Annotated in this window: 59 protein-coding genes, 1 tRNA gene and 5 pseudogenes (1 of these 65 only partly in view); 45 read left to right on the top strand and 20 right to left on the bottom strand. The window is 42.7% G+C overall.

The window, feature by feature from the left end; translation table 11 throughout:
* The 3 genes and pseudogenes from FJG96_RS01225 to fumC (FJG96_RS01220) form a co-directional block, all read right to left on the bottom strand.
* Positions 1-520 carry the 5' portion of an outer membrane protein gene (locus FJG96_RS01225; RefSeq protein ID WP_139412403.1) on the bottom strand. 371 nt of this gene lie to the left of the window's left edge, so 520 of the gene's 891 nt are visible here — the first part of the coding sequence; the start codon lies at positions 518-520; the stop codon falls past the left edge of the window.
* Positions 521-1283: 763 nt separating this feature from the next.
* A pseudogene (gene fumC, locus FJG96_RS09265) lies at positions 1284-1448 on the bottom strand (class II fumarate hydratase); the annotation flags it as partial.
* Positions 1449-1878: 430 nt separating this feature from the next.
* Positions 1879-3267 carry a class II fumarate hydratase gene (gene fumC, locus FJG96_RS01220; protein WP_139412402.1) on the bottom strand — a complete coding sequence of 463 codons (1389 nt, stop codon included), beginning with the start codon at positions 3265-3267 and terminating at the stop codon, positions 1879-1881.
* 233 nt (positions 3268-3500) lie between these two features.
* On the opposite strand from fumC (FJG96_RS01220), the gene groES reads away from it, so the two are divergent.
* The 4 genes from groES to FJG96_RS01200 all read left to right on the top strand — a co-directional run bounded on the left by groES (position 3501) and on the right by FJG96_RS01200 (position 6374).
* The gene (gene groES, locus FJG96_RS01215; protein ID WP_005774667.1) at positions 3501-3797 is read left to right on the top strand and encodes a co-chaperone GroES; all 297 of its coding nucleotides are present in this window, start codon (positions 3501-3503) and stop codon (positions 3795-3797) included.
* A 60-nt stretch (positions 3798-3857) separates the two neighbouring features.
* Positions 3858-5501, top strand: coding sequence for a chaperonin GroEL (gene groL, locus FJG96_RS01210; protein WP_005774668.1), 1644 nt, complete (start codon positions 3858-3860; stop codon positions 5499-5501).
* Positions 5502-5858: 357 nt separating this feature from the next.
* Positions 5859-6146 carry a hypothetical protein gene (locus FJG96_RS01205; protein WP_139412401.1) on the top strand — a complete coding sequence of 96 codons (288 nt, stop codon included), beginning with the start codon at positions 5859-5861 and terminating at the stop codon, positions 6144-6146.
* A gap of 6 nt (positions 6147-6152) precedes the next feature.
* The gene (locus FJG96_RS01200; protein ID WP_139412400.1) at positions 6153-6374 is read left to right on the top strand and encodes a hypothetical protein; all 222 of its coding nucleotides are present in this window, start codon (positions 6153-6155) and stop codon (positions 6372-6374) included.
* A 1389-nt stretch (positions 6375-7763) separates the two neighbouring features.
* On the opposite strand, the gene FJG96_RS01195 is transcribed toward FJG96_RS01200, so the two are convergent.
* The 6 genes from FJG96_RS01195 to FJG96_RS01165 all read right to left on the bottom strand — a co-directional run bounded on the left by FJG96_RS01195 (position 7764) and on the right by FJG96_RS01165 (position 13196).
* A complete protein-coding gene (locus FJG96_RS01195) occupies positions 7764-7976 on the bottom strand; it encodes a hypothetical protein (RefSeq protein WP_005774669.1) in 213 nt (70 codons plus the stop codon).
* 122 nt (positions 7977-8098) lie between these two features.
* A complete protein-coding gene (locus FJG96_RS01185; protein ID WP_139412398.1) occupies positions 8099-8335 on the bottom strand; it encodes a hypothetical protein in 237 nt (78 codons plus the stop codon).
* A complete protein-coding gene (locus tag FJG96_RS01180) occupies positions 8332-8994 on the bottom strand; it encodes a lysozyme (protein WP_139412397.1) in 663 nt (220 codons plus the stop codon). The genes FJG96_RS01185 and FJG96_RS01180 overlap by 4 nt, the downstream gene beginning before the upstream one ends.
* Before the next feature lie 654 nt (positions 8995-9648).
* The gene (locus FJG96_RS01175; protein ID WP_139412396.1) at positions 9649-10593 is read right to left on the bottom strand and encodes a YopJ/AvrA family T3SS effector serine/threonine acetyltransferase; all 945 of its coding nucleotides are present in this window, start codon (positions 10591-10593) and stop codon (positions 9649-9651) included.
* 341 nt (positions 10594-10934) lie between these two features.
* Complete coding sequence (locus FJG96_RS01170) at positions 10935-11864, bottom strand: YopJ/AvrA family T3SS effector serine/threonine acetyltransferase (protein ID WP_139412395.1); 930 nt, start codon at positions 11862-11864, stop codon at positions 10935-10937.
* A 363-nt stretch (positions 11865-12227) separates the two neighbouring features.
* Positions 12228-13196, bottom strand: a complete 969-nt coding sequence (locus tag FJG96_RS01165; RefSeq protein WP_139412394.1) for a YopJ/AvrA family T3SS effector serine/threonine acetyltransferase — start codon at positions 13194-13196, stop codon at positions 12228-12230.
* 870 nt (positions 13197-14066) lie between these two features.
* Between FJG96_RS01165 and FJG96_RS08805 the strand changes: the two genes are divergently transcribed.
* The gene (locus FJG96_RS08805; RefSeq protein WP_180338223.1) at positions 14067-14282 is read left to right on the top strand and encodes a hypothetical protein; all 216 of its coding nucleotides are present in this window, start codon (positions 14067-14069) and stop codon (positions 14280-14282) included.
* 586 nt (positions 14283-14868) lie between these two features.
* A complete protein-coding gene (locus FJG96_RS09195) occupies positions 14869-14994 on the top strand; it encodes a hypothetical protein (RefSeq protein WP_281278980.1) in 126 nt (41 codons plus the stop codon).
* Between the two features lie 234 nt (positions 14995-15228).
* Here the strand turns inward: FJG96_RS09195 and FJG96_RS01160 are convergent, their stop codons facing one another.
* Positions 15229-15810: a hypothetical protein gene (locus FJG96_RS01160; protein WP_139412393.1), complete on the bottom strand. Its 582-nt coding sequence runs from the start codon at positions 15808-15810 to the stop codon at positions 15229-15231.
* A 1344-nt stretch (positions 15811-17154) separates the two neighbouring features.
* Between FJG96_RS01160 and FJG96_RS01155 the strand changes: the two genes are divergently transcribed.
* The 9 genes from FJG96_RS01155 to FJG96_RS01115 all read left to right on the top strand — a co-directional run bounded on the left by FJG96_RS01155 (position 17155) and on the right by FJG96_RS01115 (position 22627).
* The gene (locus FJG96_RS01155; RefSeq protein ID WP_139412392.1) at positions 17155-17646 is read left to right on the top strand and encodes a hypothetical protein; all 492 of its coding nucleotides are present in this window, start codon (positions 17155-17157) and stop codon (positions 17644-17646) included.
* Positions 17647-17655: 9 nt separating this feature from the next.
* On the top strand, positions 17656-18216 hold the full coding sequence (locus FJG96_RS01150) for a hypothetical protein (protein WP_139412391.1): 561 nt from the start codon (positions 17656-17658) through the stop codon (positions 18214-18216).
* Between the two features lie 62 nt (positions 18217-18278).
* Positions 18279-18827, top strand: a complete 549-nt coding sequence (locus tag FJG96_RS01145; RefSeq protein ID WP_139412390.1) for a hypothetical protein — start codon at positions 18279-18281, stop codon at positions 18825-18827.
* Between the two features lie 15 nt (positions 18828-18842).
* Positions 18843-19040 (top strand): hypothetical protein, encoded by a 198-nt coding sequence (locus FJG96_RS01140; RefSeq protein WP_139412389.1) that lies wholly within the window; start codon positions 18843-18845, stop codon positions 19038-19040.
* A 136-nt stretch (positions 19041-19176) separates the two neighbouring features.
* Entirely contained in the window at positions 19177-19383 is a 207-nt protein-coding gene (locus FJG96_RS01135; protein ID WP_139412388.1) for a hypothetical protein, read from the top strand.
* Positions 19384-20062: 679 nt separating this feature from the next.
* Positions 20063-20407, top strand: a complete 345-nt coding sequence (locus FJG96_RS01130; protein ID WP_246046879.1) for a hypothetical protein — start codon at positions 20063-20065, stop codon at positions 20405-20407.
* Between the two features lie 221 nt (positions 20408-20628).
* A complete protein-coding gene (locus FJG96_RS01125) occupies positions 20629-21006 on the top strand; it encodes a hypothetical protein (RefSeq protein WP_139412387.1) in 378 nt (125 codons plus the stop codon).
* Positions 21003-22148, top strand: coding sequence for a DUF6990 domain-containing protein (locus FJG96_RS01120; RefSeq protein WP_139412386.1), 1146 nt, complete (start codon positions 21003-21005; stop codon positions 22146-22148). The genes FJG96_RS01125 and FJG96_RS01120 overlap by 4 nt, the downstream gene beginning before the upstream one ends.
* Before the next feature lie 68 nt (positions 22149-22216).
* Positions 22217-22627, top strand: coding sequence for a hypothetical protein (locus tag FJG96_RS01115; protein ID WP_139412385.1), 411 nt, complete (start codon positions 22217-22219; stop codon positions 22625-22627).
* A 901-nt stretch (positions 22628-23528) separates the two neighbouring features.
* On the opposite strand, the gene FJG96_RS01110 is transcribed toward FJG96_RS01115, so the two are convergent.
* Complete coding sequence (locus FJG96_RS01110; protein ID WP_139412384.1) at positions 23529-23714, bottom strand: hypothetical protein; 186 nt, start codon at positions 23712-23714, stop codon at positions 23529-23531.
* A gap of 268 nt (positions 23715-23982) precedes the next feature.
* Here FJG96_RS01110 and FJG96_RS09190 point away from each other — a divergent pair, with 268 nt between their 5' ends.
* Both FJG96_RS09190 and FJG96_RS08800 read left to right on the top strand, forming a co-directional pair.
* Entirely contained in the window at positions 23983-24111 is a 129-nt protein-coding gene (locus FJG96_RS09190; protein ID WP_281278979.1) for a hypothetical protein, read from the top strand.
* Positions 24112-25308: 1197 nt separating this feature from the next.
* On the top strand, positions 25309-25467 hold the full coding sequence (locus FJG96_RS08800; RefSeq protein ID WP_180338222.1) for a hypothetical protein: 159 nt from the start codon (positions 25309-25311) through the stop codon (positions 25465-25467).
* A 166-nt stretch (positions 25468-25633) separates the two neighbouring features.
* On the opposite strand, the gene FJG96_RS01105 is transcribed toward FJG96_RS08800, so the two are convergent.
* On the bottom strand, positions 25634-26149 hold the full coding sequence (locus tag FJG96_RS01105; RefSeq protein WP_139412383.1) for a Rossmann-fold NAD(P)-binding domain-containing protein: 516 nt from the start codon (positions 26147-26149) through the stop codon (positions 25634-25636).
* Between the two features lie 384 nt (positions 26150-26533).
* Here FJG96_RS01105 and FJG96_RS01100 point away from each other — a divergent pair, with 384 nt between their 5' ends.
* The 8 genes from FJG96_RS01100 to FJG96_RS01065 all read left to right on the top strand — a co-directional run bounded on the left by FJG96_RS01100 (position 26534) and on the right by FJG96_RS01065 (position 31410).
* A complete protein-coding gene (locus FJG96_RS01100; protein WP_139412382.1) occupies positions 26534-26713 on the top strand; it encodes a hypothetical protein in 180 nt (59 codons plus the stop codon).
* A 12-nt stretch (positions 26714-26725) separates the two neighbouring features.
* A complete protein-coding gene (locus tag FJG96_RS01095; RefSeq protein ID WP_139412381.1) occupies positions 26726-27049 on the top strand; it encodes a hypothetical protein in 324 nt (107 codons plus the stop codon).
* A 35-nt stretch (positions 27050-27084) separates the two neighbouring features.
* Entirely contained in the window at positions 27085-27216 is a 132-nt protein-coding gene (locus tag FJG96_RS09185) for a hypothetical protein (protein WP_281278978.1), read from the top strand.
* Positions 27217-27593: 377 nt separating this feature from the next.
* Positions 27594-28160: a hypothetical protein gene (locus tag FJG96_RS01085; protein ID WP_139412379.1), complete on the top strand. Its 567-nt coding sequence runs from the start codon at positions 27594-27596 to the stop codon at positions 28158-28160.
* Complete coding sequence (locus FJG96_RS01080) at positions 28117-28374, top strand: hypothetical protein (RefSeq protein WP_246046878.1); 258 nt, start codon at positions 28117-28119, stop codon at positions 28372-28374. Before FJG96_RS01085 ends, FJG96_RS01080 begins: the two co-directional genes overlap by 44 nt.
* A gap of 183 nt (positions 28375-28557) precedes the next feature.
* Positions 28558-29124 (top strand): hypothetical protein, encoded by a 567-nt coding sequence (locus FJG96_RS01075; RefSeq protein ID WP_139412378.1) that lies wholly within the window; start codon positions 28558-28560, stop codon positions 29122-29124.
* A gap of 743 nt (positions 29125-29867) precedes the next feature.
* Complete coding sequence (locus FJG96_RS01070; RefSeq protein ID WP_139412377.1) at positions 29868-30236, top strand: hypothetical protein; 369 nt, start codon at positions 29868-29870, stop codon at positions 30234-30236.
* Between the two features lie 19 nt (positions 30237-30255).
* Positions 30256-31410, top strand: a complete 1155-nt coding sequence (locus tag FJG96_RS01065; RefSeq protein WP_139412376.1) for a DUF6990 domain-containing protein — start codon at positions 30256-30258, stop codon at positions 31408-31410.
* A gap of 787 nt (positions 31411-32197) precedes the next feature.
* On the opposite strand, the gene FJG96_RS01060 is transcribed toward FJG96_RS01065, so the two are convergent.
* The 3 genes from FJG96_RS01060 to FJG96_RS01050 form a co-directional block, all read right to left on the bottom strand.
* Positions 32198-32521 (bottom strand): hypothetical protein, encoded by a 324-nt coding sequence (locus FJG96_RS01060; protein WP_139412375.1) that lies wholly within the window; start codon positions 32519-32521, stop codon positions 32198-32200.
* A 2098-nt stretch (positions 32522-34619) separates the two neighbouring features.
* Positions 34620-35099 (bottom strand): hypothetical protein, encoded by a 480-nt coding sequence (locus tag FJG96_RS01055; RefSeq protein WP_139412374.1) that lies wholly within the window; start codon positions 35097-35099, stop codon positions 34620-34622.
* Positions 35100-36586: 1487 nt separating this feature from the next.
* Entirely contained in the window at positions 36587-37153 is a 567-nt protein-coding gene (locus FJG96_RS01050) for a hypothetical protein (protein ID WP_139412373.1), read from the bottom strand.
* Between the two features lie 261 nt (positions 37154-37414).
* Between FJG96_RS01050 and FJG96_RS01045 the strand changes: the two genes are divergently transcribed.
* The 5 genes from FJG96_RS01045 to FJG96_RS01030 all read left to right on the top strand — a co-directional run bounded on the left by FJG96_RS01045 (position 37415) and on the right by FJG96_RS01030 (position 40659).
* The gene (locus tag FJG96_RS01045) at positions 37415-37834 is read left to right on the top strand and encodes a hypothetical protein (protein WP_246046877.1); all 420 of its coding nucleotides are present in this window, start codon (positions 37415-37417) and stop codon (positions 37832-37834) included.
* Between the two features lie 267 nt (positions 37835-38101).
* Positions 38102-38233 (top strand): hypothetical protein, encoded by a 132-nt coding sequence (locus FJG96_RS09180; RefSeq protein WP_281278977.1) that lies wholly within the window; start codon positions 38102-38104, stop codon positions 38231-38233.
* A 235-nt stretch (positions 38234-38468) separates the two neighbouring features.
* Positions 38469-38888, top strand: coding sequence for a hypothetical protein (locus tag FJG96_RS01040; RefSeq protein WP_246046877.1), 420 nt, complete (start codon positions 38469-38471; stop codon positions 38886-38888).
* A gap of 325 nt (positions 38889-39213) precedes the next feature.
* Positions 39214-39900, top strand: coding sequence for a hypothetical protein (locus FJG96_RS01035; RefSeq protein WP_139412371.1), 687 nt, complete (start codon positions 39214-39216; stop codon positions 39898-39900).
* Between the two features lie 96 nt (positions 39901-39996).
* Positions 39997-40659, top strand: coding sequence for a hypothetical protein (locus FJG96_RS01030; protein WP_246046876.1), 663 nt, complete (start codon positions 39997-39999; stop codon positions 40657-40659).
* Positions 40660-40668: 9 nt separating this feature from the next.
* On the opposite strand, the pseudogene FJG96_RS09260 reads toward FJG96_RS01030, so the two are convergent.
* Positions 40669-41871, bottom strand: a pseudogene (locus FJG96_RS09260) (bifunctional DNA primase/helicase); the annotation flags it as partial.
* A 762-nt stretch (positions 41872-42633) separates the two neighbouring features.
* Positions 42634-43359: pseudogene (locus tag FJG96_RS09255) on the bottom strand (DNA primase); the annotation flags it as partial.
* Between the two features lie 8 nt (positions 43360-43367).
* Here FJG96_RS09255 and FJG96_RS08795 point away from each other — a divergent pair.
* The 4 genes from FJG96_RS08795 to FJG96_RS01010 all read left to right on the top strand — a co-directional run bounded on the left by FJG96_RS08795 (position 43368) and on the right by FJG96_RS01010 (position 44571).
* Entirely contained in the window at positions 43368-43538 is a 171-nt protein-coding gene (locus tag FJG96_RS08795; RefSeq protein ID WP_180338221.1) for a hypothetical protein, read from the top strand.
* Between the two features lie 307 nt (positions 43539-43845).
* The gene (locus tag FJG96_RS01020; protein WP_180338220.1) at positions 43846-44019 is read left to right on the top strand and encodes a hypothetical protein; all 174 of its coding nucleotides are present in this window, start codon (positions 43846-43848) and stop codon (positions 44017-44019) included.
* A 52-nt stretch (positions 44020-44071) separates the two neighbouring features.
* Complete coding sequence (locus tag FJG96_RS08790; RefSeq protein ID WP_180338219.1) at positions 44072-44248, top strand: hypothetical protein; 177 nt, start codon at positions 44072-44074, stop codon at positions 44246-44248.
* Positions 44249-44334: 86 nt separating this feature from the next.
* Positions 44335-44571: a hypothetical protein gene (locus FJG96_RS01010; RefSeq protein ID WP_139412368.1), complete on the top strand. Its 237-nt coding sequence runs from the start codon at positions 44335-44337 to the stop codon at positions 44569-44571.
* 2 nt (positions 44572-44573) lie between these two features.
* On the opposite strand, the gene FJG96_RS01005 is transcribed toward FJG96_RS01010, so the two are convergent.
* Complete coding sequence (locus FJG96_RS01005) at positions 44574-45644, bottom strand: YdaU family protein (RefSeq protein WP_139412367.1); 1071 nt, start codon at positions 45642-45644, stop codon at positions 44574-44576.
* A 402-nt stretch (positions 45645-46046) separates the two neighbouring features.
* On the opposite strand from FJG96_RS01005, the gene FJG96_RS01000 reads away from it, so the two are divergent.
* The 3 genes from FJG96_RS01000 (at position 46047) to FJG96_RS08935 (ending at position 47258) form a co-directional block, all read left to right on the top strand.
* Positions 46047-46364, top strand: a complete 318-nt coding sequence (locus FJG96_RS01000; protein WP_139412366.1) for a helix-turn-helix domain-containing protein — start codon at positions 46047-46049, stop codon at positions 46362-46364.
* A gap of 313 nt (positions 46365-46677) precedes the next feature.
* Complete coding sequence (locus FJG96_RS00995; protein ID WP_139412365.1) at positions 46678-47067, top strand: hypothetical protein; 390 nt, start codon at positions 46678-46680, stop codon at positions 47065-47067.
* 2 nt (positions 47068-47069) lie between these two features.
* Positions 47070-47258, top strand: coding sequence for a hypothetical protein (locus FJG96_RS08935; protein WP_078674242.1), 189 nt, complete (start codon positions 47070-47072; stop codon positions 47256-47258).
* Here FJG96_RS08935 and FJG96_RS08785 read toward each other — a convergent pair.
* Positions 47176-47376: a hypothetical protein gene (locus tag FJG96_RS08785; protein ID WP_180338218.1), complete on the bottom strand. Its 201-nt coding sequence runs from the start codon at positions 47374-47376 to the stop codon at positions 47176-47178. The genes FJG96_RS08935 and FJG96_RS08785 overlap by 83 nt on opposite strands.
* Before the next feature lie 1101 nt (positions 47377-48477).
* Here FJG96_RS08785 and FJG96_RS00985 point away from each other — a divergent pair.
* Positions 48478-49236 (top strand): lambda exonuclease family protein, encoded by a 759-nt coding sequence (locus FJG96_RS00985; protein WP_139412364.1) that lies wholly within the window; start codon positions 48478-48480, stop codon positions 49234-49236.
* A 325-nt stretch (positions 49237-49561) separates the two neighbouring features.
* Positions 49562-49717 carry a hypothetical protein gene (locus tag FJG96_RS08780; RefSeq protein WP_180338217.1) on the top strand — a complete coding sequence of 52 codons (156 nt, stop codon included), beginning with the start codon at positions 49562-49564 and terminating at the stop codon, positions 49715-49717.
* 209 nt (positions 49718-49926) lie between these two features.
* On the opposite strand, the gene FJG96_RS00980 is transcribed toward FJG96_RS08780, so the two are convergent.
* A tRNA-Thr gene (locus FJG96_RS00980) sits at positions 49927-50001 on the bottom strand.
* A gap of 182 nt (positions 50002-50183) precedes the next feature.
* Here FJG96_RS00980 and FJG96_RS08775 point away from each other — a divergent pair.
* The 6 genes and pseudogenes from FJG96_RS08775 (at position 50184) to FJG96_RS00940 (ending at position 55581) form a co-directional block, all read left to right on the top strand.
* A complete protein-coding gene (locus FJG96_RS08775; RefSeq protein ID WP_164713652.1) occupies positions 50184-50336 on the top strand; it encodes a hypothetical protein in 153 nt (50 codons plus the stop codon).
* A gap of 166 nt (positions 50337-50502) precedes the next feature.
* The gene (gene murA, locus FJG96_RS00975; RefSeq protein WP_139412363.1) at positions 50503-51798 is read left to right on the top strand and encodes a UDP-N-acetylglucosamine 1-carboxyvinyltransferase; all 1296 of its coding nucleotides are present in this window, start codon (positions 50503-50505) and stop codon (positions 51796-51798) included.
* A 51-nt stretch (positions 51799-51849) separates the two neighbouring features.
* Positions 51850-52133, top strand: a pseudogene (locus tag FJG96_RS08930) (UDP-N-acetylglucosamine 1-carboxyvinyltransferase); the annotation flags it as partial.
* 90 nt (positions 52134-52223) lie between these two features.
* Positions 52224-52506: pseudogene (locus tag FJG96_RS00965) on the top strand (UDP-N-acetylglucosamine 1-carboxyvinyltransferase); the annotation flags it as partial.
* A gap of 1041 nt (positions 52507-53547) precedes the next feature.
* Positions 53548-53901: a helix-turn-helix domain-containing protein gene (locus FJG96_RS00960; RefSeq protein WP_139412362.1), complete on the top strand. Its 354-nt coding sequence runs from the start codon at positions 53548-53550 to the stop codon at positions 53899-53901.
* A 1326-nt stretch (positions 53902-55227) separates the two neighbouring features.
* Entirely contained in the window at positions 55228-55581 is a 354-nt protein-coding gene (locus FJG96_RS00940) for a helix-turn-helix domain-containing protein (protein WP_139412362.1), read from the top strand.
* Positions 55582-55864 lie beyond the last annotated feature (283 nt).

Below are 55864 nucleotides of genomic sequence, written 5' to 3'. Positions count from 1 at the left end.
CAAGATCATCAGCGTCGGGGATCATTGCATCCCGAGTGCCAGATGTTAGAAGAGGAATCCTAGCTTCTTGAAAGGCTGCGTTAAGAGAGTCTAATTTATCGAGAATTTGCTTGCCAGTGTCCGTTTGGGTGTTTTTCCGCCCAGACCAGATCATATCCGTATCAAAACTGACAATAAGGTTATTTCCTAAATCAATATTAGAACCTGCATAAAAACCGCCGACAAATCCCGATGGTTTGGGTGAGAGATCTCTGTTAACCCAAGCCCATTTTCCACCATTGGATTCTGGTGCGTAATTTAAAGTGCTGTTAATGGAAACATGTCCAATTTGTCCACCAAAATAAAAACCAGTCCAAGAAAAAGGTGCGGAAACAGTCACTGGTGCAATCCTTGGAGCTAAATCAATTGGCGCTGTAACATTCGACTTTGATGGTTGAAACATTACCGTATCAGCGGCTTGCGCTGTTGAAGCAGTCATAAAAGTGAAAAGAGAGAGTGCAATTAAACATTTTGTATTCATAAAACGTCCCCAATTTATTTCAATTACATAATGTATTATGCATAAATTAGTTAAAAAAATCTATATATAATTTCATTATGAAAAATAAAATAAACAAAAAATCCATAATTTTTCAGTGTTAAGCGTTTTTAAAAAACGTGTTCATCTTGCTTTCTCTCCATTAAGATCTTAATTTTTAATGATTTTTTTGGATTTATTCTTTCAGCGTTCTCTACATTATATAAAACATTATGGAGCAATAAATAAAATTTTATCTTGTTAAAAAATATTATTTTGTAGGTATAAAAATACTTTTTATTGTTAATGTGTAAATACACTATCCATAATGATTGTTATTTTTGTGCTTCATATATATGCTGGATATCAATGTCCTTCGTTGTAAAAAAGGGCAGGGAAGTCCTTCTTATTCTTTGTCCGTTTTTAACCTTGTGACTCCTCTTGTGTGACGATAACCTTGAGGGCTTTGAGAAAAACAGCAACGTTCTTTTTCCCCATTGTTTTTATCGTTTGTTTTATTGCTATGCTATGCTTGCTTGTGACGTTTCCCAAGCACAGCGTTTGGATTGATTGAATATAAACAGCGTTGAAATGAGAGAATCTCAAGGTATTTGGAATTCTCAATAAAAACAATATATGCCCTCTTTTGACCAGAGCCAAAATGGAGACTAGAGCCTCAAATAAACAGTGTGGACAACTATCATCGGGGCGTGAGTGCCCCGATGGCTTTGAGGGATACGGTTGAAGATGTTTCGCAGCTTCTTTATTAGATTCTTACTTGGGGAGCGATCATCTTTTTTAAGATCAACCAGCCGATCATAATCTTCTCCTAAAAACACTTGGGCTTAAGAGCTTTGGTGCGCAAAGTTGTCTCATTTTTATGCGCTGCTTTGGCAATTCTAGCTGCTTTTTCATGGCTAATTTCTGGGGCACGCGTTCCTTTTGACCAGAGCCAAAATGGAGACGAGAGCCTCAAATAAACAGTGTGGACAACTATCATCGGGGTGCTCACGCCCCGATGGCTTTGAGGGATATGGTTGAAGATGTTTTGCAGCTTCTTTATTAGATTCTTACTTGAGGAGCGATCATCTTTTAAGATCAACCAGCCGATTATAATCTTCTCCTAAAAACACTTGGGCTTAAGGGCTTTGGTGCGCAAAGTTGTCTCATTTTTATGCGCTGCTTTGGCAATTCTAGCTGCTTTTTCATGGCTAATTTCTGGGGCACGCGTTCCTTTGGACCAGAGCCAAAATGGAGACGAGAGCCTCAAATAAACAGTGTGGACAACTATCATCGGGGCGTGAGTGCCCCGATGGCTTTGAGGGATAAGGTTGAAGATGTTTCGCAGCTTATTAGATTCTTTATTGAGGAGCGATCATCTTTTTTGGATCAACCAGCCGATCATAATCTTCTCCAGAAACACCTGCTTTAAGAGCTTCAGTGCGCAAAGTTGTATCATTTTTATGCGCTGCTTTGGCAATTTCAGCGGCTTTTTCATAGCCAATTTCTGGAGCAAGAGCTGTAACTAACATCAGTGAGCGCTCCATGAGGGCGTGAATATGAACGCGATTGGCGCGTAATCCTTGAATGCAATGCATATCAAAAGAACGCATGCAATCCCCAAGAAGGGTAATCGATTGTAAAACGTTATAGCCAATAACAGGTTTATAGACGTTGAGTTCAAAATGCCCTTGACTGGCGGCAAAGGTGACAGTCGTATGGTTGCCAAAAACTTGGGCTGCAACCATGGTCATGGCTTCGCATTGGGTGGGGTTAACCTTGCCGGGCATAATAGAGGAGCCGGGTTCATTTTCAGGTAAGTTAAGTTCGCCTAAGCCAGAACGGGGACCAGAACCTAAAAACCGAATATCATTAGCAATTTTAAAGAGATCAGCGGCTAAGGCATTCAAGCTGCCATGGAAATGTGCAAGAGCACCATGATGCGCCAGCGCCTCAAATTTATTGTGCGCCGTCTTAAAAGATATTCCTGTAAGGGCGCTGATGTTTTGAGCAAAGGCAACGTCAAAGCCTTTCGGGGCGTTGAGCCCTGTTCCTACAGCTGTTCCGCCCTGAGCAAGCATTTGAACATCCGTAAGGGCTGTTTCAATCCGATGAAGATTGGCTTCCAGCGCAACCCGATAGCCTGAAAATTCTTGGGCAAGCGTTAAGGGTGTGGCATCTTGTGTATGGGTCCGTCCAATTTTGATGATGTCGGCAAATTCTTCTTCTTTTTTCTTGAAAGTGGTAATGAGCGCTTCAAGAATAGGAAAAAGATGTTGGCGTGTTTGCAGCGCGGTGGCAATGTGAAGCGCCGTGGGAAAGGAATCGTTGGAGGATTGACTCATATTGACATGGTCATTGGGATGAACAGGTTTTTTGCTTCCCAGTTTACCCCCTAAAAGCATGCTGGCATGGTTGGCGATCACTTCATTGACATTCATATTGCTTTGGGTCCCCGAGCCTGTTTGCCAAACAGAAAGGGGAAAATGCTCATCAAAAGCGCCAGAGAGAACTTCATCAGCCGCTGTAACAATCGCTTTGCCAATCTTGGGAGAAAGTTTGCCTTTGTCCATATTAACAAGGGCAGCTGCTTTTTTCACAAGGCTTAGGGCATAAATGATGGTAAGAGGCTGCTTTTCACTGCCAATATTAAAATTATGCAGAGAACGTTCAGTTTGTGCTCCCCAATAACGATCTTGGCGTACCGAAATCGTTCCAAAGCTATCCGTTTCCTGACGTGTTTCAACCATGATATAAGATCCTTTATTTGTTCACGGGTTCTTAAAAAAGCTAGATAACGCGAAATGCCAAGAAGAAGCAAGACGTGGAAGCTTTATTTATAGAGAAATTATTTTATGGCTATCCTTGACATTGAGAAAGGCCGATTTTATATCTTGGAGAGTGTTAGCACTCATACTTAGAGAGTGCTAGCAAGAACTTTCTAAGATTAATGCAATTATGTTCAGTTTTAAGGATTTAAAACATGGCTAATATACAATTCCGCCCACTTCACGACCGTGTCGTTGTTCGTCGGGTTGAATCTGAAAATAAAACCGCTGGTGGGATTATCATTCCTGATACAGCAAAAGAAAAACCACAAGAAGGCGAAGTGATTGCTGTTGGCAATGGCGCGCTCGATGATAACGGAAAGCGTGTGCCTTTAGAAGTCAAAACAGGGGACCGTATTTTGTTTGGAAAATGGTCTGGAACTGAAGTCAAGATTAATGGGGAAGACCTCTTAATCATGAAAGAATCTGACATTATGGGAATTATGGGCTAATTGAAAGTCCCTCAATTTTTCATTGTGTACTATTTTGAAAAAACTCCAAGGAGAAATTAAATGGCTGCTAAAGAAGTCAAATTTGGCCGTGAAGCGCGTGAACGTTTATTGCGCGGTGTCGACATCCTTGCTAATGCGGTGAAGGTGACACTCGGCCCTAAAGGGCGCAATGTGGTGATTGATAAATCATTTGGTGCGCCACGCATCACAAAAGATGGTGTGTCCGTTGCAAAGGAAATCGAACTGGAAGATAAGTTCGAAAATATGGGTGCGCAAATGTTGCGCGAGGTTGCTTCTAAAACCAACGATATTGCTGGGGATGGAACAACAACGGCAACGGTGTTGGGACAAGCAATTGTGCAAGAAGGCGTTAAGGCTGTTGCTGCGGGCATGAATCCTATGGATCTTAAACGCGGGATTGATGCGGCTGTCGATGAAGTGGTGGCTAATCTTTTCAAAAAAGCCAAAAAAATCCAAACTTCAGCAGAAATTGCGCAAGTAGGGACCATTTCTGCCAATGGTGCTGAAGAAATTGGTAAAATGATTGCAAATGCCATGGAAAAAGTGGGCAATGAAGGCGTCATTACCGTGGAAGAAGCTAAAACCGCTGAAACCGAATTGGAAGTTGTGGAAGGAATGCAATTTGACCGTGGCTATCTTTCCCCTTACTTTGTGACCAATGCTGAAAAAATGGTGGCGGATCTTGATGATCCTTACATTCTTATTCACGAAAAGAAATTGTCTAATTTGCAATCCTTGCTCCCTGTTTTGGAAGCGGTTGTGCAGTCTGGAAAACCCCTTCTTATTATCGCTGAAGATGTGGAAGGCGAAGCTTTGGCAACGCTCGTGGTGAACAAGTTGCGCGGTGGTTTGAAAATTGCTGCTGTAAAAGCACCTGGATTTGGTGATCGCCGTAAAGCAATGCTTGAAGATATCGCTATCTTGACATCGGGTCAGGTGATTTCTGAAGATGTCGGCATTAAGCTTGAAAATGTCACTTTGGATATGCTTGGTCGTGCTAAGAAAGTGAATATTTCTAAAGAAAACACCACCATTATTGATGGGGCTGGACAAAAGGCTGAAATTACTGCGCGCGTTAATCAGATTAAAGCGCAGATTGAAGAAACAACTTCTGACTATGACCGTGAGAAATTGCAAGAAAGATTGGCTAAACTCGCTGGTGGTGTTGCTGTTATCCGTGTGGGTGGGGCAACAGAAGTTGAAGTGAAAGAAAAGAAAGACCGTGTGGATGATGCCTTGAATGCAACACGCGCCGCTGTGGAAGAAGGTATTGTTGCTGGTGGTGGTACCGCATTGTTGCGTGCAGCAAGTGCGTTGAGCGTTAAGGGAAGTAATCCTGACCAAGAAGCGGGGATCAATATCGTTCGTCGTGCTCTTCAAGCACCTGCGCGTCAAATTGCAACCAATGCTGGTGAAGAAGCAGCTATCATTGTTGGCAAGGTGTTGGAAAATAATACTGACACATTTGGTTACAACACCGCAACGGGTGAATTTGGTGATTTGATTGCTTTGGGAATTGTTGACCCTGTGAAGGTGGTTCGTTCTGCTCTTCAGAATGCGGCTTCAATTGCGAGCCTTCTGATTACAACAGAAGCAATGGTTGCTGAAATGCCAAAGAAAGATGCTCCAATGCCTCCAATGCCAGCTGGTGGAATGGGCGGAATGGGCGGAATGGATTTCTAAGCTCTTTTTCCTAGAAATAATAAAGAAACGGGTCTTTTCGGCCCGTTTTTTTTGTTTCTCACGCTCTTGGGGTGGTTTCCTTTACGTGGAAAAGAAGACTCCAAACGTCCTATCTCTCATGGTCTTTCTTATGGTCCCCAATATTATATCTATATCACAGTCCTAAGGGCTCCATGAGCTGCATGCCATCTTTCATCCCTTTCATTCTGTGTCTTTTTTCCCGAACCTTTTTGCCACACCCATTATTCTTTTTACAAAACAGATATTCTTACTGTTTTTTACAGTTCCACATTTTTACGATTTTGATCATTTACAGAAAATAGCAGAGAAGAAACCTTGCGTTTTCAAGCGCATTTCGTGATAAAGCTTCTGCGTGGTGTGGGGGGGTGCCGTGGTGCGGGGGTTGGTGTGTGGTATGGGGGTTGGGGCATGGTACGAGGGTTGGGGTATGGTGTGGGGGTTGGTGTCAATTCAACCTTTTACTCCTGTGCTCTTCCACTTTCTCCATTTTCCTCTACACCTCTATTCGTCGCACTCTTCATTCAATTATCCCCAAATCCTCATGTTCTTGACAAAGCACACATCCTTTGCCTTTACAGTTATACATTGTTGGTGCTGTGGTGCGGGGTTGATGCCATGGTGTGAGGGCTGGTGCCGTGGTGTGAGGGTTGGTGCGTGGTGCGAGGTTGGTGCTGTGGTGCGAGGTTAGTGCTGTGGTGTGAGGGTTGGTGCTGTGGTGTGAGGGGTGGTGTTGTGGTGCGAGGGGTGGTGTTGTGGTGCGAGGTTGGTGCCGTGGTGCGAGGGTTGGTGCGTGGTGCGGGGGTTGGTGCTGTGGTACGAGGTTGGTTACAAAGCATGTATTCTTATCGTTGATTTTACAGTTACACATTTTTACGATTTTAAAAATTTACAGAAAACAGTAGAGATCCGATAATCATCATCTCAGTCTTTACTGCTCTCAAAGCCTACTGATTTGCCTCAGCTCCTTCAAACAATGACAGGCGTAAAATGACGATAAGAAAGACAATATACTACGGCTCTTAATCATTTATCCTTATCGACCATATTCACGAATTTCTTTTAAAGAGACATTGCGCTTTCAAGCTCATTTTGCGATGGAGTTACTGAGTGGTCACGGGGTGATGCGAGGTTGGTGCTGTGGTGCTGGGGGTGGAAGGTCTGGGGGGGGAATTGGCGGAAAGGGGGATTAAACCAATAGTTTTGAAATGTTCATCGGCTCTCTACTGTTATTCTATGAATAAGCAAAATTGTAAAAACGTTGAACTGTAAAGGCAAAGGGTGTGTGTTTTGTCAAGAGCATGAGGGGTTGCGGATGATTGGATGAAGAGGGGGGTGAACGGAAGTGTAGAGGTTGGAATGGTGTGGGGAACTGAGAGACGGGAAAGTTGTATGGAAGAGTGAGATTTGAAGAAGGTGTGAGGGGCGCTGAAGAGATACGGTAAGGGGTATATGCGGTGCTATCTGCTTTTTACCATAAGGTGGTTAGGTGGCAATGAGATGCAGCAATGAAAAAACGCGTATTGTTCTCGTTTTGAGGGGAGGCATTATTTTAGACCATGCCATTGCTTCACAGTTTTGAGGGAGCGTAGGGGGTATGGTGCATTGTTTTTTTATTTTACGTTTGCCTTTGTTTGAAGGGAGATTAAATCAATAGTCTTGTAATGNGTGGGTGCCGTGGGACGAGGGCTGGGGCGTGGTGCGGGGGCTGGTGCGTGGTGTGAGGGGTGGTGCGTGGTGTGAGGGGTGGTGCCATGGTATAATGCTTCCACGAAGTGTATAGAACTTATAGGGGGCTACCTTTATGTTTCATAAAAGATAGAGGGGAGTATTCTTTAGTATAATATGATTTCTGTTCCTTACGGATGCCGTTTATTGAAAAGAAGATTCTTCGAATGGTTTTAAAATGCTTCGCGATGGTACGGATAATTCTCTGTCCATCAATACGTTATTTAAAAGGTCCCTGTTGGCATGTTCGTTTTCGAAGAATAATTTTTTTGTGGTAGCTTAAGTTTCTTCCTCATGGGCTTTTTAAAAAATCTCTTTTCATGCCGCTTATAATGCCGCTAGAATGAATGCCGCTTAATGCCTGAAAATTCTTTGCATAATAGCGTTTGTAAAGCGTGTAAAATTTCTCATGAGACGTGAAAAATCATTCATAAAATCTTCCCGTGTTTTCAAAAATAACGGGTGTTTTTTTAAGATTGAACACGTCTCATGTTTCATTGTTTATTTTAGTTCATTTTAGAGCTGAATATTCGATTTTTGTGTAAAAATACTTGCCAAGGCATCCATGATCCGTGAAAAATCAAGCACTAAGAGGAAAATGATGAATATAATCCACTTCGTATAGCGTGACATCACTTTTATACTTTTATAAGTCATGATGATTTCTTGGAGAATTTCTTTTTCCTTTTCTGTAAGCTCTGTTTGTTTTTCTGTTTTTTTTCTAGCCATGTTTCCACCCACACAAGCCTTCCCCTTGTTTGTTATGCTTTAAAATTTCTCTGGCGAGATTTGAGCTAATGTTTGTGAGATCTTTTTGCTCTAAATAAATGGGCATCCAACCCATGCAAGGCTCATTGATTGTTTTTATCGCGCAACCAGTGAATAAGAGCAGTGCGCACATCGGCATCACTTTTTTGATTAATTTCATTTTCCACCTCAAGCCGTGTTGTTGATGACTTTAGCATTCTTTCTGTTTGCTTTTGCTGTTCAAGCTTTTTTCCAAGCCTAAAAGCTTTTGCTAAAGCGATAAAAAAAGCGGTCAGAACCGCTCCTGTGATCATAAAATTTTTTTTCAGCCATTCCATCATAAGCGCTGCTCCCGAAAGCGTTTTGTTACAAAGAAAATGCCAAAACAGGCCGCTAAAACCATGATGGTTGCCAAAGCCCATTGGATGGGACCATTGCCGGCTAATAAGCCCCCAAGTCCAGAAAAAGAACCAATAATGGGGGTTAATGCTTCGGCTTTGAGAAAACCCATGGGGTTTTTTGTTTCAACCGTTTGATAATTGGGAGAAACATAAGCCCCTTGTGCCCATAATCCTGCTTCTGCTGCACGACGGTGCACAAGACCGTGAAGACGTTTCCCACCCGCTTTGGTCCACTTTTGTAATTCAGAAGGAACAGCTTCATATTCGCTGTTATTAAGTTTTTTGAGGAGAGTCGACTTGCAAAAAGCCGCTATTCCTACATTATAACAAAACGATACCAGCGCGGCGAATTGTTCATCTGTTAAAGAAACCGTCACATTTTTTTCAACGGCATTCTCAAATTGTCGTAAATCGTGAGAAAGAACTTCTTCGGCTTGTTGTTCCGTCATGATCATGCCCTTGTGAACAAACGGTTTGCCAGCCGTACTGGTATGGCCATAGCCGATTGTCCACACCCCAATGGCGTCTTTATAAGCCTCTAAACGTAATCCTTCCCATTGTTTAATGAGTGCAAGTCCTTTTGGTGATATTTTTCTCATTTGCTTCTCCATAAAATAAAGCCTCTCAAGACTGTGAGGCTGGTCGATAGATTAAAAATGAAATTTTTCACGCTTCAAGAATAGAAGAAACGTAAAACTTGAATGAAATCAAAAGGTTGGTGACGGTATCGCCAGTGGACATTCCAAGTGGATATCCCAAGGAGAGGAATGGTTGGTGGTGTTTGCCTTTGGTTGATGGGCGAAGGGTGATTTTGAGATTTCCTCCGTGTGCTGGTTTTTTTCAGAGAGTCTGGTGGGGGCTGGGTGTTGGGTTGAGGTATGATAAGTATATTCCATTGCGGTTGTTTGATCCGATGGCATGAAGGCGCTTGAGATAAAGTGATACGCTCAGAAAAATAAGTGTGGGTATAGGCTTTGATTGAAGACGAAAGCATTCAATGTTTTACTCGTTCAGCATTCTGTCTATCTACATAAGGATCATGGTGGACAAGAGCTTTGGGCGAATAAGAGCTGTGGAATTTTGATACAGTGAGGGGCTGGTTTTGAGAGAAAAACAGCCTTTTGCTCTTAACAGACAAGTTGCTTGTTGTTTTTATTTTACAAACGCAAAAGCCGCTTTGCTTATCGCAATCTGAGCTATAAAGAACGAGCGCTTTGTACTTGATGAAGAGGAAAGAGGGAAAAAGACTTAAATTACATCATTAAAGCTTTGTATTCCGTAATCCTTTTTTTGTGAGGGGAAACAGAGACGGTTTTTCCTTCTTTTTCGTTTAAGTTTTTTTCAAACCTCTCGGTGATAGTTTCCCCTTTTTTGTTGACTTTTTCATGGGTGGCTTCTGGATTGGTTTTGAGATAGTGTTCAAGACGTCTTCGCCCTTGCGCATGTTTATATAAACTGACGGGAAGATAAGAATCTAACTTTTCAGCCGGTAAAGGTGTACCTAGTTCACATAATACACCCTGAACATTATCTTGGTGCATTCTTGTTAATTTATCAGATTCAAGATGAAGCTTTTTAGCAAGGCTCAAACTAAAAATCCCACATTCAGCAGCGCTGCGCTGAATATCCATTTCCGCCATGGCAAAAGAATAAGGAGGCATTGGAAAACTTGCAAGGGTTTGATTAATTTTTATTCCTAGTCTCCCAGCAGCGATATTATTGAACGTTGTCGGTTCAAACATGATCAAAGAGATTTTGTCATCAACAATTTTATAATCCATTGCCGCAAAATGGATTCTGCTCCCCATATTGACGATAAATTGGCAAGATCTTGCGCCACTTTCTATTGTTTCTTTGAGGGCATGGGTAAGTTTTTCAGCTGTAAGAGCTAATTTCAGATTCATGTCCGGATATTTGCGATTGGCTTGTTCCACGAGAGCCGGCATCAGTCTAATATCGGTCTCTTCATAATCAGCGAAAATCCAATGACCCGTGATGAGATCATCTTCTAAGCCGGCAATAATCGTTTTTAATTCTTCAGAACGAGGGGGAATATTTTCTTCTTCTAGGGCGTTTTTTTGTAAACGGGCAATAAGGCTGGCTAAGGATTCATTGGCATTTGTTTCTTCTTGTGCGCTTGCCCCTTCTGGTGTTGGGGAGGAACGAGGGGAAACGTCTTTTGAATCTTGTGGTTTCATTCTATGAACCTTTGGATTGATAAGCGGTAGAGAATAATTATTTTCTTACATTTTGGCTAAACAATGTTTTGAAAGAAAGCCTTTATTTTTTGAAAAGGTGAGGCAATAAGAGCGTCTTGTCGAGCTTTCATCAGAGTGCGGTGGGGGCTCTTCAAACTTTTAAAAGATGAGCTTTAAAATGCGCTGATTTTGATAGAATTTGATAGAATAAGGATGTTTTACTCTTAACAGACAAGTTGTTTGCTGTTTTTATCTTTTCTTCTTACAAACGAAAAGAAAATGTACACACAGCAACCTGCCGTAAAGAAGCAGCGCTTTGTGCTTGATGAAAAAAATATCCATTATATTGTCAAAGATTTGTATTCCTTAATCCTTTTTCTGTGTGGAGAAGTAGAAACAGTTTTTCCTTCTGCGGACATTAAATTTTTCTCAAACCTCTCGGTCAGAGTTTCGCCTTTTTTGTTAACTTTTTCATGGGCGGCTTCTGGATTGGCTTTGAGATAGTATTCGAGGCGTTTTCGCCCTTGCACATGTTTATATAAACTGACGGGAAGATAAGAATCTAACTTTTCAGCCGGTAAAGGTGTACCTGGTTCACATAATATGCCCTTAACATTATCCTTGTGTAGTCTTGTTAATTGATCAGATTCAAGATGAAGCTTTTTGGCGAGGTTTAAACTGAACATCCCACATTCAGAAGAGCTTCGTTGAATATCCATTTCCGCCATGGCAAAATGACAGTGAGGCAATTGTGTATCTTGGAGGGCTTGATTGATTTTTATCCCTAGTCTCCCAGCAGCGATATTATTGAACGTTGTCGGTTCAAACATGATCAAAGAGATTTTGTCATCAACAATTCTATAATCCATCGCCGCAAAATGGATTCTGCTCCCTGTATTGACGACAAATCGAGAAGATTTTACGCCGCTTTCAATTGTTTCTTTGAGCGTATGGGTAAATTCTTCTGCTGTAAGAGCTAATTTCAGATTCATGTTCGGATATTTGCGATTGGCTTGTTCCACGAGAGCCGGCATCAGTTTAAGATCTGTATCTGCGTAATAAGCATTGATCCAACGACCTGCAGCGAGATCATCTTCTAAGCCTGTAATAGTAGCTTTTAACTTGTCCTGACTCAATGGGCTCTCTTCTTTTTGAGGAGTGTTGAGTTGCTCTAAACGCGCAAGAAGGCTTTCTAACGATTCATTGTCGCTCGGATCTTCTTGCATGTGTGATGAACGAGGGGAGACTTCTTTTGAATCTTGTGGTTTCATTCTATGAACCTGCGTGGTTATCATTGAGAGGCAATATTATTTTCTTACATTTTGGCTAAACAATGTTTTGAAAAAAAACTTTGTCGCTTGATGATGAAGAAAAAAAATCATCTTCCAGCCGTTTTTATCAGAAAGTGGGGTGAGACTTTTCAAAACGCGCGTGTTTTTATTGCTTCAAAGTCTTAAAATAAAAGCTTGAAAATGGACTGAATAATGACCAGTTTGTCTTTAAAAGACACATTTCTTTTTATTTGCCTCTTTCTTGCTTATAAACGGAAAAATTATTTTGTTTGAGAGCAATGTCAAGCATAAAGAAGTAGTGCTTCGTTCGTTGTCACGAGGGAATCGGGAAAAAGTCTTAAATTACATCATCAGAGATTTGTATTCTGTGGCTCTCTTTCTGTGTTGTGAAATTGAGACCGTTTTTCTCTCTGTGGTCACTAAGCTTTTCTCAAACCTTTCGACAAGCGTTTCGCCTTTTTTGTTGACTTTTTCATGGGCAGCTTCTGGGTTGGCTTTGAGATATTCTCCAAGACGTCTTTTTCCTTGCACGTGTTTGTATAAACGAGCAGGAAGATAGGGATCTAACTTTTCAGGAGAAAGAGGTGTATCTGGTTCACATAACACACCTTGAACATTATCCTTGTGCAGCCTTTCTAATTTTTGAGATTCAAGATAAAGCTTTTTGGCAAGGCTCAAACTGAACATTCCACATTCAGAGGAACTGCGTTGAATATCCATTTCCGCCGTGGCAAAATGAATAGGAGGAAATTGGGAATGTTCAAGGGATTGTCGTGTCCTTAATGCCAATAATGCGGGAAGTGTGTCACGCAGTGAGGTTGGTTCTAAAAAGATCAAAGAGGTTTCACCATCAATGGTTTGATGATCGACAACCGCAAAATGGATGCCCTGATCGTGCGCATTAACAATAAACCTAGAAGATTTTATACCGCTCTCGAGGGTGTCTTTGAGGGCAAGGGCAAAGCCGTCAGGGGGAATCGCAAGTTTAAGATTCATCTCTGGATATTTACGGTTTGCCTGATCAACTAAGGCGGGCATCATGTAAAGATCTAAAATATCATAATAGTTCTTGATCCAACTGCCATCGGCATTATGCTGTTCTAAGCCGGTAATGATATCTTTTAATTCTGCACGATTGAAGGGCGTATTGTGTATTTTTGCGATGTTAAGCTGTTCTAAATGGGTCGCAAGATTTTCTAAGGATGCATCTGCACTCGGACCCTCTTGTGCACTGGGATCTCCTTGTGCGCTTGCCCCTTCTGGTGTTGGTGAAGAACGAGGGGAGACCTCTTGTGAAGCTTGTGGTTTCATACCATTAACCTTTCTCTTGAGGAGCGAGAGGTGATATTATTTTCTTATATTTTGACAAAATAATGTTTTTTAAAAAAAGCTTTTGTCTTTTGAAAATTAAGGAAAAAAATCATCTTTGAAATGGTTTTATAAGAAGACTTTTAAAACCAGAAGCTTTCTTCATTTAAAAAAAACCACATGTTTTTTACAGCTGTAAAATCTGTAAAAATGGGAGGAAATTAGCGGGTGTTTACAACATTATCTTTATTATTTTAAGTTCTTTTGATCACATGGCTTATTTCAATGAAAAGAGGATAGCCTTTTTTCAACCTTTCTCCGTATGAAAAAATGATATTATCCGCAAGAGCCGTTTAGCCAGTATTGCCTATTAAAAAACATTCTTTTGGATTTTTTCCTCGAAAAAGTCCCCCAAAGCCCCAAAAAGATTGTCTTCATTTTCTGCGATCAAATGATCCTGCTCGGCTCTAAAACACTTCTCCTTTGAGGGGGTATGTTTCTGAGATCGGTGGTGATGTGTTTTTAGAGCGCTGGGGGCTATGAGGCTTGTTTATTGCTGGCGGGTTTTTAAGATTCGTAAATCGGATGAAAGGGTAAGCGTGTTCTGTGAATTTCAAGTGTTCAGGTTGTCGCACATCATCAACAGTGGGCTAACAGGAGGAGCAAGGTGCTTATGCGCGGAGTGGTTTTGGGGGTGACTGAAGAGGAGGACTGGTTTGTTATGCTCTAAAACACTTCTCCTTTGAGGGGGTATGTTTCTGAGGTCGGTGGTGATGTGTTTTTAGAGCGCTGGGGGCTATGAGGCTTGTTTATTGTGCTTTATGGAAAAATTTTAAGGGAAACTGTTTGTGAATCCCAAGTGCACTCCTTGGCGTGAAAGGTGTCGTTTCTTTACAAAGCAATGGGAATGATCTTCATCTTTTGTGGTGTGGAGCTTTGCAGTGTGGAGCGGCTCAAAATGTACTGTGCATCAATAGAGATCGCTGTGTTCATTTTATTACTGCTTGTGTTATTTTATTGCTCAGCATTGCTGTGATCGCTTGCATTGGGGTTTTAAGGGGGGAGTGTTTTGTTGCGAGTGCTTTATGAGAAGGGGGCGTGAAGCCAGTTTTCTCTCTCCTGCTTTTGGTGCGGCAAAAGAAAGATCATTTAAAAAGAGGGACATTAAAAAAGGTGAAAGGTACTCCCAAACAGTAAGCTTTTAAACCTTTCAAATAGTCAATGCTCACCCCCCCAAACAGTAAAATTCTATACAACTTTATACAGTGTTACAAAATACACTGTTTTAGAACAGATTTTACAATAATCTCTCACAATTTCTCACAACACAAAGATGCATGGTGATTGAATGATGAAATTAAGACGCAAATACCCCTCTACCGCACCTGTCATTAAATACGATTTTTCATCTTCTGTCAACAGAAAAACCATGATTTGTCCTTTTTTATCGTGGAAAAAAAGCGATAAGAAAAAAGCGCATTGATAGGGTATCTCTCACAAAATATGTTGTCTTCCATGGGAATTTTTATGGAGAAATTTTTTTTGATGAAGCTTTTTGATGAAGCAAAGAACATTTTTTTAAGAAAAGAAGGGTGAGGTGGAGAGCTTGTTGATGGTGATATTGGGAGGGGAAATTCTATCAGCTGGTGATTTATGGAGGGAATGGAACCTTTGATTGGCTGGTGTTGGAGAGAAGAGGATTGTGGGGGCGATTGAGACCGGCGTGGCTGTTATCTTCGCTGGGAGTGGAGGGACGCGGCTTGTTCCAACAAAAGAGTATGAGGGAACTGTCTTGTTTTAGCGTAAAATATTGTCCTTTGAGAGTGTCTGTTTCTTGGGGTGCGGCTGTAATGTTTTTTTTAAAGTGTGGAGGCGCTTTTGAGGCTTGTTTGGTGTGCTTTAAGTCCCGTAAATCCGTTGATAAGGGTACGCGCTCTGTGGATCTTAAGTGGCTCTCTTCTGAGAGGAGGCTTTACAAACAAGACGTAGGGTTTTAGACGTTTAGCCTGTGTGAGGGGGACGACAGTGGTGTTTTTTAGCGAATGCTCTTTGGGTTGGAACAGTCAAAATGTTTATCAAGGGCATCAAGAATAAGGCGCAGTGAGCCAACAAGCGTTGGCAATGGTTGATCTTCGATAACCAGATATTGTAATGCCGCATGAAAGTTGTGTTGACGATGCAGATTTTGTGCTTCTTTTATCGCTTCTTGCATCGCTTCATAGCGTTGTGTTGCTCTTTCAACCCATTGCTTTTTTGCTTTCTCATCAGAAGCACTGTGCTTAAAGCCGTCATAATAGCCGTTTGGCAAACCTTTGGCACATAAATAGTCGTTTCTGATTTGCAAGTATTGTTGCGCCGTGTCATATTGCTCTTGGCTGATGCCTGATGAATCCCCTTTATAGCTCTGCAAACAAAGACGCCCAATATAGCTCCCCACAAGCGGATTTTTCGCTTCTTCAAGGCTTAAACCAAAGCGTTTTGCACGCATTTCAATGGCTGCTTGGAGCGCTGATTGAGATGCCAATTTGCTCGGGCCTTTGGCACGTGAAATACGGCCATTGGGCTCTCTCTGTTTGCCGGTTATTCTCGGTCTACCGCGTTTTTTACCTATTTTCATGAATTTACCATTTGAATGAAAAAGAAACTGTCTGTTGCGGGGGACAGGAATTGTAAAAAGCACTTTGAGAAAATATTGGGGAGGGGAATACAAAAGAGAAAAATGCGAGGGGGGAGAAACCCCCGAGGGATAGGAGCTATTGCAAAGCCAAAAAAGAACGAAGTCTTTAAGGATAAAGAACAGCAACCTTGTAGGGCAAAAAAATCATCGCTAAGGTGTTTTCTCCCATTTTTATGATATCCCCCCATCATGTTTATTTGATCTTTTGATCAGCGATCGTGGATGACTTGTTTTCTACAAATTTTTCAACTTTTCTGGAACAAGTGAAAAGAAATTTTTGTCACATGTGAATGAAAAAATAAAGTTCCATGGGGCTCTTCCTTATTTTTTCGCATAAGTTTTTTGTCTCTTCTCATAGGTGTATTGGGGGATTATAAGGGGCGTATTGAGGGATATAGAGGCTTTTATCTTTGAACGCTGAACCTAGACATTTTATCTCCATCACGCTGTTTAAGCCCTTATTCTTTCATAGAGTTCTCTTATAAAAATAGTCCTCTATAGAGGAGCTTTTCTGGAGGGTGAAGGGACAGAGAACGCTATAAAACAACCTTATTCACACGCGTCATTATAACATAAGATGCCCTCTATTTTCAAATAAATAATCATTTATCGGCTCAAAATAAGTACTCAAGAATAAAGCGATTGGGTTTTTGCGATGTTCTTTATGTATCCTTTATAAAGGCTAAATTTTCTTTTGCGGTTTTAATGGACTTCATCATCAGAAGGGGATTGTTGTTTAAAGTGTGCGATGCCCTTATCCAAAAAAGCTGTATGAAAAGATCCTTGGAGATAAAGGGGTCTTTAAGAGAAAAGAGGGATTTAAGAGAGGCTTTTATAAAGCTGGGGGGCTTATGAGAGAAGAAACCTTTCTTGTTTATGTTAAAAGAGAGGCTTTTTCATTTAAGAAATTTTAAAATGAGAATGGAAAAATTTAAAAGATGCTGTCGGGGCATTTTAGCTCATCGGTTGTTTTTTCGCCAGTAGGATGTTCTAGAAGTGGGGTATTTTAGAAGTAGGGTGTTCTAAGGAGGGTATTCTCAAAAACAGTGTCCTTTAGGGGAAGGATCTCTGGGCTTGTGTGATCGATCAAGAGGAAAAAAGGCACATTTATAAGCATTGAGAGAAGCTCTGTTGTTAGGTGTTCAAGGAATTTAAAAAAAGACTGAAAAAAAACTATTCGTGCTTGCCTCATGATGAGAAGAGTGCTAAGCGACTCCGTCACGCTCGTTCGTGTGTTCGCAAATATTAAAGCGTGGGTATTTTAGACGTGGGGGGATTGTCGGTATGATTCAAGATCAATCACAACAGCCATCAGCCTGTGAGGAGAAGGCTTATATCTCGCAATCTGAGTTGGATCAATTGGCTGCTTTTAAAAAAGCAATGGCTCTCTCAACAAAAGATTATGTCATCATTTGTTGCGTAGCTATCCTCTTGTTGGTGCTTTTTGCCACTTCTCTCTCTATGAAGCCTTGGGAATTTTTTCAATTTTCTAAAGAACAGCTGCAAGCAATGAAGCAGCAAAATTTTCAAGAAGAAATGCAAAACCTTTTTAAAAATCCTCTCATCGAACAATTGCGTGATGGGGGGTGGAAGAGTGTTTGGGCTTTTGTATGTTTTATCCCGTCAATGATTTTTGGTAGTCTTTTTGTGTTTTTTCCACTCTTTTTTATTTTCCTCGCCATGGTGAAACGGGATGTGAAACAAATGATGCAGCTGTGGGAAACAGTGCCAGAACAGCAACCTTTCGATAACCAATCTCTCAACACAAAACTATAGGGGGAATACGTGAGCGTTTCTTTCATCATTGGATGGTTGATTGTCCTAGGGGTCGCTATCTTTATTTGTGTTGCATTTTTCTCGGTACTCTTTTCTACCGCGAAGATCATTTTGGTACTTTATTATTCTTTGATAAAACGGACAGTCTTGTTATGGGCCATGTGGCGGAAACTCAAAAAGAGTCCAGCGCAGAATTTGAGGTATGATCAGATAGAAGGCAGGGGACAGAATACAGCCCTTGCAACGCAATACAGTGTTCTTTCTTTTAAAGAATCTTTGGAACTCTCAAAAAAAGATTATTCGATACTCTTTTTGATCACTTTCGTTATGTTGGTGCTTTTCGTAGGTTTTATTGCTTTTGCAGCGTTTCTCCCAAAATCTGCGATTTTTTTGCATAATCATGCGCCTCTATTGCTTTACGTTATTGACTTTATGATGAAGCTGCTGTTGTGGGTCTGGGCGTGTATTGTTATCACTTTGCCTATCGTTTTAATTCTCCATAATCTCCTTTTATTATGGCGTGAAAAAAACAGTGAAGAAATGAGAAATATTTGCTTGAGCAGAGAATAAAAATGATCATTTCATCTCAAGGCAATAGAGAAAAAGGGCAATAGAGAAAAAAAGGGAGCATTATGATAAAATATTTGGCTTTTTTAGGGATCATCATCATTACCATTTTAATGTTTATGGTCATGGTCAGGCTTCCTTACCTGTTGATCAAGTATATGAGGGTGTCTTTTAAACTCTCCCAAGAATTGAAAAAGAATACGACGCAACAAAAGCAAGCCATACAACAGTTGTGTAATGACTGCGAAGAAATGAGAAGACAGAATCTCACGCATAAGACCCTTGAGGCAAAAATGCGCTTTCTCAACTTTAAAGAGTCTCTGCCTCTTTATGCAAAAGAATGGAAAATAATCTTTTTTATCTTTATTCTTATTTTTCTTCTACAAATTACTTGCTCTATCACAAATTTGCTATGGTGGAAGAGTGATAGCATTGTCTTTATCATGCTGATCTTGAACTTGATATGGATAGGAATTCTTTGTTTGTCTCCCATCATTGCAATGATGAGCATAAAATTAACCCGAAAATTAAGAGAAACGCTTCAACAGTTAGACGAAGCAATCAAACAGCGCGATCGGGCAATTCGTATGCAAAATGCGCAAAGTGAAAAATAGCAAGGGGGGAACAAAATGTCCGGTAGTCTTATAACATTAGCAGCCTGTTCTATTTTGTTATTTGCGCTTTTAAATGCCTTAATATGGGGGCCCATTGTTGTCATTTATTACCTGTTTATCAAGCGTGCGCGGCTCTATTGTCGTGTGAAAAAAGAGCTGAAAGAGGTGCTCCATGAGCGCGATAGTGCTTTAGAACAGATCGCCCAAAAATGAAAAAGTGAGAAAATGAAAAGCAGCAGCCTGTTTGATCAAAAACAGCTTTCGCTTATTTGGGCTGACTGTAAAAAATATTCACTCTTTCGACCGTTATGGTGACACTTCCAACAGTTATCACTGTTATCGTTAAAATATGGAGAAGAAAGGATTTTTTTCTGCGGTTCTCTTAGAGCCATTGGCATGGATGTTCACTTGTGCTTTTTTATTCTTCCCCATTGTTTTTATGATGCTTTTTATCGTAACCCGTCAATTGGAGAAAATGATCCGACAACTGGAAGAAGAGGTTGAGCAGAAAAAAACACCGATGATCCTCTATCATGAAAATGAGGGGGACAAGTGAAAAAAAAGGAGAAAATAAAGCATTCTATTCTACGCCCATCTTGGAGGTTTTTGCGCTTTAAGGGGCGGTGGTGAGACTCTTTGAGCACAAAAGCTTTAGGGACGGTGAGAGGTTTAAGTTTTGAAACAAGCATAAAATCCATTTCCACCATGTTTTGAGGTTGGCTTAAGGCTAGGCTTTAGTGATAGCTTGATGACTCAAGTTGTTTTCAAGATAAAGCAACGCGCAGATGATTTTCTTGAACGAGGTTTGTTTTTCTTGTCAAAGGGACTTCTCTTGAGAAAAAACGCCTCTCAGAATTTTAGAGCTAGAGACTGAACAAGTGTGCAAGAGTAAAGGAGGAAGTGTACAATTGTTTAATAGAGATGGCGTTTAATAGAGGTGGCGTTTATAAAAAAAGTGGGTTGAGGAGACAAAATAGACATTCAGACAACGAGGCGATAAGACAAACGAGAAGATCCGTCTGCGGTGGGAAAACATGCTCTTTGAAGTCAAAAAAAATGCTTCTCCCGATATTGTTTTTATAAAAGATGAGAAAAGATAAAGATTAAGAAAAGGCAAGGATTTAAAAAAACAAGCAATTGAACTAAAAGCTATGGATGGTGATGAATGGCATTCATGATCAGGAACAACGTTTTGATTCATGAACTTAATGTTTTAGACAAATGAGGGAGAAAAAATGAAGCGCAATGGGGGGAATTTAATGTCGAATAGGGGAAAAAATTCAAGATCAGCTCAGGAACTACGGGCTTTTTCTTTGGCAGAAGCATTTCTGACACGCAAAAATTATAAAGTTATCTTTTGCCTTGCTTTTATTCTTGAGGCTTTTAAAGTGGCACTTGCACTGGTATTTGAGTGGGATTTGACAGGGTGGTGGAATTATAGTCTCTTCATTCTCATGTTCATCTTGGTTGTTCTATCCCTGCTTCTTTTTTTATTGATCCCTGTTGCTTTTGTGGTTCGTGTTATTTTTACGCATTTGTTGAAAAAAAAGATTGCTCAGTTGGAGCAAGCAATTAACTAAAAGCGCATAGCGGCTTCGTATCGGCAAACGAGTGGGTAAAGAGGAGGGCAAAATGAATATACGGATTTTTCTCTCTTTTTATGCTTTGTTGGAGCGCTCTTATGGGCGTGATGTTTGACCAAGGGGAAAAAATAAGCGGTTGATCGTGGTAAATTGAATTCATTGTAAGGACAAAAGCGTCGTTTCATGGAAATAGCTTTTTAGACAAATGAGGGGTAAAAATGAAACACCATGAAAATGCAGCATTGGATGGGAGCCCACGGGTTTTTTCTTTGGAAGAAGCGTTTCTGACACGCAAAAATTATAAAGTCATCTTTTGCATGACTCTCACTGTTTCAACTTTGAGAACGGCTCTCTTCTTACCAGCATTGCTTGGGGTGAAGTTGACAGAGTGGGAAGTCAGTGTCGCGGCTCTTCTTTTGTTTATCATGCTGTTTATATCAGATTTAATTTTTATATTGATCCCTGTTGCTTTTGTGGTTCGTGTTACTTTTACGTATTTGTTGAAAAAAAAGATTGCTCAGTTGGAGCAAGCAATTGACCAAGCGGAGAACGGCTACATATCGGCAAACGAGTGCGTGAAGGGGAGGGGAAAATGAGAGATATCCTTGTTCTATTCTCATGGGGTGTGGGCGTGACGCTTTTTACACTGCTTTCTGCTGTGTGCATGATGTTTATTTGGGCATTGTATTATTCTGCTTTCAAGCGCGTGAGATTATATTGCCAAGTGAGGAAAGAATTAAGACGTGTGCTTAAACAACCGGTCGCCTTTGAGCCGTCCAGTGGGGAAACACCGATGATGAAGTCATCATTTGAGGAAAAAGAGTTCAAAGCATTTTCTTTTGCTGATGAGGAAATTCTCACGATGGAAAGTGCAACGGAACTTTTGAAAAGTTTGGGGGGAAGGATAGAAATTGACGAAAAAGGGGATCATTTGGCAACCTTCTTTTTACCAGATCGTGAAGTACAATTTCTTTATAATGCTGAGAAGGGGTATCCGCAATTTGATTGTGCCATTGCGGTGGTCTCTGGTATCCATGCGGCAGCTTGCCAAACAATCGACCCTTATAACTCTGGAGGCTTGATTGCTCTTGAATTGAGTTTTGATCTGAAGGGATTGGAAATTTTTGAAGAAAAGGTCAGCGCGGGGCGTTTACGCCATGCGCTTGAGAAGGCTTTAGAAAAGGCTATGGGCGAGGTTGATCTTGGCAACATGCTCCGCTCTCAATATCACATTCTTCCTTGGGAACACAAAGTTGTGAACCCTAAGTTTTCATCTTATGCGCTACGTTATCTTGCAGCTTTAGCCTTGATAGGGGATGTTGAAACTTTAGACTCCTATCACAAAAGCTTTATGGAAGGTGAGAGACTGGGCTTTGAGACAAGCATTACAGAAGAGCATTTAGAACGCGCGATAGCGATTGCTAAGGCGGTAGAAAAGACAAAACAGCCCAGTTATGATCTGCTTCAACAGACGGCAAAGAGTTTTTCTATAGAGGTGGAGAGTTATGACTGTTTCAGAGCTACAGATCCAAACTTTTGCAATAGAAGACGTTCTGTTTACGAAAATTTGCTCGAGGAAAAGCGAGAAGAATTAAGGCAACAGGGATATACGGTTTACGAAAAGGATACGATTTGTGAGGTTGATGGAAAAACCGCTCGTCCCCATATTCTTTATATCAAGGATGGGGAATTAGAATATATGGATGTAAAATTTAAGATTGGTGAAAAAAATTATTGAGAAAAATAAAGCATTTAGGTAAATTAACTTAAAATGGCGCGTCAAAATGAGAAAAACAGAGGGGAGCAATGCAGGAGAAAAACGCAACATTTGAAGAGTCTTTCTTTTCAGGCAAAAAATTGACAGTATCTTTAGGGGTAAGCTGTAAAGGGGTGGAAAGCTGTAAAATGATTGGGCGCTCCTTTTTCAGCATGTTTTGCACAATATTTTATACGGGGTTTTGCAGGGTTTTTTACACGGGCCTTATGATGATGGCTTTAGAAGTTCCTGCGGGTGCAAAGTCTCTGGTACAGCCAGAGCAGTGGGCAAGATGGGAGGCAATGGGATCTCTTATTTTTCTCTTGCCGGTGTTGATTTGGTTTTGTCTTCTCACCCCTCTTCCAATCCTTTGGGGGGTTGATCGTTTTAAAGAGCGCAAATTGAAAAAAATAAGGCAAAAATTAGAAGAAGAAACAAAGCTGCTAAAGATCAATCGGTGAGACGATCGCCATGAGAAATGAGGTGGTTGCGCTTTTTATTTTTTTCTGCCGTTGGGCGGTTTTCTTCTCGAAACTGTGACGGTTTTTGCTCTTTTTGTTACGATGATCATTGTGGTGCCTTATTAGTGTTTCATCAAGCGGTTGAGGCTTACTTTCAGAGTGAAAAAACAAAGGCGCTTGATGAAAGAACAGCCGCAGCATTTTTGTTTCTCTAAAAAAAGCTTGAAAGAGATCGTGCAGCAAAACTTAGCCTTAGACACAAAAATAAGTTCCCATGCGTTTAAAAAATGGCTCTTTTTTCCAATAAAGATTATGTCATCCACGCATGACTCTCTTTCATCATTATGGTTAGTTTATGTCTATGTGACGTTCTATACAGAGGTGAATTTTTTGAACGATGAGAAGAGATTTATCTCTATGAACATTTTCTTTTTTTTACTTTGTTGTTTTCTCGGCATGTCTTTTGGCAACGGTTCCTGTTATTATAATCCTTCGTGAAATTTTAACCTCTCGGCTAAAAAAGTAGATTCAGCAATTGAAAGAAGTGACGAAAGCCCTCTCAATCAATTATAAAGGGGAGTGGCAATTATAAAGGAGAGGGGCAATTTATAAAGGGGAAGGGCAATTTATAAAGGGGAAGAGGGTAAAATGCATTACGAAATGCTGGATGCCACGGTGGTTTTGATGGTTCTGTTGGGGGGCTTTTGGATTTGTTCTTAACACTACCCATTGTGGCACTGTATATTTCTTTTATCAAGCGGCTGATATCCTCTTATAAGGTCACGCGGCAATTAAATGCAGTACTGAAAAAGCGCATGTAGTCTTCATGGCGTGAGGAGGCACCTTTTTAGATCATGCCCTTGCTTTATGGCTTTGAGAGGCATGGAGGGGCTATGGTGCACTACGTTTTACATTTGCCTTTGTTTGAAGGAAGCTGAAGCCAATCAATTGGTTTGGAATGATATTGGCTCTCTACGGTTTTCTTCAGATAAGCAAAATCGTAAAAACGTGAATCTGTAAGACCAAGTGGGTGTGCTTGGTCAAGAGTATGACGGTTGTGGGAAGAATAGTCGGCTGAAGAGGGCATGAATGGTGCGGTAAAGGTGGAATGGAGACAGGGTATTTGAGAGAAGGGGCTATAGGGTTTGCGTGCGAAACGATAGAGAGCGTCTAGGGAAGAGCTGTAAATAAGTTGGAATAGTGCGTGGGAGAATTGATTAGAAAGGGAGATGATCAATAGTTTTAGGATAGTATTGAATCTCTACGGTTTTCTGTAAATAATCAAAGTCGTAAAAGCGTGTAACTGTAAGCCCAAGGGGGTGTGCTTGACCAAGCGCATGAGGCATTGGGGATGATTGGGTGAAAAGGGGGCGAATGGAGGTGTGGAGGCGTATGAGAGGGCGAAAGGGATAGGGCAGGAACGCTTGAAATGGTGGGGAGTTTGGGGGAAAGGGGGAATGGAAAAGCCATTGTGTGAAGCATGAGATTTGAGGAAGATATGAGGGATGCTCAACCGGTAAGGAGAATGAAGACCATGGGTGGTGCTCTCTGCTTCTTTTATCACATGCTTTTTATCATAAGGTCACAGGGTAATGAGATGCAGCGCTGAAAAAGTGCATGTAGTCTTCATGGCGTGAGGAGGCACCTTTTTAGATCATGTCCTTGCTTTATGGCTTTGAGAGGTATGGAGGGGGTATGGTGCACTATGTTTTACATTTGCCTTTGTTTGAAGGAAGCTGATGCCAATCAATTGGTTTGGAATGATATTGGCTCTCTACGGTTTTCTTCAGATAAGCAAAATCGTAAAAGCGTGTAAATGTAACTCCAAGGGTGTGTGCGCTTGGTCAAGAGTATGACGGTTGTGAGAAGGATAGTCGGGTGCAGAGGGCATAAATGGTGCGGTAAAGGTGACTGGAGACAGGGTATTTGAGAGAAGGGGCTATAGGGTTTGCGTGCGAAACGATAGAGAGCATCTAGGGAAGAGCTGTAAATAAGTTGGAATGGCATTAGTGATGGGAAAGTTGTGTGGAGAATGGGGGAAGAAATTGGAAATGCGAGAAGGCGTTTTGTACAAATTTTATTAAAAGGTTTGGCTTTTAAAAGTATCGTCTTTATTTTTTTCTCAGGATTGTCATTGGTGATCGTTTAGGAAATAGTATGATTTGAAGAGTGGTGTCTTTTTATATAAATTGGTGGAAGGTTTTCGTATTACGTTTGCCATTGTTTGAAAGGGGATTAAATCAGTCGTCTTGAGATGATATTGAATTTATACGGTTTTCTGTAAATAATTAAAATCGTAAAAACGTTGAACTGTAATAGCAAAGAGTGCGCTTGGTCAAGAGTATGACGGTTGTGGGAAGGATAGTCGGCTGAAGAGGGCATGAATGGTGCGGTAAAGGTGAATGGAGACAGGGTATTTGAGAGAAGGGGCTATAGGGTTTGCGTGCGAAACGATAGAGAGCGTCTAGGGAAGAGCTGTAAATAAGTTGGAATGGTGCGTGGGAGAATTGATTAGAAAGGGAGATGATTAATAGTTTTAGGATAGTATTGAATCTCTACGTTTTTCTGTGAAAAAGCAAAATCGTAAAAACGTGGAGCTGTAAAGGAAAAGGGGCTTGATCAAGCGCATGAGGCATTGGGGATGATTGGGTGAAAAGGGGCGAATGGAGGTGTAGAGGCGTATGAGAGGGCGAAAGGGCATAGGGCAGGAACGCTTGAAATGGTGGGGAATTGGTGGAGAGTTTGGGAATGGGAAAGCCGTTGTGTGGAGCATGAGGTTTGAGGAAGATATGAGGGAAGAGAGTGGAAGTGTGGGGAGATGTTTTGTCCCAATTTATTAAAAGATTTGGCTTTTAAAGGGATCGTATTGTCTTCTCAAGATTGTCATGGAGGTGTGTTTATTCTCAATGTCCATGATTTTGAGAGAGTGTCGTTTAAGAGAAAGTTTAGAGCACAGAGTTTGGAGGGTGCTTGTTTGCTCAAGAAAAAGCAAAAGGAGGGATTGAATTACAAGTTTTGTTTCTTCATATGATTTTTTATGGCATCCAAGATCTGTTGACTTATCTCTTTATGGGTCAGCCAGCGTAAACCTTTTGACGTTGTTTTTGGTCCTAATTGAATGGAGATGAAATCAATCTTATTTTTACGTGCGCATTCAGTTAGCATTTGATCATACGCGTTGGAACCAAAAACATGAAGAATGCATGGGGGATTAGGTAAAAGCGCTAATTGTTCAATTAATGCGCAAGAAAAGGCAAAGGCGGATGAATGAATCCATAATATGCAATATTTTAAACCATGCCATTGCTTCACGGCTTCTAAAAATTGTGTCCGTGATGTTGCACAATCATAATCCAATCGTATGCACAACTGCTGTTTTTGGAATGCTTCAAACTGGACTTTTGGGGAAAGAAAGCGGGCGGCGATAATGGCTTCTTTTGGCTTGAGAGATTGACAAAAAGGAGCGAGCATTCCTGTGCCCCCTACAACTAAATAACGATAATGCGCATCCTTTTTTTGCATGTCCCCACCCCTTTTCCTTCAAACGCATTGCTTTAAAATATACACATTTCATCAGAAAGTCGTTCACAATGTGTTTGTATCTCTTTCCTTATAATTTGCCAAGGAAAACCTTTATCCTCTAAGGCAGAAGCTTCATCTAAAAAAGGTGAATTGATATTGGCGCGCGTAACCCGTAAAGTGTGCGCACTGACCGGCAATCAATGCGTAGATGGTGGTGCGCTTTTTGGGTTGCACTCCCATGAGAGATAAGCTTAACGGGTTTATTTCAAAAGGCATTATAGGCTTAAATGATCAAGCGTATTTTTTTAACACACGAATATGAGCCTTGAGAAAGGTGGATTGGCGAGAAGAGACACCTCGAGCTGCTGCGATGGTTTTTACAAATTGTGGCAGGTATGGCTGGTGTGGTTTGTGGGTATGGGTGAGGCTTGTTGTGAGCGCAGGGGTGGTTTGCCCGTAAGGCGGTGCGGCTATGGCTGTCCGTGGTGGTGGGATATGGCGTTTGGGGGTGAGTTTGTGGGCGTTATGGAGGCTTATTGTGAGCGCAGGGGAGGTTTGTCGTAAGGCGGTGCGGGTATGGTTGTCCGTGGCGGTGGGATATGGCCGTTGGGGGGACTGGTGTGGTTTGTGGGTGTGGGGGAGGCTTGTTGTGAGCGCAGGGGTGGTTTGTCCGTAAGGCGGTGGGGGTATGGTTGTCCGTGGCGGTGGGATATGGCGGTTGGGGGGGACTGGTGTGGTTTGTGGGTGTGGGGGAGGCTTGTCGTGAACGCAGGGGAGGCTTGTCGTAAGGCGGTGCGGCTATGGCTGTCCGTGGCGGTGGGATATGGCGGTTGGGGGGACTGGTGTGGTTTATGGGTGTGGGGGAGGCTTGTCGTGAGCGCAGGGGTGGTTTGTTCGTAAGGCGGTGCGGGTATGGCTGTCTGTGGTGGTGGGATATGGCGTTTGGGGGGGACTGGTGTGGTTTGTGGGTGTGGGGGAGGTTTGTTGTGAACGCAGGGGAGGCTTGTCGTAAGGCGGTGCGGGTATGGCTGTCTGTGGTGGTGGGATATGGCGGTTGGGGGGGCTGATTGAGGTATTATGATGGTGCTCGATGAGACTGTTAAAGCCATGGGGGGTGATGGAATGGGGCGCTTGATTTTTATAGAACTATCAGAGTGTTATCGCTATACCATTCATGAGGGTCTATGAAATGAGGGTGATAAGCTTTGGTTTGGCAGTGTTGAGCGCATGCTTCTTTAACACAAGACCGCGAAGGGGCGGTATTTAATGATTGACACCCTCAAGATTGAGAATATCCATATCTTTGGGTAATATTGGGAATATCCCGTGTACTTTGGGCGCATTCTCTTTAAGGACTTCTCTTGGGTGACAATGCGTTTTACTTAAGAGATAATTTGTGTCAAGAAAGAAAAAAACACATATTTTTGTAAACAAGGAAGCGCAAATGAAGGGGGAAATTTCAACAGGGGATAAAGAACCGCGCTCTTTTGCTCTGGAAGAGTCCTTTCTTTCCTATAAAGAGCATAGCATTATTTTTCTTATTTCTGTGATCATGGCGCTGTGTCGGTGGGTTTTTTTGATATTCTTAGAATTCAAGAAGCCGTTGACTGTTGCTCAAGAGAATACGCTTTTTGCCTTTTTTGTGCTGCGTGAAGTCATTATGGTTTGTGTGTTTGCTTTGATGCCTGTTCTCTTGGGGCTTTATCTCATCTTAACGCATTTTTTGAAAAAAAACATTCAGCAGTTGAATGAGCTTCTTCAGCAACGGGGGAAAACAACCGATCAACAAAATCATCTTTCAAAAAAACATAGAGAAAATATAAGCTGTTTTTTTATCGTATTCCTTTGCTTCATCATTTTGTTTGACGTGTCTTTTACGGCAGGGGGTGTCATACTAATTTTGGAATTTTATTCTTTTGTCTTTAAGCGCGTGAGACTGTATTGCACCGTGAAACGCGCATTAAAACATGTCAGACAAGAGCCAAACAGAGCGCTGTCGCCGTTATCGTGAGGGGGGGACAGCTGTTCTCGTGACACAAGAAGAGGAGAGGGTTGAAGAATCATCAGATAAAGAGGGTGATGACGCCCATTGTCGTTTGTGGATGAGGAGGTGTTCTTATCATTTGGAGAGCAAGAGCGTTCAAAAATCTCTTTTTAAAAAATCTCTGGGAGATTTATTCGAAAACAAGGGAAGAGCCATGCATCGCGCTTTTCGTGGGGCTTAAAAGAGCGGGGCTTAAAAGAGTGGGGCTTAAAAGAGTGGGGCTTGAAAGAGTGGGGCTTGAAAGAATGGGCGTGAAAGAGTGGGCTTGAAAGAGTGGGCTTGAAAGAGTGGGGCTTGAAAGAGTGGGGCTTGAAAGAGTGGGCGTGAAAAAAGAAATGTGCTTATATAAAAAAGGGAAGAGAAAATGAAGGGGAAAAATTCAACATTTTATAACGAACTGCTCAATTTGTTTGAGAAAGAGTATTCTTCTGTGCGAGAGTATGTTGTCATTTGTCTCCTCTCATTCATGCTTGAGTTTGGAAACCGCACTTTCTTTCTACCCTTCTTGGAACAAGGGAATTTGACAGGGTGGCAGGTGAGTTCCTTTTTTCACGCTGTATGTGTGCTTTGGACAGTTATTGCTGTGGGTGTTTTGGCTTTGACCCCTATTTTGGCGATCCTCTGCATCATATTGTGGCGTTTGTTGCTTAAAAATGCGCGCATATTGAACAAAATAAATGAGCAACGGGGGAAAATAACCCCTCAGCAAAAAGAGCGCGATAAAGAGGGCGTGAGCGTAAAAATGGACGAGCTTCTTCTTACACTATTGGGTCTTGTGTTTATCTTCGTGGTGATGTGGTTTGCGGTTATTCCCATGATGATTTTGCAACTTTATCGTGGTGTCTTTAAGTTGGCGAGAAGATATGGTTGTTTAAAAAAAGAGCTGAAAAGCCTGTTGAAAGAACAGGAGACAGCCTTTGAAAAATCATAAGCCAAAGAAAAAAATCTAAAAAAATGCTGAAAAATTGAGCATTGATGGGGAGTGCTCTCGATAACATTTTGCCTTTGAAGTTTTTGGGGGCTTGAGGGGTGGCCATGCAACATTGCTCTAAAGGGTGAGGGAGGCTGAATGGCATGTTTGGGGAAAAAAGCTTGAATTGGAGACTGTCATTAATAGGTCGTGTGGGATTAAAGACCGCGTGGAATTAAAGAAATGTGGGATTTAGAGTGTGGGGTCCTAGAGCTTAGAGTGTGTTTGGGGCGCTTGACTTTATTCATTTGAAATGTGAGATAGGTAAAAGAGCAGTTTTGGGGAGTAGGTGATCGCGGTCTCTTGTGCTGGTTCCCTCTTTTTAAGCGCCTTGTTTATAGAGGTTTTGAAATGAATCTAGAAGAGTGTGAGGGCTAGAAAATTTTCTTGAAAAAAGGGGAATTTTTTGGCAGAAAAAGCTCGAATTGTGACTAATGTCTTTTAAAGATAGGCGCGGGTTGAAATTCTTCACTGTTTGAGGAAGGCAAGAGGGGAAAAGATCCCTCGGATATTATTACTTTATGATTTTTATTATGACGCAAGCCATGAACCGCCTGTGCTCTTTTTTTGATTTTTAGATTTCGCATGCGTGTCTCATGCCTCAATTGCCAAAAAAAGATCCAGAAATGAGAAGAAGCATTCTCTGTATGAGAGAAAATAAGCTCTCTACTACGCGGGCTTTGTCAAAGAGAGAGAGGGAAAAAATGAAAGAGCAAAATTGGACATTAGAGCAACAAACCCATAAAAGTGTCCGTTCTTTTGCGTGCCAGCAAGCGTTGCTCTCACCAAGGGATTATAAAGTTATCTTCGCTCTTGCTGTGATCATTATCCTTTGGAGTATGATTCTAAGAATACCGAATGTCTTAAATTGGCAGCTGACAGGCTGGCAATATGCGGTGCATTTCGTTGCTTTTAGGGTGACGGACGCCATAGAAGGCTGTGCTCTTTTCTTGATTCCGGTGATGTTCCGAGTGCGTCGCAACGTGACGGGTGCCTTGAAAAAAAATATTCAGAAATTAGAAGAAGCACTCTCTGTACGAGAGCAAATAAACTCTCTGTCGCATAGGCTTTAGCAAAGAATGAGAGGGGAAAATGAACAATAATCCTATCGTCGTACATCTTTTGGATCCCGAGCTCTGGGTGGTTACGGCTATTTCCATGGTCATTATCATGTTGGTTTTGGCTCTTTATATCTCTGTCTTCAAACGGATGAAAATGAATTCCGCAGTAAAAGACGAGCTGAAACGTGTGCTGAAAGAAAATGATCTGGCAACGCAGCAGTTTTGGAAAGACGAAGCTGTGGTGCTGGAGAGGCGTTTGCAACAAGAGGGAAAAGAGTTCTTGATCGATGATGATGAAATTCTCACCATGGAAAGTGCAACAGAACTTTTGAAAAGTCTGGGGTGGTCCGTAGAATTGTTGAGAAAAGGAGATCATTTGGCGACCTTCTTTTTACCCGATCGGGAATTGCAGTTTCTCTATAACGAGAAACACATAGAAGAATTTTCACCCTTTGATCGCGGACTTTTAGTGATGAGCGGTGTTTTTGCGGCGGCTTGTCAGACCATTAATCCTTATAATTCTGGGGTTTTGCCAACGGTATTTATAAATTTTGTCCCCAATGGATTGGAAATTCATGAAGAGAAAGTGACTGCCTCGCGTTTCAAGAAAGAACTTGATAAAACTTTAGAATGGGCAATGAAAGATGATTCTTTGCATGAAATGCTTCGCTCTCAATATCGTATTCCACCTTGGGAAAGAGACTCTTTAGTATGGGCAGAGGGTGAAGTAGAGTTTGTTCCTTATGCTCTGCTGCATCTTGCTGCTCTTGCCTTGCTGGGAGATGTGGAGACGTTAGGTTCTTATGATGAAAGTTTTGCGGTAGGCGATAAACTTGGCTTTGATGACACCATTGAAAAAATCCATCTGGAACGCGCGATGGTGATGGCTCAAGAGGTGAAGGAGGCAGGAAAATTCAGTTACGATCTGCTGGAACAGGTTGCAAAGATTTTCTCCATAGAAGTGAATGACACTCAAATTTTCAGAGTAAGAAATCCTTATTTATGTCATCAAAAACGAGATTTGCATCAAAAAATAGTCGAGGAGAAAAAACAAGAATTAAGGCAACAAGGATATGTTGTGAGTGATGAACCATGCGTCATAGAATCAGAGGGGGTAAAACATGCTCCTGATATTACTTATCTCAAAGAGGGTGAGCCTGCATTTATGGATATAAAAATTGATTAGTTTCCTGAAGGTATTGGAGAGCGTCTTCTGATTTGATGACAGTCTTGTTGAAAGAAGCTTAGCACCATGATTGAAAGGTTTTCTCTCCAAAGCAATACAAAAAATACAGGGGCAAAATACACAATAAAAGCAAAATACAAGAGAAAAATAGAAGAGCTGGAAAAAATCAAAAAGTACAGCAGCTTTTAAAAAATCCGCTGAAAATATTTTTTCTCAAGATGAGGGGCAAAGTTACGTGATGGTAAATTTGTCTCTTTTTTTGTTTTTTAAAGTCTATTTGTTTTAAGAAAAGCCGCTTTATTATGTGAAAAAAAGCGCGCTAGAGATGAGAAAATATTCAGTTTAAGTGAGAAAATATCATTATGGACTGCGTAAAACACTGTTGTTTCCGGTGCGGGGATATGGGTGTGAAATCTAGGGGATATGGTGCTTTGTTTATTGAGGCTGAAAAGTGAATTTTCGCAAGACCAGAATACCCACGCGCATTTTCTTGAAAGCAGAAGAATTGATTGGGAAAACGGCAGAATTATGGAATATTTTTGACAAAAAAGTATGGGATCTAGAGTTTAGAGCTCTGAGAGCACGAGCCGTCTTCATTTAAGAGGGAGGAAGATGAAATCGAGTGCTGTTTTTGAGCGGCTGATTTTTGTTCATAAAATACAATACAAATAAAATAAAACAAAGGATAAATTAAAACAAAACAAAGGCCCCCTTTTAAAAGGGCCTTTTTATTTTTGTTTTATAGTATACAAAATGTATATAACTTTATTTTAAGAACTTTTGTTTCTTATACTCTCGCAGAAATCATCTGCAGAAAATATATCATGAGTGAGCCTAAAAAACTCGCAATAGCATTCAATAAATTTTTTCCTTTTGCATAGATATCATCTATAGATGCTTGTTCTGATGCAGTTCTATTCGCTGTTCTCAGTATATTCAATGTATCCGATGGGCTCATTACTTGCTTAAAAAACTGTGAATGTGTTTTTTCAACAGTATAAGGAGCAACAATAGGAGAGGGCGCTTGATTGACTATACGATCAGACTTTTGAATCGCAAGAGCTAAACCGCTTGTAATTGCCCCCGCTATAAAAAAATATCTGATATTCATCGTTTTCTCCTATATTTATTTCTATAAATAAATATCGATACGTATCATATATAAATTCACTTTAACTGACTATAGTAAAAATACAACAGTCATAAAAAAGAATAAACTTTGTCTACATTTTGACAAAATTTACTCTTAATTGCCTAAATCAATTCTTTATGATTCCATTTTATGGAGATTTTAAAAAAGCTTAAACGCTCTGTCCGTGAAGTGGAATCCTGTAAGAGGGGTGGCAAAAGAACTGCTGTAGAAGTTCTTTTTGTGCCATTGACTAAAGATTTATAAAAATGAGGGTTCATTAAAATTAAAATGAGATGTGATGAAAATTGAGTCAACCCCGTGAAGGGAAGGGTGCACTCTTTTGAGAGTCAAAGTGCATCTTTTATGAGATTGGGTACATGCCACATGAGGGTGAGGCGTGTATCCCTTGAGGGGAAGGATGCACTCTTTGTGAGGTCAGAGTGCATCCTCTATGAGATTGGGTACATGCCGCATGAGGGCCCACGGCCTGTATCCCTTGAGGGGAAGGATGCACTCTTTTGAGGGCTAGAGTGCATCCTCTATGAGATTGGATACATGCCGCATGAGGGTTGAGGTATGTATCCCTTGAGGGGAAGGATGCACTCTTTGAAGGCGGAGTGCATCCTCTATGAGATTGGGTACATGCCGCATGAGGGTGAGGCGTGTATCTCTTGAGGGGAAGGATGCACTCTTTGTGAGGTCAGAGTGCATCCTCTATGAGATTGGGTACATGCCGCATGAGGGTTGAGGTATGTATCCCTTGAGGGGAAGGATGCACTCTTTGAAGGCGGAGTGCATCCTCTATGAGATTGGGTACATGCCGCATGAGGGTGAGGCGTGTATCCCTTGAGGGGAAGGATGCACTCTTTTGAGGGCTAGAGTGCATCCTCTATGAGATTGGGTACATGCCGCATGAGGGTTGAGGCGTGTATCCCTTGAGGGGAAGGATGCACTCTTTTGAGGGCTAGAGTGCATCCTCTATGAGATTGGGTACATGCCGCATGAGGGTGAGGCGTGTATCCCTTGAGGGGAAGGATGCACTCTTTTGAGGGCTAGAGTGCATCCTCTATGAGATTGGATACATGCCGCATGAGGGTTGAGGCGTGTATCCCTTGAGGGGAAGGATGCACTCTTTGTGAGGTCAGAGTGCATCCTCTATGAGATTGGGTACATGCCGCGTGAGGGTTGAGGCGTGTATCCCTTGAGGGGAAGGATGCACTCTTTTGAGGTCAGAGTGCATCCTCTATGAGATTGGGTACATGCCGCGTGAGGGTTGAGGCGTGTATCCCTTGAGGGGAAGGATGCACTCTTTTGAGGGCTAGAGTGCATCCTCTATGAGATTGGGTACATGCCGCATGAGGGTGAGGCGTGTATCCCTTGAGGGGAAGGATGCACTCTTGATGCAAGGCAGAGTGCATCCTCTATGAGATTGGGTACATGCCGCATGAGGGTTGAGGCGTGTATCCCTTGAGGGGAAGGATGCACTCTTTTGAGGGTTAGAGTGCATCCTCTATGAGATTGGATACATGCCGCATGAGGGTTGAGGCTTGTATCCCTTGAGGGGAAGGATGCACTCTTGATGCAAGGCTAGAGTGCATCCTCTATGAGATTGGATACATGCCACATGAGGGTGAGGCGTGTATCCCTTGAGGGGAAGGATGCACTCTTTGAAGGCGGAGTGCATCCTCTATGAGATTGGGTACATGCCGCATGAGGGCCCACGGCCTGTATCCCTTGAGGGGAAGGATGCACTCTTGATGCAAGGCAAAGTGCATCCTCTATGAGATTGGATGCATTTAGGGTTGGATGCATCCAATGGGGGATGGATGCACTCTTTTGAGGGCTAGAGTGCATCCATAGGGGAAGGCATATCTCATAAAAATAGAGAAAGCCCAAGAGATTTATTTTTATTTTATCTCTATCAGTTTGTGTATTTTATAGATATCTGCTTTGTCTCCTCAATATTTGAGAGGGTTATAGAGTAAGACTCACTAATGAAGGTTAGCTAATGAATATTGAGATCTCTATGAGAATTAAGATATTTTTGTGCTTTTTTTTTGTCTTTTTCTTGATTTTATTAGCTTACATGAAATTTATGAGGCATTTGTCTCCAATTTGGCTTTTGGTTTTGCCAATGGATTTGGTTTAATATTTCAATGATTTCAATGGCTTTATTCAGATGTCCCTTAAAGAATGGGGCTTTATCATAAAACAGAATAAATTGAGTCAATTTTGGTAATTCTTTATCTTTGACGTGTTTTATTCTACACGAGCTCGCTTGCTTGTAATGAGTCGTTGGCTTGATGAATTTTAAGATAAAATAGCGTTGAAAGAAGAGAAGCCCGTTAAAAGAGGAAAAGTCTGAGAGAGTTGGCTCTTTGATGCCTAAAATTTCTAAGATGAAGAGCAGAAAACGATAATCCACCAACCCATTGCTAGGATTAAAATACCTTATTGCTGTTTCAACGATAAAGAAAAAGATCGGTGATTCTGTTATGTCGTAAAACAGCTTCTCTCGTGCATCCCTTGTCCTTTGAAGGGGAATTTTTAAGTTCATTTGAAAAAAGAATAATCTTTTTTGCAGGGAGAACTTATGAAAGAAAAGCCCAAAGTTTAAGAAGAGGGTTTTAAGACAATACAGCCAAAAAAAAAGCCCTCTGCTTCAAACAGAAGGCAATAATAAGAAGATTTTCAACATTGGGTTGTAAAAATATCAAAAAAGAATGAATTTAAAAAACGTATTCAATACAAAAATTCACTCTTAAAAAACCTACTCTTCTATAACTAGCAGAAAATTAAAAAGAGAGCAATATAAAAATACTTTTTACAAAAAAGAAAAATTTGCTTTTTATGCCTTAAAGGTCATGAATACTTCTCTTTCATTGAATGTTTATTTTGCAATTCACTGTCAACTTAAGTCTTTAAAGATATTATGACGTATGCAACCATATTTATTCTTCACTAAAAAACCAACAAAGAGAGCATTCCATGGTAATAGACCGGCACAATAAATCGCTGCGATGGATTGGAGCGATAAACCGCTGCGATAGATCAGTGTGGGGGGAGCGGCTTTGTTTTTAAAGGGGGAGGCGTGTTGCGTGTCAGGGTTTTTGTGAGGCTTGTGTTTTGTTAGGTATGGTGAGGGGATGGAGGGGGAGCTGTTGGTGTGTGTGTGCGTGGTGTGGAGGCGTGTAGATACATGGTTTTGGTGCAGGGTGCAGGCTTTTTGTTTTGAGTCTTGAAAGGGAGAAGAGAGCGGAGTTAGCTGTTTTCCTTGAGTGACTTGAGGGGATAGTGAAGCATTTTCGTGTGATGTGGGGGGCGTTAGGGGATTTCATGTTTTGGGGATGGCATTCCAGACGATGATGGGCTTGCTTAAAAAAAATGCTGCCTGCTCTTTAGGGAAAAGAGAGGAGTCCTAAAAGAAGACATGGGGGGGCGTGCGTGGGGATGCGGTTGGGTTTTGCTGGAATTGTTGCGCGGCATGGGGGGAGAGGCTTTGTTTTTTTAAGGGGGAGGCGTGTTGCGTGTAAGGGTTTTTGTGAGGTTTGTGTTTTGTGAGGTGTGGTGAGGGGATGGAGGGGGAGCTGTTGGTGTGTGTGTGCGTGGTGTGGAGGTGTCGATACATGGTTTTGGTGCAGGGTGCAGGCTTTTTGTTTTGAGTCTTGAAAGGGAGAAGAGAGCGGAGTTAGCTGTTTTCCTTGAGTGACTTGAGGGGATAGTGAAGCATTTTTGTGTGATGTGGGGGCGTTAGGGGATTTCATGTTTTGGGGATGGCATTCCAGACGATGATGGGCTTGCTTAAAAAAATGCTGCCTGCTCTTTAGGGAAAAGAGAGGAGTCCTAAAAGAAGACATGGGGGGGCGTGCGTGGGGATGCGGTTGGGTTTTGCTGGAATTGTTGCGCGGCATGGGGGGAGAGGCTTTGTTTTTTTTAGGGTGTGCGTGTTGCGTGTAAGGGGTTTTGTGAGGCTTGTGTTTTGTGAGGTGTGGTGAGGGATGGAGGGGGGAGCTGTTGGTATGTTGCCCTGAATGATGAGGGGGATTATTCTGAATGTTTATGGTTTGCATAGCCCCAATGAAAGGCAAGTAAGTCTAAACAATCCCGTAAATGATCGGCAAGGGAGTTTTGTTTGCGTTTTGAAGGACTTAATTCTTTGATCGCTTGTCCATAACCGATCACCCGCTCAAGCAGTGAATAACCAAGAATACCAAGCTGTCCTTTGATGATTTTTAAATGATTGGAGGCTTCTATTTGCCGTTCAATGGGGTGGGTATAACCTTGGCTACAGGCAACTTTTTCACGGCTGTAGTCAAGGCTCATGTGCAGGTCTGCCTGACTGTGACGCCAATAAAAATAAAAACGTTCTGCCGCTTTATATTGTGCCGGACTGATATGTCCTTTTGCATATAAAAGTGCAATGGGACGGCTTTGTGCATTGACAAGAACTTTAATGGTACGCCGATTGCTGGAACTTTCTGGATGATGGGGTTGAAAATAAGGATTGCGCGTTTCAAGAGCAACTTCTTGCGTCTTTAAATGTCCCATATGCTGTCCTTTCTCGTGAAGCTCAAGAGGGCGCGTGTTTTTTTTCTTATCGTGATGGTTCATTTCATCTCCTTGGAAAAAGTATCGTTGAATAAAATATCGTTTGATTCTCGTTTTTTAAAAATGTTTCTGGCTCTTTAGGGAAAAGAAAGGAGTCCTAAAAGAAGACATGGGGGTGGCGTGCCTAGGGATGCGGTCTTGGAAGATGGCTTGGATTGTTGTGCTGTGTATGTGGGTGAAATTGTCCTTGGATTTTGCTTCTTGAAAAGCGAGATGTTTTGCTGCATGGTGGATTTTCCTTGAATGACTTGTTGGGGGAGTGCCATGGCGTTGCGCGGGTTTTTGTCTTTGAAGAGACTGGTGTTTTTCTGCATTGTGGTTGCTGTCTTTGGGGCTGTTTATGTGGAAATAAAGGCGTTGGGGATGAGGTGGGGCGTATTTTTACGGGCTTTGGCATTTTATGGTACTCCCGGCATTCTCCTTATGGTGGGGTATGAAGTCCTGCAGCGACGCGGTGTAAAGAAGAGTTTGTTCTTCAAGATGCTGTTGTGTAGCTTCATTTTTGCTCTTGTCACTGATTTTATTTATAAGCAAGCCCAAGCTTTTGGTGTGAGCTGGCTTTGGTTCTCCAATAAGTGGGTGTTTAGTGTCCTTTGGGGACTTGTCTTTGGTCTTGTTCTAGGGCTTATTTTTCGAGGGGCAAAACGTTTTGGGTTTAGGCTTTCATTCTTTGAAAAGAATTAAGATTTTGCTCTACCAACATGCTTGTTGGGGTTGTGTTTATGAGAGTGGAGGGGTGATGTCACGGGGTTTGGTGTTTTTGAAGAGCCTAGTGTTGACTTGCCTGTTGAGTCTTATCCTTGGTTTGGCTTTGATCGAAGCCAAATATTGGGGTGTGCCTTGGATTTGGTCCTTGAATGAGTGGGGTTCAATCTGCATTTGTGTCCTTCTTGTTCGTGTTATGAGCATTTTTTTCATGAGGGAATGCGGTGTGTTGGGGTGACTTGGGCTTTGTTTTTAAAAAGAATGGGCGTTTTCTTTAATTTTATGGTTGCGGGGAGACTTGTTGATGTCGCAGAGTTTGGTGCTTTTACTGTTATTGCTGTTTTTTTGCCTTTTTGTTGGGGCTGGTGTTTTTCTTGATAAGGCGGCCAAGCGCCACGGGGTTACAAGGTGGATGTTTTTTGGCAGGTGGGTGCTCTTTTATGGCGTGATTGCTCTTTACCTTGGTTTTATTTGTGCAGGCGTGGGGAGAANAGATGGCTTGGATTGTTGTGCTGTGTATGTGGGTGAAATTGTCCTTGGATTTTGCTTCTTGAAAAGCGAGATGTTTTGCTGCATGGTGGATTTTCCTTGAATGACTTGTTGGGGGAGTGCCATGGCGTTGCGCGGGTTTTTGTCTTTGAAGAGACTGGTGTTTTTCTGCATTGTGGTTGCTGTCTTTGGGGCTGTTTATGTGGAAATAAAGGCGTTGGGGATGAGGTGGGGCGTATTTTTACGGGCTTTGGCATTTTATGGTACTCCCGGCATTCTCCTTATGGTGGGGTATGAAGTCCTGCAGCGACGCGGTGTAAAGAAGAGTTTGTTCTTCAAGATGCTGTTGTGTAGCTTCATTTTTGCTCTTGTCACTGATTTTATTTATAAGCAAGCCCAAGCTTTTGGTGTGAGCTGGCTTTGGTTCTCCAATAAGTGGGTGTTTAGTGTCCTTTGGGGACTTGTCTTTGGTCTTGTTCTAGGGCTTATTTTTCGAGGGGCAAAACGTTTTGGGTTTAGGCTTTCATTCTTTGAAAAGAATTAAGATTTTGCTCTACCAACATGCTTGTTGGGGTTGTGTTTATGAGAGTGGAGGGGTGATGTCACGGGGTTTGGTGTTTTTGAAGAGCCTAGTGTTGACTTGCCTGTTGAGTCTTATCCTTGGTTTGGCTTTGATCGAAGCCAAATATTGGGGTGTGCCTTGGATTTGGTCCTTGAATGAGTGGGGTTCAATCTGCATTTGTGTCCTTCTTGTTCGTGTTATGAGCATTTTTTTCATGAGGGAATGCGGTGTGTTGGGGTGACTTGGGCTTTGTTTTTAAAAAGAATGGGCGTTTTCTTTAATTTTATGGTTGCGGGGAGACTTGTTGATGTCGCAGAGTTTGGTGCTTTTACTGTTATTGCTGTTTTTTTGCCTTTTTGTTGGGGCTGGTGTTTTTCTTGATAAGGCGGCCAAGCGCCACGGGGTTACAAGGTGGATGTTTTTTGGCAGGTGGGTGCTCTTTTATGGCGTGATTGCTCTTTACCTTGGTTTTATTTGTGCAGGCGTGGGGAGAAACGCTGTGAGCAGGGAGCTATTGTTGAAGGGAGCACTGTTTTCTTGCAGTTTTGCTGCTGTCCTTGGTTTGGTGCACTTCAGCGTAAAAAGTCTGCCTGTGGTTTGGGTTAGGTTTGTAAAAGCAACCCTCTTTTGTGGCATGATAGGGGTTATCTTGTATCTTTTTGCTGTAGGCATTAGCGATATGAATAGCGTAAAAGGCATGTTCTTGAAGGTGTTGGTCTTGGCACTCTTGTTGAAATTGCTCTTGGGGTTCTTTATACGCGCGCAGAGCGATACTCTGGTACAGAGGGTGTTGCGTGTTTTGAATTTTGTGCTGTTTATCTGCATTTTGTCTCTTGTCTTTAATTTTGCTCAGTGGGGAGCAGAGCGTTTGGGTTGGAGTTGGCTTTGGTTCTCGAATCAGGATGTATTGATCTTCATTTGGGGATTTCTTTTTCCTTTTATTTATCAGGGAGTGAAGTCTGCGCGTGTTCTATGGGCTTGGTTCTTGAGGTAGGTGGTGTTTTTTTGTCTTATGGGCGTGACCTGTAACTTTACTGTAGGGTATTGGGGATATTGATGTCGAACGATTTGTTTTTTTTTGCTGTTGTTGGTGTTTGCTTGCATTTTGGCTGTTGGCTTGTTTTTTCTTCATAAGGCAGCTGCGCGCCGTGGGGTGAGAGGCTGGATGCTTTTTTGGAGATGGGTGGTCTTGTATGGCTTGATGGCTCTTTATCTTGGTTTTATTTGTTCAGGTGTTAGAAGAAGTGTCCCAGTGAGCGAGGCGTTATTGTTGAAAGGGGTGGTATTTTCTTGCATTTTTACCGCTGTCCTTGGTGTGATGCACTTCAGCGTAAAAAGTCTGCCTGTGGCTTGGGTTAGGTTTGTGAAGGCGATCCTCTTTTGTGGCATGATGGGGGTTATCTTGTATCTTTTTGCTGTAGGCATTAGCGATATGAATAGCCTAAGAGGCATGTTCTTGAAGGTGTTGGTCTTGGCACTCTTGTTGAAATTGCTCTTGGGGTTCTTTATACGCGCGCAGAGCGATACTCTGGTGCAGAGGGTGTTGCGTGTTTTGAATTTTGTGCTGTTTATCTGCATTTTGTCTCTTGTCTTGAATTTTGTTCAGTGGGGAGCAGAGCGTTTGGGTTGGAGTTGGCTTTGGTTTTTAAATGAGAAGGAGACGCCCAGTATAGGGGTATTTCTTGTTGTTTTAATTTATCACTATATTCAGAATGTGCGTCGTGATGTTGGGAGTTTTTTTAAAAAAAAGTGAGAAGGGGTGTTAAAGATAACGCCGAGGAGAAGATTGTTCAAAAGAACAGCGATAGCGGTAGGTTTGGGGGTCAAACCAGAGACCGACTTTGCCTTCAAAATCACCAGAACGTTGTTTGGCAATATTCATAATGACACCGGGGCGTTTGACTAAATCGGCTTTTTCTGCTGCGAGCGAGGCGGCAAAAATTTTATCTTCTAACGACCGATTGCGCCAAATGGTGATGATGTTAAAAGCATTCGCTCCAATTTCTGAGGCGCCTTTAATATCTTCTGTTCCGGGGATATCTTTATCCAGCCCTCCTTTGCGGGCGTGGGCGACAAGATGAATATGTACAGTGTTTAAAACAGCCCAATCCACCATTTTATAAACCGCTTGTTCTTGCCCAGCATAATCATCAGAGGCAATGCCAAGCCGCATGAGACTGTCGATAATAAATTGATCACACCCATAGCGCGCACGACAATAGTCAAAGACATCAAGCAAGGTATCAACACTCGATTTGCCTACATGTTCATAAAGAATAAGCCCATCGTCTAAAAAATGCAAAATGCGTTCAATGGTCTCTTTTGTAGGCTTTTCTAACCCGCCCGTTTGTTTGGTTAAACGCCGGAGTGATTGTTCTCCTTTCATCTCTAGCGAGGCTAAGCAAAGGCGACTGTTTTGCGCAATCCAATGGGGAATACAGTCAGACAACAATTGGCTTTTGCCTGCACCACTGGCGCCGCTCCACAGCGTTAATTCTGCAGGGCGAAAATGGAGTTTATCTTTAAGTTTAGGATAGGGAACCGTATAGCCAAGATGTTTTTCAGGCTCTGGCCAAAAAAGCCCAATCACTTGATCTTTATAGTCTGAGGCGCGTCGTAAGCCTTCTGGGGCAAAGCTTTTGGCAGAAGTAAAAGCCGCTTTTATGGTGGCAGCATCAATGCCGGCGGTTAAACACTCATTGGCATCTTTGCGGGGTAAGCGAACTCGGTAGCAACGGTGACGCCCAAGCCTGTTGGCAATTTCACGGGCGGCTTCTTCTCCGGGCTGGTCCATATCGGTGGCTAAAAAAATGGTTTCAAATGCTTCCAAATGATCAAATTCATTTTCAATCCAATTGTGTTTGCCTCCCTTTCCACCCCCAAAGGGGACAGAGACTGCTGGATAGCCATAGGCGGCAAGCGATAGCGCATCAATTTCTCCTTCCGTGATGACAATTGTTCGGTTTGTTGAGGAAAGTGTTCGGTTTGTTGAAGAAAGCGTGGGAAACAACGTGGGGTCTGTGGACGCATGCTGAGGCATCTGCGTGGTGGCGTGGGCTGTGGGTGTGGGTTCAGAGGGGTGTGTGGCGCTGTGGGTTGTGGGTGTGGGCGCAGAGGGGTGCGTGGCGCTGTGGGCTGTGGGCGCGGGCTGAGAAGTGTGTGTGGGCGCGTGGGCTGTGGGCGCGGGCGCAGAGGTGTGCGTGGTGTTGTGGGCTGTGGGGGCGGGCGCAGAGGTGTGCGTGGTGGCGTGGGCTGTGGGTGCGGGCTGAGAGCTGTGTGTGGTGTTGTGGGCTGTGGGAGCGGGCGCAGAGGTGTGCGTGGTGTTGTGGGCTGTGGGAGCGGGCGCAGAGGTGTGCGTGGTGTTGTGGGCTGTGGGAGCGGGCGCAGAGGTGTGCGTGGTGTTGTGGGCTGTGGGTGCGGGCGCAGAGGTTTGCGTGGTGGCGTGGGCTGTGGGTGCGGGCTGAGAAGTGTGTGTGGGCGCGTGAGCTGTGGGTGTGGGCTGAGAAGTGTGTGTGGTGGTGTGAGCTGTGGAGGTGGGCGCAGAGGTGTGTGTGGTGGCGTGGGCTGTGGGTGTGGGCTGAGAAGTGTGTGTGGTGGCGTGGGCTGTGGGTGCGGGCTGAGAAGTGTGTGTGGCGCTGTGGGCTGTGGGTGCGGGCGCAGAGGTGTGTGTGGTGCTGTGAGCTGTGGGCGCGGGTGCAGAGAGGTGCGTGGTGTTGTGGGCTGTGGGTGTGGGCTGAGAGCTGTGCGTGGTGGCGTGGGCTGTGGGCGCGGGTGCAGAGAGGTGCGTGGTGTTGTGGGCTGTGGGTGTGGGCTGAGAGCTGTGCGTGGTGGCGTGGGCTGTGGGTGTGGGCGCAGAGGTGTGTGTGTGGTCTGTAGGGTAAAGGGCTTGCCAACCAAATAAAATCGGTTCACATTGGGCTGCTGTGGGTTTTGTTTTGGCGCCTGCTTGTGCAAGTCGTTCTTTGACTAAAGCAAGGGTGCCATTGGGTTTATAAAAGGGGAAAATGATTTTTTCACCCTCTTCTCCTATGCGGTAGCGCTTGATAATCTCTAGAGGGATATGGCGTTCTTTGTGGAGATAGTTTTTTACGCGATTTTGTGGGGGGTGCCCTTGAGGCACCGGTGGACGGCGGTAGGAACGTTGGGGAACCATAAAAGGTTTGGGGCGTGTGAGATTGAGAACGGCGCGTGCTTCTTCGAGTGCTTGAGAGAGGCTCATGCCTTTGACTTCGCACCAAAGATCTAAAATATCGCCTCCGATCCCTTCTGCAAAATCATACCAAAGCCCTGCTTTACTGCCGCTTAAGCAAATCGATAAACTTTGACCGGGCTCACCGCGTGTGTTGCCAACAATCCAATGGTTACCGCGTTTATGCCCTTGGGGAAGAAGCATTTCTGCTATCCGATCAGCTTGGGCGATAAGTTTTTGTTTGATTTCAAAAATTGTGCTCATGATTATGTGTGATCTTATGCGTTTTGGGATTCTATTTTGCGGTTCTCGTCATTCAATCTCGTGGCGAAATCCGTAGCGCTATGGCGCTTGCCAATCTGTTTTGTGGGCTTTTTACGGGTCTTGGTTGGTTCGTCATTGCGAAACTTCTTGGCTTGCCAATGGGCTTGGCTCTTACTTAAACCTTCTAAAACAGCAACGCAGCTGTTTGTTTGCTTGTATGGGAAGCAGAACCCTTGGCTAGGGGGCGGTGGGGCAAGGTGTGTGTGTGACAAGAGAAGAGGCAGCGGCTTGCGGGTGTTGTTTGAAGGATTGGCGCGTTGTTTGATCCTTCTCACGCGGTTGCATTGCGGTTTGTTTGCTTGTGTGGGAAGCAGAACCCTTGCCGAGGGGCGGTGGGGCAAGGCGTGTGCGTGACAAGAGAAGGGAGAGAGGCGCGGTTGTATTCCTTTGCGTGGAAAAGATGAAGTGTGTGGGGCATGGGCTGTTATGATGAGAGCAGTATGGGGGATGGTGATGCGTTCTATGGTGGCCGCTTTGCCTGTTGTTTGGATGCCTATTGTTGTGTTCAGGGTTGTTTTGTCTGATGGTGTTTTGTTTATGGTTTTGAAACATTGGTGCCCCCGTGTTTGCTTGTGTGAAAAAAGGGTTCGGCTTATGTGATGTCAACAATTGTCGCTATAGTTGATCAGACTGCGGTAAAGGTTCTCGTCGCTTGCACAAGGGCGCGGTGAGACGCTTTCCTGTTTTTGCTGTTCTAGCCGTTCGATCTCACGGCGAAACCAGTTGCGCTATGGCGCTTGCCAATCTGTTTTGTGGGCTTTTTACGGGTCTTGGTTGGTTCGTCATTGCGAAACTTCTTGGCTTGCCAATGGGCTTGGCTCTTACTTAAACCTTCTAAAACAGCAACGCAGCTGTTTGTTTGCTTGTGTGGGAAGCAGAACCCTTGGTTAGGGGGCGGTGGGGCAAGGCGTGTGCGTGACAAGAGAAGGGAGAGAGAGGCGCGGTTGTATTCCTTTGCGTGGAAAAGATGAGGCGTGTGGGGCATGGGCTGTTATGATGAGAGCAGTATGGGGGATGGTGATGCGTTTTATGGTGGCTGCTTTGCCTGTTGTTTGGGTGGGTGTTGTTTTGTCTGATGGTGTTTTGTTTATGGTTTTGAAACATTGGTGCTCCCGCGTTTGCTTGTGTGAAAAAAGGGTTCGGCTTATGTGATGTCAACAATCGTCGCTATAGTTGATCAGACTGCGGTAAAGGTTCTCGTCGCTCGCACAAGGGCGCGGTGAGACGCTTTCCTGTTTTTGTTGTTCTAGCCGTTCGATCTCACGGCGAAACCAGTTGCGCCATGTGGCTTGCCAATCTACTTTGAGGGCTTCTTTGCCACTCTTGGCTTGCCAGTAGTCGCGAAACTTTTTGGCTTGCCAATGGGCTTGGCTCTCACTTAAGCCTTCTGAAATTGCTGCCTTGATGTCTGCTTGCCAAGCTTCAGGAAGACGGTGTCCTTTGATAATGCTGGAAGGGGTGTTTTTTTTGTTGGAACAAGGCGAGGGCGATGTTGAAAAGCTCGAGGACACACAATTGGCGGTTTTTTTTGTATTTTTCTTTGGGACAAGTGCTGTGAGAGCGGCTTCTCGCGCCCCTGCTTGGAGAGCGGTGGCGGTGCCGTTTTCATGCTTTGTTTCTGCCAGTGAGGAGGCGGCTCGTGAGGCGGAGAGAGCTAAAGCGGGAGGTGGTGCACTTTGTTCCAGATTCTCTTGGCTGGAAAGGTCCTCTTCTTTCTCATCAAATACCCTATTCTTTTCAAAAACACCGTTAGGTGTTTCCTTTTCTTCTTCTGCCTTTTGAGCTTCTAAGCTTTGTTGATCATCTTTTGTTCGCGCGTGAAGCAGTTGTTGAATCTCAGTATTGATTTTCTTGCGCTTTTTTGCCGAAGAACGACCCGCAAAGGATTTTTGTTCCAGCAATTTTTCACGCTCTTGAAAAACATTTTCGCAACGCGCATTCCATAAGCCATTGGCTAAATTTAAAATCTTACCCTCTCGGATCAGCATGCCTAAAACATTAACAAAAGTTCGCTTGTCACAACCGCAAAGACGCGCTAAACGTTCTTCCGATATTTCTAGAGGACGACCGCGTGCATACATTTCATTGAGTAGAATGGTATAAATTCCAATCTCGTGTGCGCGCATGCCACGAACACCGCCTAGAAAGTCATTTTGGTACCAACAAACATATGGAAGCCTAGACGATTCATAGTGAGGAGTTTCTTGTTGATTAACGTGTTTCATACGGCAATCTACTTTCTTCTTTCTTATACAGTTTCATTGACAATAAAAGCGTAAACAGAAATTTAGCTTGTTGTTGCCTTTGGCTTTGCTCAATAACGATTAAGAGACTTCTTTATGATGTTTATCAATGAGTGGGGGTGCTGGAAGGGCATGGAAACTTAAAACTTGGGATTACAATGATGGAAAAAATAAAAAGAACAACACATCTTGATGAATCAGTTTTGAGAAGTTGTCTTTTGTCTCTCATGGTATGGAAGTGTTTTTATGAGCAAAAAATGATTTTTTATTTCCCCCTAAAAAATAAAATTTGTCTCCTTAATTTTATCCTTTTTAAAGGATATTGCAAGCCCGTTTTGTAAAAAGGACGTGTTTTTTTAAAAAGACGCGCTATATGGTGGAACTATGAATATCGATGGTTGGCGTAAAAGATTGAGGGCCGCTTTGGAAAAAAGTGGGCGTTCAAAAAGATCTATCTCCCTCGCTGCCGGTAAAGGTGCGGGGTACCTTCATTCTATCCTTTCTGAAGGAAAAGAGCCAACAATCGAATCTCTTTCGCGAATTTGTCACGAAATTGATATCAGTATGAATTATATTCTTTACGGTAAGGGGGCTAGTCCTGAAGATAAAGAATTTATAGAGCTTATTTCAAAGCTCTCTCCTGAAGAGAGACAGGCGATTTTAACTCTTTTGCGGCGACCCGTTGACGAAGCTTCAAAATAAGTTCTTTTTGTGCTTTTGAATCAAGACGACTCCAGTATTCTATTAATATTATATCACTCATTTTATCTCTCCTGTGTGTTTATCGTTGCAATTAAGTGAGAACAAATAGCGAACAACAAAAGAACATGAGGGGAACAAGGAATAACAGATCTTTATTTATGTATGTCATTTGAACCCCGCAAAGACTTAAAATATATCTTTTATGAAGGATAAAATGCTTGACATCTCTCCTATAGAGGATATAAGACTAACGCTATATTTGATCTTGTCAAGATGAAGCTCTGCTTTATCAACTGTCTAAAGGGGGAAAATCATGAAAAATATTCCATTCGTTAAAGAGGATGAAATTATTATCATTCTCTGCGAAGATGAAAAGCCAGATAGCTATGAAGGACCTATCGAAGAAATCGAAGAAGTACTCGAACTGATTGAAGAATCTGAAACTGTTTATAAAGTTTTACGATTTGATCTTACAACAAATCATGCTGAAGACGTGAGCGAACAAATCGCTGATTGTTATGTCGAAAATTATGAACTAAACGAAGAAAATACCCACTTGCAGCCCTTCATTTTGAATAGTGAAGCCTATCATGCCTGTTTAGATGAAAGAGTGGCTCGCGATTATGAAGATAATCTCTATGGCTCTTATGAAAAACAGCATCGTTTACGCCCTTGTGATGTCTTGTCAGATTATTGGTGGTAATTATGCCAAGTTATCTCAAGACATCTTATCGAGGCTTTGCGCTTTATTATGCTGGAAAGACTCGAAATTTAATCAGACTCGAACCACAAAAACACAATGCTGTTCTTTTTATATCGCAAGAGGCGGCTCTGTCGATGGCAAACAACTTGGCGGAAGAATATTGCCACCATGATTTTTCTGTCGTGCAATAACAGCATGGAAAAAAGCTCTTTCCTCCCATGAGATAGACCATTGATGATCAAGGTAAAGGTCTCCAGTGTTATTCTCACGGGGGAAAAGGGGGCTTTGTTGTGTTTTCCTTTCATTCATTTCTAGGGGCTGTTTGGGGGAGGCGCTGTTTTGTTGGGGGAGCCGATAGGAGGCGCCAGTATGGAGGAAAGAGGAAAGGGGGGCGGTGCCTGAGGGGGAAAGGGTGGCGCGCAGTTGCTTGATTTTTAGAGAATAAGGAAATGGAAAAGATGTCGCAAAAGGCAGAAAGCTTAGGGGGATAAAAGCGTCTTCTGGACAATGAAGGGTGAGAGAGGCAGAAGAGGAGGCCGTACAGAGTGGATGAGGGCGAAAATTCTATAAAAGATCAGTTCAAGGCGGAATGTGGGTGTTGAGAGGAGCATCAGAGACTTAGCGTGAGAAGTGTTGCGTGGGGAAGATAGTGGGCGGTGTTGAGGGGAAGCTAAGGACGTAGGAGCGGGGGAGGAAGGGAGTTTTGTACAGAGTGGATGAGGGCGAAAATTCTATAAAAGGTCAGTTCAAGGCGGAATGTGGGTGTTGAGAGGAGCATCAGAGACTTAGCGTGAGAAGTGTTGCGTGGGGAAGATAGTGGGCGGTGTTGAGGGGAAGCTAAGGACGTAGGAGCGGGGGAGGAAGGGAGTTTTGTACAGCGTTGATAAGGGAGGAAAATTCCATAAAAAGGTAGTTTTAAGGGGGTGTTGAAAGGGGCATCAGAGGCTGAGCCGTTGCAAATGTTGCTTGAGGGAGATGGCGGAAGATTTTTCAGGGGGCAGCCAAGCAAGAGATAAGTCACTTGGGGGAAGATGTTAGGGATGTGAGAGAGGAAACGGGGGCGGTTTTGTCCGCTTTCGTGTTGTGTGTGTGAGGGGAAGTGAGAGGTTTACCCCATGGTCAATCAGTTGACGGATAATTGACGGGATAGGTGTTTTTTCACGGGGGAAAGGAGGGGCTTTCCTTTCATTTATTTCTAGGAGCTTTTTGGGGGAGGCGCTGTTTTGTTGGGGGGGAGGCGATAGGGGGGCTAATAGGGAGAGAGAGACAAGAGGGTGTGTGAAGCGTTTGTGCCGTTGGAGGGAAGGCGGAGGAGTCTGTTGTGCGTGGGGGGGGAAGTGTGATGTTTTAAAGAGCATCTTGCAAAGAGGATAGAGTGTCAAAAAAAGAGCCAGATAAAGGGGGAAAAACATGCCAATTATTATCGATTGTATTCAGGGAACAGAGGAATGGCAAAAAGCGCGCAATGGTTTGATTACAGCTTCTCTGTTTGAGATGGTTATGGCAGAAAAAAAACAGGGACAAAAAACATCACGCTATCATAGTGTCATGATGAAATTGGCAGGAGAAAGAATAACCGGAAAAACCGTTGAGGAAGGAACAACATTTTCTCAGCGACGGGGGACAGAATTAGAACCAAGCGCGCGACAGCTTTATGGAAAATTAACACAGACAGAACCCGAATGTATTGGCTTTGTTTTAGCCGATGATCGCAGAAAAGGATTTTCTCCGGATGCTTTTGTGGGAAAAAATGGATTGTTGGAAATTAAAACAAAAAAACCTGAAATTTTAATTCCTCATTTTGCGCAAAAAAATTTTCCAGCAGAACATAAAGCACAATGTCAAGGAGGCTTATGGATTTCGCAACGCGAATGGGTGGATTTGATGCTCTATTGGCCAGATATGCCTCCTTTAATTAAACGGGCTTATCGTGATGAAGCCTATATCAGCAAGCTTGAAGTTGAAATTAGCCGTTTTAATGAGGCTTTGGAGAAGATGGTCCAGCACATTAAATGTTTCGAGACAGGCTTTAGCATAAGAACAGACAGGGCTTTGAGGGAGGGGGAAGGCAAAAAGTTGAAGACAAAGCGTCTGTTGAGAGGAAAAACAAGGGTAAAGCGGGGAAGAAAGGGATCTTGTGCAGCGTTGATTGGGGAGAAAATTCTATAAAAAGGTAAGTTTTAAGAGGGACCTGAGTGTTGGTGGGGGGGCTTGAGAGATTTAGTGCGAGAAGTGTTGCTTGGGGAAGTGGGGGCGGTGTTTGGGAGAAGTTTTAAGTGGGGGATGTACTTTGGAGGCAAGATATTGGAGCAGTGAGAGAGGAGATGGGGGGCTGGCTGTTTTTGTGTTGCGGGTTTGAGGGGCATGAGAGGGCTGTCTCGTGAAGCTTCAAGTTGACGGATAATTGATGGTTCATGTGTTTTTTCACGGAGGGAAGAGAAGGTGTTGTGTTTTCGTTTCGTTTATTGTGGAGAACTGTATTGGGGGAGAGTTGGTGGGGAGCTTGAGAGATTTAGTGCGAGAAGTGTTGCTTGGGGAAGTGGGGCGATGTTTGGGAGAAGTTTTAAGTGGGGGATGTACTTTGGAGGCAAGATATTGGAGCAGTGAGAGAGGAGATGGGGGGCTGGCTGTTTTTGTGTTGCGGGTTTGAGGGGCATGAGAGGGCTGTCTCGTGAAGCTTCAAGTTGACGGATAATTGATGGTTCACGTTTTTTTTCACGGAGGGAAGAGAAGGTGTTGTGTTTTCGTTTCGTGTATTGTGGAGAACTGTATTGGGGGAGAGCTGTGTTGGTGGGGATTTTTGAGCTGATAAGAGAAGGTTTATAGAGGAAAGAGGGGAGGGACAAAAGAGGAATAAAATGGTGCTGCGAGAGAGGATTGAACTCTCGACCTCTCCCTTACCAAGGGAGTGCTCTACCACTGAGCTACCGCAGCCGTTTTCAATCGTTGCGCTGTCTTGTGCCATATTGTCATAAAATAGGCAAGAGAACATTTGTATATTCTTGCAAGAAAACGTATCTTATGTCATGACAAGTGTGTTCTTATACTCTTAAACATTTTTTAAAAAGCCGTGAGTTGATTGGATAGAAGCTCAACACTGTTAAAAAGGTTGCGCAATGACACAGATGCATCAAAAACAAAAGCACGATGAAATAAATCATCAAGAGGAAAAAGCAAAACGACGCCAAGAAAGATTGGCGCAGCAATTGCGTCAAAACTTAAAACGTCGAAAAGAGCAAAGTCGAAAAAGAGCCCAAGAAGAGCTTTAGAATGCAAAAAAAATGTTTTTTTTAAGGCATCTTTGCAACCAAACGTCTCAATTATTTGTTCTCATCGTTAGAAGGCGTTTTTAAAAAAACGATCAATAAAGCATAACTTTTCAAAAGGAGAAAAACCTTTGGAAGGGGTGGCGCAAAGGAAAAGAGGGAAAACACGATGGATGCTATTCAAATTGTTGGTGGGGAAAAACTTAAAGGGACAATTCCGATTTCAGGGGCAAAAAATGCTGCATTGCCTCTTATGATTGCGTCACTGTTGACAGAAGAAACGCTTACGCTAGAAAATATTCCGCATCTTGCTGATGTTGAGTTGCTTATTCGTATTCTTAATAATCATGGGGTGGGATATGCCGTTGATGGACAAGAGTTTCATGATGATGGGACCAATTCAAGAACCATTCATTTTACCGCTCAAAAAATAGCCACAACACGAGCGCCTTATGAATTGGTGAAAAAAATGCGTGCAAGCTTTTGGGTGATTGGACCCCTGCTTGCGCGATGCTTGGAGGCTTATGTTTCCCTGCCTGGAGGGTGTGCTATTGGAACAAGACCCGTGGATTTTATTCTCGAAGGACTAAAAACATTAGGCGCTCATATTACCATTGAGAATGGATATGTTCATGCAAAAGCCCCAAAGGGATTAAAAGGAGCACATTACCGTTTTCCTAAAGTCACGGTTGGGGGAACCCATGTGTTGCTGATGGCGGCGACAATGGCAAAGGGAACAACCACGCTTGAGAATGCGGCGTGTGAACCAGAAGTCACAAATCTTATTCGAACCTTGAATGCCATGGGGGCTCAAATAACGGGTGAAGGAACAACGACGCTTACTATTGAGGGGGTGAAAAAACTCAAAGGAACAAGAATACGCGTCATTGCCGATCGAATTGAGGCGGGGACATATGCAATGGCTGTGGCAATGGCGGGGGGAGATGTCTTTTTGAAAAATGCCAACCCTAATCATCTGACAACAGTGCTCAAAGTGCTGCAAAAAACAGGGCTTGAGATTCAAATAGAGCCGCAAGGAATTCACGTGAAGCGAAATCCAGCAATCACAAAAATTATGCCTGTTGATATTAAAACAGGACCATACCCTGCTTTTCCAACGGATCTTCAAGCGCAGTTTATGGCGTTGATGACACGGGCTGAAGGCATTTCCCATATTACGGAGACGGTTTTTGAAAATCGTTTTATGCATGTTCAAGAACTTAATCGTTTAGGGGCAGAGATAAAACTCGATGGTGAGAGAGCAACTGTCTATGGAACAGAGAAGTTGCAAGGCGCCCCTGTAATGGCAACCGATTTGCGGGCTTCTGTCTCTCTGGTGATTGCGGCATTGGCTGCAAAGGGTGAAACAATCGTTAATCGTGTTTATCATCTTGATCGTGGCTTTGAGCGGTTGGAAGAAAAATTAGCCCGATGTGGTGCGAAAATTCAACGGATAACGGCGTGATCTTATCCCAAGAACATGGCTTGAATGTCTGTTGTTTGGAGGGGGTATTCAGGCATTTCCCATATCACGGAGACGGTTTTTGAAAATCGTTTTATGCATCTTTTAAGGACTTAATCGTTTGAGGCAGAGATAAAACGCGATGGTGAGAGAGCAACGCATCTCATGGAACATGAGAAGTTGCAAGGCGCCCCTGTAATGGCAACCGATTTGCGGGCTTTTTGTCTCTCTGGTGATTGCAGCCCTCTTATTTTGTTATAGGGGCTGCAAAGGGCGAAACAATTGTTAATCGTGTTTATCATCTTGATCGTGGCTTTGAGCGGTTGGAAGAAAAATGAACCCGATGTGGTGCGAAAATTCAACGGATAACGGCGTGATCTTATCCCAAGAACATGGCTTGAATGTCTGTTGTTTGGAGGGGGTATTCAGGCATTTCCCATATCACGGAGACGGTTTTTGAAAATCGTTTTATGCATCTTTTAAGGACTTAATCGTTTGAGGCAGAGATAAAACGCGATGGTGAGAGAGCAACGCATCTCATGGAACAGAGAAGTTGCAAGGCGCCCCTGTAATGGCAACCGATTTGCGGGCTTTTTGTCTCTCTGGTGATTGCGGCCTTCTTATCTTATTATAGGGGCTGCAAAGGGCGAAACAATCGTTAATCGTGTTTATCATCTTGATCGTGGCTTTGAGCGGTTGGAAGAAAAATGAACCCGATGTGGTGCGACAATTCAACGGATAACGGCGTGATCTTATCCCAAGAGCATGGCAAATCTCGTACGGGGGGGTGGGGCATGCGTTAAGGTGTGACGCATGTTTTTAGGTGTATTTTTGTGGGGCTGATCTTTAAGGATTATTCGTCTTCTCAATAAATTGCTGGTTTTCCCTTATGGTTTTGGAGAGTGTGCATAAGCATTTGACAGATCTCTCTTAAACAACTGGAGGAAATTTTATGTTTGATTTCTTGAGCCGAGAAAAAACATTCCTTTAAATTTTATTGCTGCTCTTTTGAAATTATCTTATTAATAAGTACATCTAATAAGTATACACGGGCTCTCGTTGTACAATGCAGTTTTATGGGGGGAATTCAAAGCCTGAAAATCCAAATTGAGATATGAGCCACCTTTATAAGGAACACGAGATTCCGGGAGTTTTTGCCATGTCCAGGTGTGTCCGCGCACTAAAAGCAAAAAAGCTGGTCCAAACTCAGTACTTTCAGACTCCCGGAATACACATAAAAAAGCCACTTGCAATGGGGCTGGGGGAGTGATCTGTTAGTCTATAAGGAACATGAGATTCCGGGAGTTTTTGCCATGTCCAAGTGTGTCTGCGCACTAAAAGCAAAAAAAGCTGGTCTGAACTCAGTGTTTTTGACTCCCGGAATACGCATAAAGAAGTCACTTGAAACCGGAGAGTTTGACAGATCTCTCTTAAACAACTGAAGGCAATTTTGTGTTTGATTGCTTGAGTGAGAAAAAACACTCCTTTAATTTTTATTGTAAATTTTCTTCAATTCCTTTATACCTTAAAAGGTAACTTTGGTCGTAGACGCAACGACCAAGAGGGATTCAAAAACCCCTAAAATCCGAGCGTAAAAATGAACCTACTCTTGTGGGTGTCCCGGAATTCCGGGAGATTTTGCTATGTCCAGGTGTGTCCACACACTAAAAGCAAAAAAGCTGACTCGGATTCAGTGTTTTTGACTCCCGGAATACTTATGCGAGGGCGCTCGCAACCGGAGGGGAACCTGAAGTGAAAGCGAAAAATCCACATTCTAACGATATTTTGATAGGCAAAAGAATTCGTTTGAGACGAGAAATGTTGAAAATTTCTCAAAAAGAATTAGGGCATCGTTTAGGGGTTACCTTTCAACAAATCCAAAAATATGAAAAAGCGATCAATCGCGTTGGTGCAGGGCGCCTACAAGAAATTGCTGATATCTTGGATATCTCTATTTTCTTTTTTTATGCCGATATTTCGTTGAAAGAAAAAAATACATCCTATGATGAAATTGCTAATAAAGAAGAGCATACCCTTTTGAAAAGTTTTAGAGAACTCAAGCCTAAGCAACAAAAAGCAATTTTGAGTTTGATTTGTGAGCGATAAAAATCACACCTTTAAATTTTATTACTGCTCTTTTGAAATGATTTTATGAATAAGTACATCCAATAAGTATACACGGGCTCTCGTTGTACAATGCAGTTTTAAGGGGGAATCCAAAGCCTAAAAATCTAAATTGAAATATGAGCCTCCTTTATAAGGAGCACGAAATTCCGGGAGCTTTTGCCATGTCCAGGTGTGTCCCCGCGCACTAAAAGCAAAAGGCTGAGTTAAGTTTCAGCTCTTTCAGACTCCCGGAATACACATGAAAAAGCCGCTTGCAATGGGGCAGAAGGAGTGATCTGTTCGTCTATAAGGAACATGAGATTCCGGGAGTTTTTGCCATGTCCAGGTGTGTCCACACACTAAAAGCAAAAAAAGCTGACTAGGGTTCAGTACTTTCAGACTCCCGGAATACACATAAAAAAGCCGCTTGCAATGGGCTAAGGGGAGTGATCTGTTCGTCTATAAGGAACATGAGATTCCGGGAGTTTTTGCCATGTCCAGGTGTGTCCACACACTAAAAGCAAAAAAACTGACTCGGATTCAGTACTTTCAGACTCCCGGAATACGCATGAAAAAGCCGCTCGCAATGGGGNTCCACACACTAAAAGCAAAAAAGCTGACTGAACTCAGTGTTTTGACTCCCGGAATACACATGAAAAAGCCGCTTGCAATGGGCTAAGGGGCGTGATCTGTTAATCTATAAGGAACATGAGATTCCGGGAGTTTTTGCCATGTCCAGGTGTGTCCATACACTAAAAGCAAAAAAGCTGACTAGGGTTCAGTACTTTCAGACTCCCGGAATACGCATGAAAAAGCCACTTGCAATGGGCTAAGGGGAGTGATCTGTTCGTCTATAAGGAGCATGAGATTCCGGGAGTTTTTGTCATGTCCAGGTGTGTCCATACACTAAAAGCAAAAAAAGCTGATGCGAACTCAGTACTTTCAGACTCCCGGAATACGCATAAAGAAGTCACTTGAAACCGGAGAGTTTGACAGATCTCTCTTAAACAACTGAAGGCAATTTTGTGTTTGATTTCTTGAGTGAGAAAAAACACTCCTTTAAATTTTATTGTAAATTTTCCGAAATTCCTTTATCAATAGACCTTGTGAGTTTGGTTGTATACGCGACAACCAATAGGGAACTGAAAGCCCGAAACCTCGATACATAAAATTAACCTACTCTTGTGGGTGTCCCGGGATTCCGGGAGTTTTTGCTATGTCCAGGTGTGTCCGCGCACTAAAAGCAAAAAAGCTGATTCGAGGTCAGTACTTTCAGACTCCCGGAATACTTATGCGAGGGCGCTCGCAACCGGAGGGGAACCTGAAGTGAAAGCGAAAAATCCACATTCTAACGATATTTTGATAGGCAAGAGAATTCGTTTGAGACGAGAAATGTTGAAAATTTCTCAAAAAGAATTAGGGCATCGTTTAGGGGTCACCTTTCAACAAATCCAAAAATATGAAAAAGCGATCAATCGCGTTGGCGCAGGGCGCCTACAAGAAATTGCTGATATCTTGGATATCTCTATTTTCTTTTTTTATGCCGATATTTCGTTGAAAGAAAAAAATACATCCTATGATGAAATTGCTAATAAAGAAGAGCATACCCTTTTGAAAAGTTTTAGAGAACTCAAGCCTAAGCAACAAAAAGCAATTTTGAGTTTGATTTGTGAGCGATAAAAATCACACCTTTAAATTTTATTACTGCTCTTTTGAAATGATTTTATGAATAAGTACATCCAATAAGTATACACGGGCTCTCGTTGTACAATGCAGTTTTAAGGGGGAATCCAAAGCCTAAAAATCTAAATTGAAATATGAGCCTCCTTTATAAGGAGCACGAAATTCCGGGAGCTTTTGCCATGTCCAGGTGTGTCCCCGCGCACTAAAAGCAAAAGGCTGAGTTAAGTTTCAGCTCTTTCAGACTCCCGGAATACACATGAAAAAGCCGCTTGCAATGGGG

The organism is Bartonella mastomydis, assembly GCF_900185775.1.
In the GTDB taxonomy this organism is placed as follows: Bacteria; Pseudomonadota; Alphaproteobacteria; order Rhizobiales; family Rhizobiaceae; genus Bartonella; species Bartonella elizabethae.
The sequence above is the reverse complement of the archived record's forward strand: the minus strand, read 5'-3'. Positions and strand labels throughout refer to the sequence as shown.

Bases quoted from the DNA above. Each gene is read 5' to 3' on its own strand.
- FJG96_RS01095 (WP_139412381.1), top strand. From the start codon at position 26,726: ATGGTTGTCCGTGGCGGTGGGATATGGCCGTTGGGGGGACTGGTGTGG.
- FJG96_RS00985 (WP_139412364.1), top strand. From the start codon at position 48,478: ATGCCAATTATTATCGATTGTATTCAGGGAACAGAGGAATGGCAAAAA.
- FJG96_RS01135 (WP_139412388.1), top strand. From the start codon at position 19,177: ATGGAGAAGAAAGGATTTTTTTCTGCGGTTCTCTTAGAGCCATTGGCA.
- FJG96_RS01070 (WP_139412377.1), top strand. From the start codon at position 29,868: ATGAAAGAGCAAAATTGGACATTAGAGCAACAAACCCATAAAAGTGTC.
- FJG96_RS01185 (WP_139412398.1), bottom strand. From the start codon at position 8,335: ATGATGGAATGGCTGAAAAAAAATTTTATGATCACAGGAGCGGTTCTG.
- FJG96_RS01040 (WP_246046877.1), top strand. From the start codon at position 38,469: ATGGCGTTGCGCGGGTTTTTGTCTTTGAAGAGACTGGTGTTTTTCTGC.
- FJG96_RS01115 (WP_139412385.1), top strand. From the start codon at position 22,217: ATGCAGGAGAAAAACGCAACATTTGAAGAGTCTTTCTTTTCAGGCAAA.
- FJG96_RS01075 (WP_139412378.1), top strand. From the start codon at position 28,558: ATGAAGGGGAAAAATTCAACATTTTATAACGAACTGCTCAATTTGTTT.
- FJG96_RS01175 (WP_139412396.1), bottom strand. From the start codon at position 10,593: ATGAAACCACAAGATTCAAAAGACGTTTCCCCTCGTTCCTCCCCAACA.
- FJG96_RS01105 (WP_139412383.1), bottom strand. From the start codon at position 26,149: ATGCAAAAAAAGGATGCGCATTATCGTTATTTAGTTGTAGGGGGCACA.
- FJG96_RS01130 (WP_246046879.1), top strand. From the start codon at position 20,063: ATGAAGCGCAATGGGGGGAATTTAATGTCGAATAGGGGAAAAAATTCA.
- FJG96_RS01000 (WP_139412366.1), top strand. From the start codon at position 46,047: ATGAATATCGATGGTTGGCGTAAAAGATTGAGGGCCGCTTTGGAAAAA.
- FJG96_RS01120 (WP_139412386.1), top strand. From the start codon at position 21,003: ATGAGAGATATCCTTGTTCTATTCTCATGGGGTGTGGGCGTGACGCTT.
- murA (WP_139412363.1), top strand. From the start codon at position 50,503: ATGGATGCTATTCAAATTGTTGGTGGGGAAAAACTTAAAGGGACAATT.
- FJG96_RS00995 (WP_139412365.1), top strand. From the start codon at position 46,678: ATGAAAAATATTCCATTCGTTAAAGAGGATGAAATTATTATCATTCTC.
- FJG96_RS01005 (WP_139412367.1), bottom strand. From the start codon at position 45,644: ATGAAACACGTTAATCAACAAGAAACTCCTCACTATGAATCGTCTAGG.
- FJG96_RS01170 (WP_139412395.1), bottom strand. From the start codon at position 11,864: ATGAAACCACAAGATTCAAAAGAAGTCTCCCCTCGTTCATCACACATG.
- FJG96_RS01180 (WP_139412397.1), bottom strand. From the start codon at position 8,994: ATGAGAAAAATATCACCAAAAGGACTTGCACTCATTAAACAATGGGAA.
- FJG96_RS01165 (WP_139412394.1), bottom strand. From the start codon at position 13,196: ATGAAACCACAAGCTTCACAAGAGGTCTCCCCTCGTTCTTCACCAACA.
- FJG96_RS01080 (WP_246046878.1), top strand. From the start codon at position 28,117: ATGTCAGACAAGAGCCAAACAGAGCGCTGTCGCCGTTATCGTGAGGGG.
- FJG96_RS01125 (WP_139412387.1), top strand. From the start codon at position 20,629: ATGAAACACCATGAAAATGCAGCATTGGATGGGAGCCCACGGGTTTTT.
- FJG96_RS01085 (WP_139412379.1), top strand. From the start codon at position 27,594: ATGAAGGGGGAAATTTCAACAGGGGATAAAGAACCGCGCTCTTTTGCT.
- FJG96_RS01055 (WP_139412374.1), bottom strand. From the start codon at position 35,099: ATGAACTTAAAAATTCCCCTTCAAAGGACAAGGGATGCACGAGAGAAG.
- FJG96_RS01020 (WP_180338220.1), top strand. From the start codon at position 43,846: ATGATGAGAGCAGTATGGGGGATGGTGATGCGTTCTATGGTGGCCGCT.
- FJG96_RS01035 (WP_139412371.1), top strand. From the start codon at position 39,214: ATGTCGCAGAGTTTGGTGCTTTTACTGTTATTGCTGTTTTTTTGCCTT.
- FJG96_RS01045 (WP_246046877.1), top strand. From the start codon at position 37,415: ATGGCGTTGCGCGGGTTTTTGTCTTTGAAGAGACTGGTGTTTTTCTGC.
- FJG96_RS01065 (WP_139412376.1), top strand. From the start codon at position 30,256: ATGAACAATAATCCTATCGTCGTACATCTTTTGGATCCCGAGCTCTGG.
- groL (WP_005774668.1), top strand. From the start codon at position 3,858: ATGGCTGCTAAAGAAGTCAAATTTGGCCGTGAAGCGCGTGAACGTTTA.
- FJG96_RS01110 (WP_139412384.1), bottom strand. From the start codon at position 23,714: ATGCCCTCTTCAGCCGACTATTCTTCCCACAACCGTCATACTCTTGAC.
- FJG96_RS01145 (WP_139412390.1), top strand. From the start codon at position 18,279: ATGATAAAATATTTGGCTTTTTTAGGGATCATCATCATTACCATTTTA.
- FJG96_RS08775 (WP_164713652.1), top strand. From the start codon at position 50,184: ATGACACAGATGCATCAAAAACAAAAGCACGATGAAATAAATCATCAA.
- FJG96_RS08785 (WP_180338218.1), bottom strand. From the start codon at position 47,376: ATGAATGAAAGGAAAACACAACAAAGCCCCCTTTTCCCCCGTGAGAAT.
- FJG96_RS01155 (WP_139412392.1), top strand. From the start codon at position 17,155: ATGATTCAAGATCAATCACAACAGCCATCAGCCTGTGAGGAGAAGGCT.
- groES (WP_005774667.1), top strand. From the start codon at position 3,501: ATGGCTAATATACAATTCCGCCCACTTCACGACCGTGTCGTTGTTCGT.
- fumC (WP_139412402.1), bottom strand. From the start codon at position 3,267: ATGGTTGAAACACGTCAGGAAACGGATAGCTTTGGAACGATTTCGGTA.
- FJG96_RS08800 (WP_180338222.1), top strand. From the start codon at position 25,309: ATGAGAGGGCGAAAGGGCATAGGGCAGGAACGCTTGAAATGGTGGGGA.
- FJG96_RS01140 (WP_139412389.1), top strand. From the start codon at position 18,843: ATGTCCGGTAGTCTTATAACATTAGCAGCCTGTTCTATTTTGTTATTT.
- FJG96_RS01050 (WP_139412373.1), bottom strand. From the start codon at position 37,153: ATGAACCATCACGATAAGAAAAAAAACACGCGCCCTCTTGAGCTTCAC.
- FJG96_RS01160 (WP_139412393.1), bottom strand. From the start codon at position 15,810: ATGAAAATAGGTAAAAAACGCGGTAGACCGAGAATAACCGGCAAACAG.
- FJG96_RS01060 (WP_139412375.1), bottom strand. From the start codon at position 32,521: ATGAATATCAGATATTTTTTTATAGCGGGGGCAATTACAAGCGGTTTA.
- FJG96_RS01195 (WP_005774669.1), bottom strand. From the start codon at position 7,976: ATGGCTAGAAAAAAAACAGAAAAACAAACAGAGCTTACAGAAAAGGAA.
- FJG96_RS09185 (WP_281278978.1), top strand. From the start codon at position 27,085: ATGGCGTTTGGGGGGGACTGGTGTGGTTTGTGGGTGTGGGGGAGGTTT.
- FJG96_RS08935 (WP_078674242.1), top strand. From the start codon at position 47,070: ATGCCAAGTTATCTCAAGACATCTTATCGAGGCTTTGCGCTTTATTAT.